The organism is Hyphomicrobium sp. CS1BSMeth3 (assembly GCF_900117415.1).
Taxonomy (GTDB): Bacteria; Pseudomonadota; Alphaproteobacteria; order Rhizobiales; family Hyphomicrobiaceae.
Map to the genome: position 1 here is coordinate 449,616 of NZ_FPEI01000004.1, position 57,671 is coordinate 507,286.

Genomic DNA, 57,671 nt, shown 5'->3' on the forward strand with positions numbered 1-57,671 from the left:
CGGGCGCACTCGGATTCAAGGTCTACATGATCACCGACAAGGGCGTGAGCTATCCTCATATGCCCGAGCTCGGTGTGCACCATCAAGGTAAGCTGTTCGAGATTGGCGAAGCAGTCCAGAAGACGGGCCTCCCGTTGATGGTGCATCCAAACAATCAGGAGCTGATCGACACGCTTTCGGATCGAGCCATTGCTGCCGGTGACACAAGCTATCAGACCGTCGCGCGTCTCTCCGCTTCCTACGACGGCATCGTATTCGATTCAGCCATCAGCTATCTGTGTCGTATGCAGGAAGTTCTCGGCTTCCATCTGCATGTACTGCATGTGAGGTCGCCGCGCTCCGTCGAGGTCATTCGGACCGCCAAGCGCAACAAGCAGAAGGTCTCGGCCGAGATCAATCCGCACATGATCTTCCTCTGCAATGATTGGGATGAGATCGAGCGCCTCGGGCCCTATGCATTGAACCTGTGGAACGGCCCCGACACCACCGAGATGCTCTGGGAAGCCATTCGCGACGGCTCGATTGACGTGATTGGCTCTGACCACGCACCGCATCTGCGCGAGGAGAAGGAGATCGGCTGGACGAACATGTTCGTTGCGGCCAACGGCACACCGAAGATCCAGGAGACGTTGCCACTTTTCCTCGATCAGGTTCATGCGGGTCGTCTTTCACTTGAGCGGCTGGTCGAAATCTTCTCGAGCACGCCGGCCAAGCTCTTCGGTCTCTATCCGCGCAAGGGCGCCATTCAGGTGGGATCTGATGCCGATCTCGTGGTTGTCGATCCTCAGAAAAAGCAGGTTCTGCGCAACGAAGACATGCTGAGCAAATGTGGATGGTCGTCGTGGGATGGGCGTGAAGTGACGGGAGCGACGCTCCATACGCTTGTGCGTGGCACGTTCGTCTATCGGGATGGCGAGGTCGTCGGCAAGCCGGGACATGGTGAACATGCAAAGCCGCTGCACCGAGAGATTGCGGCTCAGATGGCCGAGGCAAGCTGAGATCCGAGCATCCATGCGCAAGATCATCATGCATCGCACGGGTGGGCCGGAGGTACTGGAGCTCATCAAAGCGCCGGCACCACAAGCTGCACCCGGACATGTCGTCGTTGAGGCTGAGGCCATCGGTGTGGGGTGGCCGGATATCCTCATCCGGCGCGGCATCTATCGCTGGATGCCGCCACTGCCGACGAGCCCTGGGAGTGACCTAGCCGGCCATGTCATCGATGTTGGCGAAGGCGTGGACAGCGCTCTCATCGGAAGCCCGGTACTGGTGACAGCACGGGAGCTGCCGGTGCGTGGCGGCTGCTATGCCGAGCAGATTACCGTACCCGTAGATGCTCTGTTTAGATTGCCTACGCACGTCGCTCTCGACGCTGCTGTGTGCTTGCCGAATTACCAAGTTGCGTGGAACCTGCTTCACGAGGCACCGCGCGGACAACCCGTGCAAAGCGTGTTCATTCGCGGCATAGCGGGCGGAGTCGGCAGTGCTCTTGCACAACTCGCCAAATCTGCCGGGATGAAGGTGTTTGGCAGCGTCAGCTCGGAACAGAAGGCAGCATTTGCGCGTCAGATCGGCGCCGATCACACGATCAACTATACCACTGAGAATGTTGCCGACCGCGTGCTGGCACTGACGGAAGGGCAAGGCGTGGATCTTGCCGTCGATCACATTGGCGGCCCGGACCTGCCTGATCTGCTACGCACGCTAGGCCGCTGGGGGCTGCTTGTATCGTACAACGCCAGTGGCGGAATGCCTGAGAAGAACCTGCTCGCCGCCTTGCGCGAGAATGGCGTACGTTGCCCCGCGGTGCGTATCTTCGAGATGCACGTTTATGATGATGACCGCGTCAATCGCCGACGCACGATGCAGAGCGTCATCGATCTTCTTGCGTCCGGCGAGATCAAGCCCATGATTTCCGACCGCCTCGAGCTCGCCGACGCGGGGCGCGCGCACACCATGGTCGAGGCCGGGCACGGTCTCGGGAAGGTCGTCCTAATGCCGTCGCTCGATCGCGGGAAAGCATAGATCATGACCGGCGAAGGCCTCATTCCAGCCAGTGTGATTACCGGCTTTCTCGGGAGCGGCAAGACGACACTCCTCTCGCACCTGCTCCATAAGCCGGAAATGAGCGACGCGGCAGTCATCATCAACGAGTTCGGCGAGATTGGCCTGGACCATCACCTGATCGAATCTTCCGATGATAACATCGTGCTTCTCAGCAGTGGCTGTTTGTGCTGCACCGTGCGCAATGACTTGGTCGATACGCTGCGGGATCTATTCGAAAGGCGCGAGCGTGGGGAGGTCCCACGCTTCCGCCGCGTGATGATCGAGACCACTGGCCTGGCTGATCCGGCACCAATTCTACATACGTTGATGGATGATGCCTTTGTGCGTCGTCATTTCCGACTTGACGGCGTTCTGACGACCGTCGACGCGCTGCACGGTCTTGGGCAACTCCGCGAGCATCCGGAATCCGTCAAACAGGTCGCCGTCGCCGATCGGGTGATCCTCACAAAGCGTGACCTTGTGGGCAGCAGCACGATCAGTGATCTCACAAATCGGTTGAGCGCCATCAATCCTGGAGCTCCGACTATCATCGCCGATCATGGCGAAGTTGATCCGGCCGGGCTTTTCAATGTCGGCGTCTACGATCCTGCCTCAAAGGGCCCTGAGGTCGCATTGTGGATCAATGCCGAAGCCTACGGCGGACACAACGATGTAGGGCACCATCGTCATGGTGACGCTCACGATGTCAATCGTCACGACGAGAACATACGCGCTCACTGCCTCGTGTATGATCAGCCGCTGAATTGGCGATACTTCAGCCCCAATCTAGCGTCTCTTGTGAGCCGTCATGCCGAAAAGCTGCTTCGGGTCAAAGGCATTCTCAACGTCGACGGCGAACCATCACCCATTGTTATTCATGGCGTGCAGCACCAGTTCGCACGAATGCGGCTCAAATCCTGGCCGAGCGATGATCGCCGCTCCAAGCTGGTCCTCATTGTGCGTGGGCTCGATCGTGAGCTCCTTGCGGATTGGCTACGTGCGGACAGCCTGACCGCGCTGAACACGATACAAGTCGCACCCGACGTCAAGCTATGATGCCGCAAGCTCGGCGCGATACTGCACTGCCTATCAATGCACGCACGAAGCATGAGCTCGCTCACCGAGACCTCCAGGCGAACACGCACCCGGCGCACGAGAGAGGATGTCGCTATGACTTGCTTGCCTCGCGCTCACTCCCGCTCAAGTATCACCGTCGCGTGGTTCTGTCCGGTGCCCATGACCAAGCCCGGCCCCGACGCCAGAGCAAGATCGCAATTGCGGACTTGGACAGCAGGATGGGCCTCGCCGCGGAGTTGCCTGACTGCCTCGATTGCCTTTGTCATGCCTCCGCGATTGGCCGGGTGATTGTTGCATAGTCCGCCGCCATCCGTGTTCCATGGCAGCTTGCCGACACCGGAAATCAGATTTCCGTCGGCCACGAAGCATCCACCCTTGCCGTGCTCGCAGAAGCCGAGGTCCTCGAGCTGGATCAGGACCATGATCGTGAAGTTGTCGTACACGGACGCGTACTTCACGTCTGCAGGCTTGACACCTGCCTCCGCAAAGGCTGCCGCGCCGGACGCCGCCGCTCCCGTACGTGTCAGGTCTATGTATCCGCCGGTTTGAGTCTTCACGGTCTCGCCACAGCCCGCGATCCTGACCAACGGCCGTTTGAGGCTCTTTGCGATCTCCGGCCTCGTTACGACAAGCGCACCGCCGCCGTCCGTAATCACACAACAGTCGAGGCGATGCAGTGGATCGGCAATCACCGGCGAATTCAGCACGTCCTCGACCGTCACGACGTTTCGCAGCAATGCGTGCTCGTTATGTTGAGCGTGGTGCGAGGCGGCGACTTTGATCCATGCAAGCTGCTCGCGCGTCGTGCCGAACTCGTACATGTGCCGTTTCGCGAACATGGCATTCACGGCAACGATCGTGGGCTGATAGGCGATCTCCCAAGGCGCGTCCGGTCGCTCTGGCGGAATCTGCCGAACTGCCGTGCCTGTTGCGACACCGAGGCTGCGGGGCTTTCCGGAGAGAGTAATCAGCGCGACGGAGCACTTGTTGGCCGCGATGGCTTCTGCGGCGTGCGCAATATGAAGTAGATAGGAGCAGCCGCCTGCCTCGGTTCCATCCAAATGGCGGAGCCGAAGATTCATATAGTCGGCGAGCCACGCTGGACTGGCGCCCGGCACGTCGCCTGCGCAAAAATAGCCGTCCACATCAGCAAATGTCAGCCCGGCGTCAGCCAGCGCACCTTGCGCACATTCGAAGTGCAGATCCGCAATGGACTTGGTCGACGCATATCGCGTGGGGTGCTCGAACGCTCCCGCTATGTAGGCCTTGCCGGTGGCGCTCATTGTCTACCTGCGTTTGTTCATCCGTTCCCAAACTCGGTGAGCAGAGACGTACTTGCGCTCATATCGGCGTAAAGACGGGAACACTTCGACCGGTCTCGGCTCTTCTGAATGCCACCTTGACTGGTTGTCCCACATGGATGCTGTCGAACTCGGCGTCGACGATATTGGTCATCATGGCAGGCCCCTCCGCCAATTGCACATAGGCGAGGACGTAGGGTTGTTCAGCCTTGCGCATCACGCTGAACGAATACACCACGCCATGGCCGGATGCAGGCACCCAGTCTACGCTCTGGCTCTTGCACAGCGGACAAAACGGCCGAGGGTACCAATGTACGCGCTCGCAGGAATTGCAGCGCGGCAACAGGAACTGCCCGTGCGCAGCCGCAGCCCAAAAGGGACGGGTTTGCGGATGATTGGCTACGTAAGGATCGCTCTCGAAATCAAGTGTTGCTTCGCTCATCTGCTTCGTCCCTTCGAGGCACGCCCAAATGCAACTTCCTAGCCTCGACTCACTGCGATCTTCCGACGGTGCTATCCGATCTGCCGATCCGATTGCGTCCAGTATTGCGCGCGAAGTGCCTTCTTGTCGGGCTTACCAAGGCCCGTCAACGGAAGCGACGTGAGGAACTCGACCGTCTTGGGAGCATAGACGGGTCCCTTCTTTTCTCTCACCCATTGGATGAGCTCATCGGGTGTCGCGACGGCGTTCGTCCGTAGCACGACCAGCGCCTTCACCGCCTCACCCCATTTGGGATCCGGGATGCCGATGACGGCCGCCGTCATGACCGCAGCGTGCTGCGTCAGGGCGTCCTCCACCTCGCGCGGATACACGTTGAAACCGCCGGAGATGATCATATCCTTGCTGCGATCGACAATGAATATGAACCCTTCATCGTCCATGCGTGCAAGATCGCCCGTGTGCAGCCATCCCATGCGCCAGAGCTGCTCGTTCTCCTCGGGCCGTTTCCAATAGCCTTCGGAGACCAGGTTGCCGCGGATGCAGATCTCGCCGATCTCTCCGCGCGGAACCTCGACGCCATCCTCGTTCAGCAGCTTGATCTGCGTTCCGATCGTGGCGCGACCGCACGCGCCCAGTCGATCCGGCTTGCCGAGATCGTGCTCGCCGCGCGCCAGAATTGTGGCCACCATCGGTGCCTCGGCTTGGCCGTAGTACTGAAGAAAGACCTTTCCAAATCGTTCGATCCCCTCGCCGAGGCGCGCGGGAGACATCGGTGCGGCGCCATACAGCATGACTTCGAGGCTCGAGGTGTCGAAATCTCTCAGATTTGGGAGGTCGAGGATCACGTAGAGCATCGTTGGAATGAGCGATGCCATCGTGATGTGGTGCTTCTCGATGTCGGCGAGGAAGCCCGCGGGATCAAATCCGTCCACGATGTAGAAGGCGCCACCTACAAACAGCGTCGGATAGAATGTGGCTCCGGCGGCGTGAGTGACAGGAGTGACCGCGAGCATGCGGACCTCGCTCGGCCACTCCCAATGCATAACGCTAATCTTTATTTGCTCGAGACGTGTTCGCGACCTGACGATCACACCCTTTGATCGGCCTGTCGTCCCACCGGTATAACTGATCTGAACGATATCGTCCGGTTTGGCCTCGACAATAAGCCTCTGGGGTTCAAAGCGCTGAGCGAGTTCGTTGAGCGATGCGAACTGCGGATCTGGATCATAGGACAGCACTGCCTTTAGGTTCGGCGCCCTCTTCGAAAGCGCCTCCGCGCGCTGTGCGTATCGCCTTTCATCAGCGATCAGCACTGTCGCCTCACAATCCTGCAAGACGAAAGCATGATCGTCTTCCGACCCCTTCGGATGCAGTAGCGTGATGCGGACACCAAGTATTGCGCAGGCGATATTCACCAGAAGAATGTCCGGGCGATTGGACGAAATCTGCGTGAGCGCATCGCCTCTGTTCAGGCCAAGGGACTTTAGGGCTTGGCAGTAGCGGCTAACCCGCCGCTCCATCTCCCGATACGTGATCTCCTCGCCCTCGCATACGATGGCGATCCGATCGGCATACCGCTCAATGATCTGAACCAGCGCCTCGCCAAACGGGGCAGCCTCATAGATATCCTTCATCGCATCTCTCGCTGGTGGCGGCTCCGGCAAGCTGGTTCTCTGTGGTAGCCGCAATCATGAAGCGGTTCTCGTCGGCGCCCAGGACAATGCCCTGGGCGCCCACTTCTGTGTGGTCCAAGGGGCAACGACCAGGAAGCGACTACTTGGCCCGCAGCTCCTTCATGGCCTCGGCGAAAGCGGCGAGGCCAGCTTTCGCAGGCTTGCCGCGACTTTCCACGCCCTTGGCCCACTCCTCGCTCACATTTGCAAGACGCTCCTTGAGTTTCGCCCTCTCTTCGTCGTTGAAACTGATCTTCTTGATGCCGAGCTCCTGGAACTTGGCGTACGACTTGGCGACATCGGCATCGGTCATTTCGCAGCCACGCCGGGTGGCTGCCTCGCCGACTTCATCCAGGGCAGCTCTTACGCCCTCGGGAAGGGAACGCCACTTGGCTTCACTTATGACGTAGGCATTCGAGGCGCTGCCAAAGTTCAGCCCTTCGGTGTAGAATTTGATGTGCGCCTGAAGGTCGTACGACAGCACGGTCGGCACGGGGAAGAGAAGCCCGTCGACGGTGCCACGCGACAGTGCCTCGTAGGTTTCGGTGGTCGACGTGCGCACGGGTACGGCGCCGAGCTTCTGCACAACAATGGACAGGAGCCCCGGCGGCGAGCGGAGCTTCATTCCCGATAGATCAGAGAGGGCGCGAATTTCGCGCTTTCCGCTATAGAGCTGATAGGGCGGATTCACGTAGGCGAGTACCAGCCGCACGCCATTGGCGGCAAACTCATGCTTCTCAAGAAAACCGCTCCTACCCAGCTTTAGATACGTGAGTGTGGCCTCACACGAGGTGGTAAACGTGTCGGGTTGCTCCACGATGGCCGACAGCGAGAGCTTTTGCGAGATGATGGCCGGCGTGACGAGCCCGATGTCGGTAACGCCATTCTGGACCAACGTGAGCATGTCTGCGGCTTTGCCGAGCTGCTCCGAGGGGTAGTAGTCGAAGGTCACTTGCCCGCCCGTTCGCTTTGTCACTTCCTCCATGAAGAAGCGTGTTGCGAAGTTCGCGAGAAAATGAGTTGGCGGTAGGTTGTCCGCAAGCCTGAGTTTAATCGATTGCGCCGACGCTGGCGCTACCGACGCCGCGATCAGCACCCCAACCATCAACGCCCTGGGCCACTTGGCTGGCATTTCTTCTCCTCCTTCGGATTTCTCTGCTTCGCCCGTCAGTTTCCAAGTTCTGTCTTCTTCGCGTGCTTCGACAACATCCAGTTGGCGTGCGGAGCCGCGAGGCACATCACATTCGGCTCGGCAGCCAAAGCACGATCTCGGGCCAGATCGTAAAGATGACCATCACGCCGATGATGAGGAATATGTACGGAAACACGCCGGCGAAGATTTCGTGCACCGGGCGATTTGCATACTTCGCGACGATGTAGACGTTGATCCCCGTCGGCGGCGTCAAGATGCCGAGCTGAGCCATCATGATCATCATGATGCCGTACCAGACGGGGTCGTAGCCCAGGCGGATGATCACCGGGAGCACGATGGGTACGGTGAGAATGATCATCGCTATGGTGTCGAGGAACGTGCCGAGCACGAGATAGAAGAGGCCAAGGGCCGACAAGATGACATATGGCGAGGAATGGAGAGCCAGGATCCACTCGCCGAGTGCCTGCGTGGTGCGCGTCAACGTGAAGAACTGAGAGAAGATATAGCTGCCGAGGAGCATGAAACCGATCATGCAGCTCGTCTGCGTCGCCTTCGTGAGCGCCGTGACAATAATGCTGAACGTGAGCCTGCGCTTCAACACCGCGATAATCATCGCCCCTATCGCGCCGACCGCTGAAACCTCTGTGGGTGTAGCGATCCCCGTGTAGAGACAGCCGGTGATCAGCGCGAACAAGGACATGATCGGCCCGGTCGACTTAAGGACGCGAATTTTCTCGCTGAATGAATACGGCTGTCCGGGTGGAACTCTCTGCGGTCTCAGAATGGCTATGGTCATGATGTAGCCGACGAGGACCATCGCCACGACAATGCCCGGGATCACACCGGCAATCAGCAGCTTGCCGATACTGACGTCAGCGACGAGACCAAAGAAGACAAGGGCTATGCTCGGCGGTATGAGCATGTCGAGGGTGCCAGTGACGACAACTATGCCTCCGGCAAATTTTGGCGAGTAACCTCTGTCGACCATCGCTGGAAGGCTGGTCGAGGAGAGAGTGACGGCCGCGGCGGTGGTTGAACCGGAAATGGCTCCGAACAAGGAGCCGCCGAGCACGGTTGCAACACCGAGACCGCCGGGCAGACGACCTACCCATACTGTTGCCGCATCGAAGAGATCATCCGCGATGCGCGAGACGATGATGAACTCGGCCATCAGAATGAACATCGGGACGGCCAGTAGCTCGTAGTTCGAGCCGGCCGAAAGCGTCGTCGTTCCGATCAGGCCGATGACGAGCGTGGAGCCCCCTATCAGATACAGTCCGGCCGCGCTCGCGATAATCAAAGCGAACGCGATCGGCGACCCAAGCGCCAGAAGCGCAAGCAGGAGAACGCAGGCTGCAAGCGCTATCATATGCCGTCATCCTGCGGTTCAGCATTCTCAGCCGCAAGGTCCGCGGCCTTGCCGAGTACCAGCTCAATGGTTCGGATGACGACACGAATGCAGAGGATGCCAATGCCGATTGGGACGAGAATATTGGATAGCCACACCGGCCAATCCACCGCACCCGAGAAGATGTCGTTTTCGTTATAGGCTCGCACGGTCGTCAGCAGACCTGTGATGCCCATCGTCAGCAGCACCGGCAATACCATCAAGTTGACGGCCGCCTCCGAGAGCATCCGCATTCTCGGCGTCATCAACCGGCAGAAGAAGTCGACTGAGATATGCCCGCCCGCCTTGAACGTGCTCGACACGGCGAGGAAAAAGGCGGCAACCATGAGGTAGCGGGAAATGAGCTCATAGCTCAGCTCGATCGGCGCGTTGAATACGTACCGCATGAATACGTCGCTACCGACGACCAGCATGATGACGAAGATGGCGAAGGCAGCGCAGAGCATTGCGCCTCTCTCGACCACATCGAAAATGTGAAGCGCACGATCAAGCACGGCTCTATCTTCCACCCTCATTCGCAGCCCTGTCGCAGGATCGCGACTTCTTCCGTAACCCCTGGAGCCTGGTGAGCCTTAGGCGAGAGACGCCGACGTGCTGAATGTGAGATCGCTATTCGTGCTGCTTGGCCAATGTAGTTGGCCAGACACGACTCGCACGCGCCATCAGACGGCAGTGGCCTGCCGCGAGACCTCGGTGCTCGTCGCTATGGTGATCTCGCCGAGCGTGATCGGGCCGGCCTCAGGACAACCACTGGATCAATCCGATATCCAGAGGCCTGGAAGCCTCAGCAGCAGCCCCGGCGTCCGCTAGGACTGGCTGCTGGTACGGGGCTATCGTGGTTTGCCAGCCCCGACGTCATGCCAAGCATCCTGTGTCCTCCCATCAAGTGCGCGGCCTAAGCATGTGCAGCGCCTGTCGATTATTGCGTCCTAAACGAAGACGTCGACTAGGGGAAACTTGAGGGTAAAGGCTGTCGAATTGCAAGTTCCAAACCCTTAGGGAACAATAACCTTTTGGAATGGGCTCGAGGCGAGAACTACCCGGTCGGGGGGAGCTGGCTACGTAGTCCTGCCTACCGGACAGGCCAGAATGAACCTGAGACAGCTCGAAGTCTTCAATGCGGTCATGCAGGCCGGCTCGATCACCGGAGCTGCTCATATGCTGAACCTGTCGCAGCCAGCCGTAAGCAAGCTTTTGCAGAGGACGGAGGATCAGCTTCGCATGCCGCTTTTCAAGCGGATCGGCGGGCGTTTGCGGCCCACGCCCGAAGCCCTTGCGCTCGTGCCCGAGGTTGAGCGTGTCTTCAGTCGTTTGCGGGCGATACGGCAGCTCTCGTCCGATCTGAGGCGCAACGTATGGGGGCGCATCTCGTTGGCCGCGTCGGTATCTTTGGCTGCGACCGTAGTCTCCCCGGCCATTGCGAGCTTTCGGAAAGTTCAGCCGGACATATCATTCTCTGTTCATACACTACCGAACCAAAGCATCGTTACTTCGGTCGTCGAGGGCGAGGTTGAGATTGGCTTGGTCGCCGCGCCATTCACTCATGCGCTCACAACCTTCCAGGAGATAGGAAAGGCCGAGCTGGTCTGCGTCATGCCGAGAGATCACGCGCTCGCAGATGCCGAGGTTATTACGCCCGCCTTACTGAGAGGGCATCCGCTAATTGCAGGGTACGGAAGCCACGGCCTCGGGGTTCTGCTTGAAAAGGCCTTCGGCTCCGAGGGGGAGCTTCTCGACGTACCTATGCAGGTTACGAACTCCACACTCGCGTGCGCGCTTGTAACGCGTGGTGCAGGCCTTGCTCTGACGGATCCATTCACAGCAATGCAATATTTTCCCGAGCTCGCGGTCAGAAAGTTTCATCCGCAGATCCCCCTGAACCCGCGTGTCATCTATCGTGTCGATCGGCCGCTCTCGCAGGTGGCGCTTGCATTCATTGAGGTACTGAAGAAGGAAACGACCGCCATTCAGGGCAGCGTAAGCGAAGATGCGAGTTGACAGGAGATAAGTCTTCTCCCCCGCCCCGTCGGCCGAGAGGCGACCCAGCAGTACGCGGCCCAACTCTACGTTCACGCCTCCGATAGCGGGAGAAAAGTGCCGTCCACGGGGGCTCACTCGAGACAGGCAGGGGTGACGTGGCGTCCCTGTGTGCATTATCAACCATCTGGTGTGCAAGTTTGCGCATAGATCAGACAGCCTTCCTACGGAATGATCCCCTCATAGAACACTTCAAAAACGCGAGCTGTGGGGATGAAACAAGAGGAGGCGCACGTCGGCGCGCTGAGCACGTTCGACGCGGGGGTGATGCGCATCGTGCAGGTCGGTCGCTGGCAGGTCGGCATCCTGCGCGGGGCCGACGATGTCGTTCACGCCGTGCTGAACATCTGCCCGCACAAGGGTGCGCCAGTATGCAGGGGCACCGTTGGGGGGACAATGCTCCCGAGTGCTCCCGGTGAACTCATCTTTGCCAACGACGGCAAAGTCCTCAAATGCCCGTGGCATGGCTATGAGTTCGATATCGAAACGGGCACGAGCCTGTTCGGGATCACGCGTGGAAAATTGCGCAAATTTCCCACCGAAGTTCGCGACGGGGAAGTCTACGTGAAGATCTAGCCGTGCCTGGATCGCAAGCTGACAGCAAGGGGCAGGAAAATGATCGCTGACACACTGGCGGCTGAGCGCCCGGCATCCTCCAAAGGCGATCGCCTGGGGATCATCGACTGCGACATCCACCCGATCGTGAAGGGTGGGATGAAATCGCTCTATCCGTACATGCCGCTAAGCTGGCAGAAGCGCCTCAAGCAGAAGTCGGCCGAGGTCGTCACAGTGGCGCCGCTGACGCTGCGCTTCGAGCACCCTAATGGCTCGGCCCTCAGAAGCGACGCCAAGACTCCCGATGGAGGCCCTGGCGGCTCGGACCCAGCCTATATCAAGTCGGATTTTCTCGATCCCAACGGCGTCGAGATCGGCGTCCTCAATTGCCTGCAGCCCGGCGCCATGGCGGCGGCCCTTGCAGGTCCTGAGGAGAGCGCGGTGCTCTGCTCGGCTTTCAATGACTTCTTTCTCGACAACTGGAAGCTGACCGGCAACGGGCCGCTACGGCTCGCGATCTCTGTCCCCGTGCAGAACCCCGAGGCCGGCGCTGCGGAGATCCGCCGCCTCGCCTCCAATCCGGCGGTCGCCGCGGTGTCTCTCCCCATGCTCAACATCCGCATGGGCAACCGGCACTACGACCCGATCTATGCGGAAGCGCATCGCCAGGGCCTGCCGATCATGAACCACCTAACAGGCGCCGACAGCGTTTACTACGGCGCCCCACACACCGCCGTCGGTTGGCCGGAGAGCTACATCGAGCGCTACGTCTCTCTCTCGCAGATCGGCGAGGCGAGCCTCACCAGCCTCGTGTTCAATGGCACATTCGAGAAATTTCCCGGACTCAAGTTCCTCTACGTCGAGTATGGCTTCAACTGGCTCCTCCCACTGCTCTGGCGCATGGACCGCACATGGCGAAGCCTGCGCCACGAGACCCCGTGGGTGAAGAAATCACCGATCGACTACATCCACGACAATGTCCGGCTCTCGACGCAGCCGCTCGACGAGCCCCAGCGCACCGAGGATCTGCACACGCTGGTCAAGCTCCTTGGATACGACCTGCTCATGTTCAGCTCTGACTACCCCCACTGGGACAACGACATGCCAGCGCAGAGCCTTGCCTTCCTGCCCGAGGAAGCGCGCCGCATGATCTTCCGCGAGAATGCCCTCAAAGTGATGCGCCTGTAGGCGCGAAGAATTGCAACAAGATAACAACGAAAAACATGGAGCCGAAGGCTCCAGGACAGGGTGGAGGAAACGATGAAGATTGCCTTCAGTGCAGCGGCGATTGCCGTTGCAGGCGGACTTTCGATCGCGCCAGCGCAGGCGCAGTCCAAAATCGAAATCATCATGACGAACGAGGTTGCATCGACGCACTGGAAAACGTCGGAGATGAACCAGTACGCCGAGATGCTGGCAAAGAAATCGAACGGCCGCATCACCGCGAAGGTCTTCCCGGCATCGCAGCTCTACAATGATCGTGACGCCGTCGGCGCACTCGGCACGGGCGCCGTGCACATCACGTGGCCGGCGAGCGTCAATCTCGAAGCGATTGACCAGCGCGTCGGCCTGCTCATTCTTCCCTTCGCCCTCAGCGACGAGCTGATGATGAAGCCGGCCTTTGCCAAGGACGTGACCAAGCTCGTCTCGTCCTTCACGGAGCCGAAGAACATCGAGGTGCTGGCCCTCCTGCGCACGACGGATCTCTTCTTCCTGTTCAAGGAACGGCCGATCCGCAAGCTCTCCGACCTCAAGGGCCAGAAGGTGCGCGTCACCGGCGGCCGCATCCAGTCGGACATCATCCGCTCTTATGGCGGCAGCCCGACATCCATCGCCGCGAGCGAAATGAGCATGGCGCTGGCAACGGGGGCGATTGACGGCATCGTGACCTCCGGCTCGGCATGGGCCCGCATTGTCGGCATCTCGGCCAAGCAGGCGAGCCTCGTTCCCGGGCTTGGCCTTCTGACCTATGCCGTTGCGGTCGACAAGAAGTGGCTCGATGGTCTCAGTGCCGAGGACCAGAAGATCATTCGCGAGACCATGGCGGAGTTCGCGTCCACCCAATGGGCGCAGGCCATCAAGAAGGATCGCGAAGAAATCGAGGTCATGACCAAGCAGGGCGGCACCTTCTGGGCGGCCAACGCCGAGGAAGCCGCGCCTTTCCGCAAGGCCGTCGAAAGCGTCGTCAAGGGATTTGAGGGACGTTTCCCCGACGCCATGAAGGCCTACAGCGAGATCGTCAAGCGTCATGGCGGTTGATCCCGCCAAAGGGGTGGTGCCGTCTTCGCCGCCCCCAGCAAGCCGCTTCTTCCGGGCTTGGGAATGGTTCGAGGACAAGGTCGTCCTCAACCTCGGCGTCCTGTGCTTCGTCGTGGCGATGTCGCTTATGCTCTTCGAGGCCTGCCTCCGCATCACGATCGGCGCGAGCTACCACGGGGCCGAAGAGTTGGTTCGCTACGCGATAGTGTGGGCCTTCTTCCTCTGCCTCGCGCTGTCGGCTCGGCGCGGCTTCCACATCCGTGCGGACTTCGTGCACCGTAAGCTGCCGCCCCGCATCCAGCATTTCTGCGACGTGATCTCGGCCATCTGCGGCGTGCTGTTCGCGGGCTTCCTCTGTTACGCGGGCACCCTGCAGACGATGCAGCTCTATCGGAATGGCATGCTTACTGAGTCGGAGTTGGATCTGGAGATGTGGCGCATCCAGATCATGTTGCCGATCGGCGCGGCCATGCTCCTGATCTTCTATCTCGGCGCACTCTGGCGCGGCCTGACCCGTCGAACTGTCTTCGCGGAAGCGATCGAGATCGAATAGCCAATGACCCTGATCGTTGCCGTCATTCTTTTGATGCTGGTACTCTTCACGATCGGCGTGCACATGGCCGTCGCCATGGCCGTGAGCGGGGCGCTACTCGTGCTTTTCGCCTCGGGCGTACCGCTGCACACCATCGCTCAGAACGCCTTCACCTCCGTCGACAGCTTCGCTCTTGTCGCCATTCCGTTCTTCATCTGGACGGGCGACCTCATGATGCGCGGTCGAATTGCGACCGTGATCGTGGAGCTGATCGGCACGGTTGTCCGCGCGGTTCGGGGCGGTCTCGCTGTCACTGTTCTCCTAGCGTGCGTGTTCTTTGCCGCAATCAGCGGTTCCTCCGTCGCGACGGCCGCTGCCGTCGGCGCTTCATCTGTCGAGAGCCTGAAGAAGGAAGGCTATCCGGCGCAGTTCGCGGCAGCCTTGGCAGCGGTGGGCGGCACGCTCGGCGTGATGATCCCGCCTTCTCTCTCTTTCATCGTCATCGGCGCCGTGGTCGGCCTGCCTGTCGATAAACTCTTCCTGGCCGGCATCATTCCGGGATTGCTCGAAGCCTTCCTTCTGATCGTCACCGCCTATGTGATCTCGCAGCGGCGCGGCTACGGCGTGGTGTCGCAGCGTCCCGACTTCTGCGGCTTTGCGCGCCGCTTGCCAGCAGCAGTACCGGCGCTCGTCATGCCGATCATCATCCTGGGCTCGATCTATGGCGGCTTCCTCACGCCGACCGAGGTTTCGGCCATAGCGCTCGTCTACGCAATCGTCCTCGGCCTCCTCGTCTATCGCAGCGCCACATTCGTCGATGTCTGGCGCTCGGGACAGAATGCCGTCATGCAGAGCTGCATGATCTTTCTGGTGATCATCGGCGGCAACATCCTGAGCTTCATGCTCGCACGCCTCGGAATTGCCGCGGACATCGCGACCTTTTTCCGCGAGTCAGGGATGACCAAGGCGCAGTTCCTGTTCATGGTGAACGTGCTGCTCTTCATCCTCGGCGGGCCGCTCGAAGGCATCTCGATGATCGTCCTCACTGCGCCGATCATCTTCCCGATCGGCATGGCACTGGGCGTCGATCCCATCCACCTCGCCGTGATCTACGTCGCCAACGTCGAGATCGCGACGCTGACGCCGCCCATCGGCCTCAACTTGTTCGTCATGGCGGGCATCGCGAAGATGCCCGTTGGGGAGGTCATTCGAGGCGTGACACCCTTCTGGTTCGCGCGCCTGTTCGCCCTCATGCTCATCACGTACATCCCCGAGATAAGCCTGTTCCTGGTCCGCTAGGCAGACCGGCATCCTTGGTGACCTGAAAGCCAGAGCAGAGCCGTGCAGCCCTAACAGCCGCGCACTCTAGTTCGCAACGGCTGAGGGCAGAAAGAGCGCTCGCTCGGCGTTGACCTCACGGTAGATGAAATCTGCAACTGTCCTCACGCGAGAAAGCCTGCGCAGATCCGCATGCGTGATCAGCCAGAATGTGTTGTGCAAGACGACTTTGTCCGCGAGTACACGTCGGAGTAGCGGCTCAGGATCCGCCATGAAGCACGGCAGAACGCCAAGGCCGAAACCGCTGACAATAGCCTTGAGCTGCGCGATAGGATTCGAGCTCTTGAGAGACGGCCGTATAGCGGGATCAACCCGTGGAATGTAGTTGAGCTCCTTGGCATAGATCAGTTCATCGACGTAGCTGACGAATGGATGGCAGCGGAGATCCTCGACCTTCACTACCGCCTTACTCCGATCGAGATACTCTCCCGACGCATAGACTCCGAGCTCGTATTCCATGAGCTTGCGCGAGTAGAGCCGGCCTTCCTCTGGCTGTGCCAGTCCAATTGCGAGATCAGCCTCGCGTCGCGACAAGCTGAAGATCCGAGGCATTGCGAGAAGCTGAATCTCGAGGCTCGGATGCAGGTTGCTGAGCTTGCCCAACCGCGGTGCTATGAAGTACGCGCCGAAGCCATCCGTCGCGCCAATACGCACCAGGCCGGACATCGGACGATTGATTTCCTCGATAATAGCTTGTGCTGAGATTGCGACCGCTTCCATGCGTTCGGCGTGCTGCAGCAGCGCATGTCCGAGTGGGGCTAGTGTGTAGCCGGTTGTATGGCGATCAAATAGCTTAGCAACCAGACTCTCTTCCAACCCGCGTATGCGGCGCCCCACAGTCGTGTGATCTGTGCGGAGGCGACGCGCAGCGCCGGTAAGTGTTCCTTCCCGCGCGACTGCAAGAAAGAAGCGTAGATCGTCCCACCCAAATCCGTGCACGACTAGCCTCCAGGGGTCCAAGCAGCAGCTTACTTCGAATGTCTTGAGCCACCCTCCGACGGCACTGTACACCGCATGGAGCATCAATCGGCTAGGCGCCCTGTCGGAATGCTCCTGATCAAATCTCCGACGATCGTCTCGATCACCCGTGGCCATCTCAAGGGGGAGAAGAGAAGGTGCGAGGCACTATTGAACTTGTGCCACACTAAGGTAGCCCTATAAAAGTCGGCAACTACATGTGAGCGCCCGCATCACCTTCTACTCAAAACGATAGGCAGCAGCAGGAGCTGCTTGCCGAAGCGGGAACTGCATCGAGAAATCTGCGCCACCAACCAGGCGATTTTTGACCTTTATTGTCCCACCATGCGCTTGGACAATGCGCTTCACGATCGACAACCCGAGGCCGGCTGCGCCAATGCGACGGTCTCGCCGCCAGAACCGTTCGAAGATGATCTCGCGTTCTTCGGCAGGAACGCCTGGGCCACGATCGAGCACGCTTATCAGGCCATCCGCCGTTACCATGATCTCAACTGTCGACCCCTCACTCGTATGATTAAGGGCGTTCTCGACAAGATTTCGGACCGCCCGACGCAGCATCTCCGCATTTCCTTGGATGATAACGGGATCTTCAGTGCCGATGACCGCAACCCTCTTACCCCTCGAAATGGCGAGCGGCGCGATGAAACTTGCGATATCGACACATACGCCGCGGAGGTCGACATTTTCGATCGGATATATGCTGATCGTCTCCAACTCGGCAGCGTCGAGTAGCTGATTGACAACGCGCGTCATGCCGGCGACGTCCTCGGACAACGCCTGAGCGACCTCCCTGTCCGGAAGTGTCTCTATTCGGGTGCGAAGAACTGCGAGCGGCGTTCGTAGTTCGTGCGCAGCGTCCGCAGCGAACTCGCGCTGCGCTCGAAAACCGCGCTCAAGTCTGTCGAGAGCGTGATTGACGGCGACGACCAGGGGCAGGATCTCATTGGGGATGTCATTGATTGGCAACCTGACGTCGATGCGCATGGGGCTTATGCCTCGAGCTCGCTCGGAGGCGTGCAGCAGCGGACGCATCGCGCGACGGAAGATCGCAATATCGATCGCCAGCAGCAGGAGCAGGGTCGGGATCGTTATCCAGCGCACGCGATGAAAATAGTTCGCGACCACGTCGTCCAGCAGGACATCCCGATGAGACAAATCTTCCGCTACCTGTATCCAAACCGTCTTGTTATCGATGCTGTGCTTCAGGGTTGCGCCCAAAATCATTCGACTGCCGCGCTGCACCGGCGTCTCAAAAAAGGTGATAGGGGCGGAGGCATCGCTGATCGGGTAGAGTGGTGAGTGCTCCGATCTCGACGACAACACCACGTTCATCGAACCGTCCAGCACTACGTACGAATAGCGCCCATACGCCTGAGAATATTGGTCGCGCAGGCTCGCCGGGAGTTCGATCGTCCAAGTGCCCGCTGGCGAAACCTTCAGGTACCGCGCGAGGCGCACGGCTTGCTCCCGCATCGCCCCCTGCTGCAATCGTTCGACATCGGCATCCAAGGACCAGTAGAGAGCGAGTGGAAGAAGAATGGCCGTGACGAGGAGTGCCACGGCGTGCAGAAAAATGATGCGCATCATGATGGAGTGGAAGCGGGGCATTCTAATCGTCTCCGGTCATGATGTAGCCGACACCACGCACGGTGCTGATCTTCACCAGAGCGCCGATATCGGCGAGCTGCTTTCGCAGACGATGCACATAGACCTCAACGGCGTTTGACCCGACGTCGCCTTCCAGGCCGAAGATCTGATCTTCCAAGTGCTTCTTGGAAACGACGCTTCCCTTGCGCCTCAGCAGCAGTTCCAAAACCACCAATTCGCGCGCAGATAGGATCCGCGGCTTGCCGTCCACAAACATCTGGTGGCTTTCAGTATCGAAGACGATGTTCGAAAGCTGCAAGGCTTTCCCCAGAAGTTGTCCAGGGCGCCGCAGGAGCGCTTCGAGGCGCGCCACCAATTCCTCGAACGAGAACGGTTTGACGAGATAATCATCGGCTCCAGCCCGTAGACCGATGACCCTGTCGTTCACGCCGCCGCGTGCTGTCAGCACCAGGACCGGAATCGGATCCTTGCGCGCTCTCAGCTCGCGTAGGATCGCCAGCCCGTCGCCGTCAGGCAAGCCGAGATCGAGTATGAGCGCAGCATAGCGCGTTACGGCCAGCGCTTCCCGCGCGGCAATGGCACTGTTGAGATGGTCGGTATCGAAGCTCGCCGACTTCAGACCTCTAGTGAGAAGCAGAGCAAGCTCCGGGTTGTCTTCTACGACCAACACCCTCATTTCCGACCCTCCTGCGAACCGCGCGGACATAGCGCAAAAGTCCCGTGCGTGTCATCCGCAGTGATTTTGATCTGTAATGCTCGTGTAAGCTTTCGAAGCCGCGCAGATTAGTATCGCGCGTAAGGCAGGTGTAATTTGCTTGATTTATAAGTTCGGCGAAGAATCGCTTTTGCGTGATCTAAATTTTGTCGCGAGAGAGCGCTGCGCTCGTGAATTCAAACGACGTACACGCATTTGGGGAAGGCGGAGGAATGCCTGGGATTAGTCAGCCAATGTTTCGAGTCTATGCAGCGGTACCCGGCCAAGATGGACGGGAGGAACTGCTCGACATTGGCCTCGCTCAATTTCACGGTGACTACAAGGGATTGAACATTTCCCTCCAAGCTCTGCCGCTGGGGGGAAAGCTCGTTCTGCGCGAAGTGGGAGACCAGCAGTCCCTGCTTTTTCGCTGCGACGAATTTGACAGTGCCACGGGCAAGCCGCTTTCCCTCAGGCAGCGCATGGACGCCTATGAGAGCGCCGTAATCAAGCAATGTCTGTGCGATGCCGGTGGGCGCGTCAGCACGGTAATGAAATGGCTCGGCATTCCACGGAGAACCCTGAGCGACAAGATCGCTCGTTTCGGAATTGATCGTAAGGCTTGCCTCGATCGTACAAGCCGCACGACTGGTTCGGATGGATATCAGAATGCCTTCGGCGACTTGCACACGATCGCCGGACTCGGCTGCACATCGCCAGCAACAGATACAGCGCCCCTGAATACCTGCGTACGCACTCAAGGTAACAGAGCATGAGCTATTTCATCACGGCTCGCGGGTGCGGGCGCGCAGCCCGGCTGGCGATCGGGCTGGCCGTCCTCAGTTCGGTGTCGGGCGCCGTCTACCTTACTTTGAAGCCCGGTGACGCCAGCACGCCAACAGTCACGACCAACGAGGCAAAAGGCGAGAATGGTTTCTTCCGCCCAACTTCAGCGCAATGGGGTGCACTGTCGGTCGAGCCGGTACAGCTCATGCCGTTCCGATCGGAAATCTCTACCGAAGGTAAAATTGCGATCGACGACGACCGGGCCACCCGAATTTATTCGCGATATGCGGGCCGCATCATAAATCTCGCTGTTGGAATTGGCGATACTGTCGAGAAAGGCCAGCTCCTATTTGTGATCGAGGCGACGGACTCAATCGAAACTCAAAAAGACTTCATCTCCGCACTGGGCGATCTCAACAAAGCCCGCTCCCATGTCAACCTGACGACGATAGTCGAGCGCCGACTCGGCAATCTCTACAAAGACAAGGCAATGTCCTTGAAGGATTGGGAGGAGGCGCAAGCCAACCTGACGGCAGCAAAGAACGACCTGCGAACGGCAGAGATTGCGCTGCAGGCCGCACGCAACCGCCTGCGCCTTCTCGGCAAGACCAACACTGAAGTCGAGACCTTCGAGAACACGGGGGTCATCACACCGGATGCGCCGGTCTATTCGCCGATCGCAGGAACAGTGCTGCAGCGCCGGATTGGGCCCGGTCAGTATGTCGACGCTGGAGCAAGCGACTCCGCGCCGCCCATCCTGATCGGCGATGTCTCAAAGGTGTGGCTCGTCGCCTACGTTCGCGAAGCCGATGCCGATCGCGTCAAGCTCAATCAGGCGCTCGCGTTCTCGGTGCTCACGCTGCCCGGAGAAGTGTTTGAGGCACGTTTGAACTTCGTTGCATCGTCACTTGATTCAGCCAGCCGTCGCCTGCTGGTCCGCGCCACCGTGGACAATCCCAATGGCCGCCTCAAGCCCGATATGTTCGCGAGCACTCGCATCACGATCGATGAAACGCCTGCCTCGCCCGCGGTTCCGCGCAGCGCGATCATCTATGAGGGCGATGCCGCGCGCGTGTGGATCTCACGCGAGGATGGCACCATCGAACTGCGCCACATCAAGATCGGCGTGAGCAACGGCGACTTCGTCCAGGTGACGAGAGGTATTTCCGCGGGCGAGAAGGTCATAACCCGCGGCAGCCTCTTTATCGACCGCGCCGCGGCGCTCGGCAGCTAGCCCCATTGTCCCGCGCCAGCTTCCCTGGTCGCCAGAAAGCGTTGAGATAATGCGCGCCCTCATCGATGCCGTTCTGAGACTGCGAGCGCTTGTCGTCGTCCTGTTTGGGATGATGCTCCTTGTCGGCGGCATAACGTTCGGCCGATTGAATATCGAGGCCTATCCCGATCCGGTGCCGCCGCTGGTTCAGATCATCACGCAGAATCCGGGCCAGTCGGCCGAGGACATCGAGCGCTACATCACGGTCCCGATCGAGACCGGGGTAATGACGGCTCAGCATCTGACGTCCGTGCGCTCGATCTCGCTCTTCGGCCTGTCGGATATCCGGCTGCAGTTCACCTACGACTTCACCTACGACGAGGCCCTGCAGCGCGTGCTCAATCTGCTCGGGCAACTGCCGGCGCTGCAGAATGACGCCAAGCCGGAGATATCGCCCTGGAGCCCGATCGGCGAGGTCTATCGCTACCAACTCGTCGGCCCGCCAGGCTACAGCGTGATGGATCTCCGCACTTTGCAGGACTGGGTCGTTGCGCGCCGCTTCCGCGCCATACCGGGTGTTCTCGACGTGTCGAGCTGGGGCGGCAAGACCAAGACCTTCGAGGCTCAGATCGACTTGAACAAGTTGACGGCCTACGGCCTCACCTTGCCCGAGGTCGTCGAGACGCTCAAGAAGAGCAACGTCAACGTCGGTGGGCAAACCGTCAACGTCGGCATGCAATCAGCAGTCGTGCGCGGCGTCGGTCTCATTCAGACCATCGACGACATCCGCAATACCATGCTGAGCCAGTCCGGCGCGAACCCCGTGCGTATTCGCGATATAGCCGAGGTGACCGTCTCCCATCTGCCTCGTCTCGGCATCGCCGGTCGGGACAGCGTCGACGATATCGTGCAGGGCACGGTGCTGATGCGGCGCGGCGAGCAAAGCACGCCAGTGATCCAGCGCGTGAAGGCAGAGGTGGAGCGGATAAACAATTCCGACCTTCTGCCGCCCGGCGTGCATGTCGTCCGCATCTACGATCGTAGTGAACTGATCAGCGTCACGACGCGCACCGTTATGTTCAATGTTCTGTTCGGTATCGCGCTTGTCTTCTTCGTGCAGTGGATATTCCTGGGCGACCTGCGGAGCGCAGTCGTAGTCGCCTCAGCCATTCCATTCGCGTTCTCGTTCGCCATCATGATTATGATCTTGCGAGGCGAGTCCGCGAATCTGCTGTCGATCGGGGCCATCGACTTCGGATTGATCATCGATGCCACGGTCATCATGGTCGAGAATATCTTCCGACATCTGGCCAACGCAGCACACCGACGAGAACTTCAGGGAGACACGTCGGCGTCTTCTGAAACACAGTTGTCGATCATCTTACGCGCCGCAACGGAGGTCAGCAGGCCGATTCTGTTCTCTGCAGCCATCATCGTGGCGGGCTTTCTGCCGCTGTTCACGTTGAGCGGCGTCGAAGGCCATATCTTCGGTCCGATGGCGAAGACCTACGCCTACGCGCTTGCCGGCGGCCTGATCGCGACATTCACGATAGCACCGGCGCTCAGTGCCTTCCTGCTATCCATGGATGCCGCTCACTCTGAGACCATCGTCGTGCGCCTCATGCGCCGCACGTATCTGCCCGTGCTCCGAAGTGCACTGCGGAACCGTTTGAAGACGATAGGGATCGCGTTGGCCATTGCCGTGCTGTCGATCGTTGGCGGCCGTTCGCTCGGCTTGGAGTTTCTGCCGACACTCGAGGAGGGCAATCTTTGGCTGCGGGCGACGATGCCGTCGTCGATCTCGCTGGAAGCTGGCAACGAGTCGGTCAACCGCATCCGGAACTACCTCTCGCAGCTACCCGAGGTGGAAACGGTCGTTTCCCAACAGGGACGCACGGACGATGGCACCGATTCAAACGGCTTCTTCAATGCCGAATTCAATGTGCCGCTCGCCCCCAAAGCGAAGTGGCGCCGCGGAATGGACAAGCCAGTGTTGATCCGCGAGCTCAGCGAGCACCTGAGAGCGAAGTTCCCTGGTATCGAGTTCAATTTCTCGCAGTATCTGCAGGACAACGTGGCCGAAGCCATCTCCGGAGTGAAGGGCGACAACACCGTCAAGGTGTACGGCCATGACCTCAACACGCTGAAAGACATTGCCGAAAAGATCAAAGCTGCCATGAGCACGGTGCCGGGTATCACCGACCTCAGTGTCTACACGATGCTTGGTCAGCCGACAGTCACCATCGAGATCGATCGCTTCGCTGCCGGGCGCTATGGCCTCGCGCCTGGCGACATCAATACGGCCATTCACGCCGCTATCGGCGGCGAGGAAGCCGGAAATCTCTACGAGCCGTCGAGCGATCGCTTCTTCCCGATCGTTGTCCGCCTCGCACCCAAGTACCGCACGAACATCGAGGCGATCAATCAACTGACGATCGGCGTGAAGAACGAGGAGAGCGGCCAGCTCATGCAGGTGCCGCTGCGCGAGGTCGCGAAGGTGAGCCTCGTATCCGGGCCGTCCTTCATCTATCGCGAGCAACAGCAGCGCTACATCCCGATCAAATTCAGCGTGCGCGATCGCGATCTCGGCAGTGCAATCTACGAGGCACAGCAACGGGTCGCGGAACTGACGATTCCCCACGGCTATCGCCTGGAATGGGCGGGGCAATTCAGCAATCTGAAGGATGCTATCGAGCGGCTGCAAATTATCGTGCCGATCACGCTGCTCCTGATCGCGATGTTGCTATTCGCGAACTTCTCCTCGCTGACGGACACGCTGTTGTGCCTGAGCGTGATCCCGATGGCGATGGTGGGCGGTATCCTGACGCTGCTGATCACAGGAACCCCATTCAGCATCTCGGCAGCCGTTGGCTTCATCGCTCTGTTCGGCATCTCGGTCATGGAGGGCATCATCCTGCTCTCGCAGTACAACCAATTGATCGAGCGAGGCGTTGAGCGGTCTGCGGCCATCTACGAAGCTTGCGAGGTGCGATTCCGCCCCGTGATGATGACCTGCATGGCCGCCGGCGTCGGCCTGCTGCCGGCAGCGCTCTCGACAGAGATCGGCGCGCAGGTGCAGCGCCCCCTGGCGCTCGTGATCGTCGGCGGCATCATGCTCGCCCCAATACTCGTCCTCGTCGTGTTTCCTGTGCTGGTCCAACAGTTTTCGCGGCGCACTGTACCGGCTCAAAACACTGAGGGCGTTGCCGAACCGGCCGAGTAATCGGCCCTTAGGCCAAGCACGAGGCCCAAGGCGGATCCACGAAAAGCTTTGGGCCGATACCAAAACGGGGGGGCGATGATCAACGCTGGGATGAGATCGAGCGTCGTGTTGGCGGCGCTGCTCGCAGGCTGTGCCGTAGGACCTGATTTTCGGCCTCCCGATGCACCGCATGTCAGCAAGTTTCTGCCGGATCATGCCGCGGATCTGCCGAACGGCGCGAGCACTCAGGGCCACACCATTGCTCGCGGCGCCGTGGTCCCAGCCGCATGGTGGGAGCTCCTCCGCTCTCCTGCGCTCAATCAGCTCGTGCGCGACGGCATCACGCACAATCCCGAGCTCGCGGCCGCAGAGGTGGCAGTACGTGTTGCCCAGGCGAATGCGATGGCGGAACGCGGCGCGCTCTTTCCAGCCGTTGACGCAAATGCGCAGGGCACGCGGCAGCGCCCCGCGGGTCAAGTGAGCGATCCCGTTACGGGGCAAGTGTCGAAGGCGCCGCTCTACAATGTCACGACCCGCCAGGTCAGCATCTCCTACATACCGGACGTTTGGGGCGGCACGCGTCGGCTTGTCGAGGCTGCGGACGCAGAGACCGAAGCGCAGATGTTCCAGCGTGAAGCGGTCTATCTGACTCTTGCCTCGAACATCGCGCTCGCGGCCATCGAGGAGGCACGCCTGCGTGGGCAAATAACAACGACCCAGAACGTCATTCGCGTACAGAGCCGGTTTCTCGATATTCTGCGGCGTCAGCATGAACAGGGGCTGATCCCGTTGCCGGACGTGGCAACCCAGGAGACCGCGGTTGCTCAAGCGCGGATGTTGCTGCCGCCGCTGCAGAAGGAGCTGGCACAGCAGCGCAATCTGCTCGCAGTGCTGACCGGCCGCTTTCCAAGTGAATTGGACAAACCCTACTTCCGGTTGGGCGACTTCCAATTGCTCCGCCAGCTACCTCTGAGCCTTCCCGCTGAACTTGTGCGGCAGCGCCCCGATGTCCGCACAGCCGAGGCGAAAGTGCGAGCGGCAAATGCCCAGATCGGCGCGGCATTGGCAGCGCGATTGCCGCAAATCACTCTCTCCGGCGATATTGGAAGAACGCGCTCGAACATACCGGATCTGTCACCGAGCGGGGTTTTCTGGATGGTCGCGGGAAATGTGGGCCAGAAGGTATTCGATGCAGGAACGTTGTATTTCAAGCAACAGGCGGCCGAGGAGGCGACCAATCAAGCCGTCGCCGAGTACCGCAGTGTCGTACTCGCAGCATTCCAAAATGTCGGAGACGTGCTGCGCGCATTGCAGGCTGACGCCGCTACGCTGCGGGCCGCCGAGGCCGCCGAGCGTAGTGCGGCACGCAACATCGATCTTATCCGGCGGCAGTTCGAGCAAGGCGAAGTCAGCGTGCCCATCCTACTCGCAGCCCAGGACGCCTATCTGCACACCTCCCTTGCGCGCAACGATGCGCAGGCCGCGCGCCTGGCCGATGCGGTCGCCCTCTTTCAGGCATTGGGGGCGGCTGGTGGAACAGAGGCGAGACGGTGACTGCAGACGCAGGACGATCATAGGCGAAGGGATGCGCGCTCCGCCAAACACGATGATGGTCGAGCGTATTCCCCAGTCGCGCAGCAGGAATTCGGTCCTCGACGGCGAGCAGCGTGCTTCGCGAACCGTTCCGGGTTGTCGGTTGGCTCATATGAGTTTCATCCATCTCCGGCGCGGGATTATCCGCGCGGGTTGTATCTTCTCGCGCAACGCTACGCGGAAACTACCGCAAGATCAGAGGCCGCGTGTCATCTCGCGGACTGTATACCTTGAGCCCTCTCTCCGTGCACCCGTTGGCGGGGGCGGTACATACGACACCGGTCTGCTGCGTGAGATGGCTCTGCGTAAAAGTCTATTATTGAGAAGTCGCGAATTGTGATGGGCCGACTGCCAAGGACGACTGTATCCTAGACGTCTCATATTCCGATCGGCAGCACGCTCCATGAGCAGAATATCGCCACCACCTCGTGAGGCCGTGGTTGAGGTCCGCATCCGAGAGCTCGGTCAGATCTTCAACTCTCTCGATCCCTCACCCTTCACGGAACGCGACCTTGACGATGAAGCCGAGGCCTACATTGTCGGCTGGGCTCGAGAAGTCGACACCGGCGCGCCCTTCCGTATAGTCGTGCACCTGCCGGAAGGGGAGGTTCGAAGTGCCCGGGAGCGCGGCCTGGAATCCGCCATCGGCAACTACTTCACCTATCGCGCCGGCATGCTGGAGCGCGACATGCGCGATTTGCTCCGCGTCGGGCGCTGGTCTCTTGGCATGGGTATTGCCGTTCTTGCGGTATGCATGGGCTTGAGCCAGACCCTGCGTACAGCCTTTCCACATTCGGCATTGAGCCAATTGCTTGCCGAAGGCATCATTATTTTTGGATGGGTCGCCAATTGGCGCCCGGCCGAGATCTTCCTCTACGACATCTGGGCCATCAGGCGTCGCGTGGATCTCTACCATCGACTCGCCAAAGCCCAGATCGAGCTCAAGTCGTTCTGAATGCGGGGCAGCCTGCTGCGGCGGATGATCCTCGCTTGTCAGTCTTGGACTTGTGGCTGAAGTCGACGATCGTGGTCCACGAGATGGTCATGACATTGTTTCTCTCTCCGTCGAACGTCGCGACGAGAACCACCGGGCCCGGCTCAATAAGGGTAAACACTTCATTCAGCCTCAAACGGCGCATGCCGCTGGCCACGTGCCTCCTTTGCATCACCCCGCGTGGCCTGCTATCGGGCGCTGCGATCACTAGATTGCAACCTCACGCCTTAAAGCCAAACTACTAACTAGGCGACTGAAGCGAGGTGGGGACCTATGTCGTATGCGCAAACAACGCTAGCACACGTGGCGCTAGCGACATGCAGTCTACTGTTCTGGACGAGCGCAAGCGCCGCGCAGCCAACGTTGGAATTGACCCGGGAGCGCTCGCAGAGGTCACCGAGACGCTTGCAGCATTTCTGATGCCGAATGCCGATGCGGCGCGCCGCCTGTGAATTCACCATCGGGCGCCGTCAGCTCGCCGCACTCGTTCGCTGCTTGTCTCAATATCAGAGATGGTCGCACAGCGAAATCAGTGCCAGTTGACGACCTCAGCTTCATCGACGAAACGGTCGAGACCGATATTGTAATTCGGGGATCAGCTTGATACACGGCACCACATGAAGAGCATGAGCCCGCGCAAGACATGACCGACACTCTCCATTGCCCGAAATGCCAGTCCTCCTACGCGTACGAAAACAGCGGACTGTTTTGCTGCCCTGAGTGTGGCCACGAATGGTCGGATATGGAGAGCGGCGAGGAAGGCAGGGCCGAAGAACGACTCGTGCGCGACGCGCACGGTACCGTTCTCAGAGACGGCGATACCGTGACAGTTATCAAGGATTTGAAGATCAAAGGATCTTCAAGCGTGGTCAAAGTGGGAACCAAAGTCAGGAACATTCGCCTCGTCGACGGCGATCACGACATCGATTGCAAGATCCCCGGAATTGGCTCCATGGGCTTGAAGTCCGAGTTCGTTAGAAAAGTCTCCGACTGAGAGAACACCCCTTCTCCTGGATCGGCGAAAGGCGCAAATTCCAACTTTGATCATCGGCCCTGGCTCCGATCCGAAGACCATGCCGCCTTTCTCTGCCCTTTCGCAGATCCAGTGCATTGACGAAAAATCCCACTAGCGGAAGTCGGACGCTACGGAGTCGGCGACGCGTACTCCATCAAACGTTACGTCCGCTTGATGAAGCGTCGCGTCGAGCTTTCGGCAGCATCAGTGGATAGTTGAGCGAACAAGTGCGGCGAGCTTGGGTCTAATGACCTCGTCCGTGATGTCGTCACCTACAACGGCATGAAGAACGTTGCGACCGCCTGCCCTTGGGGCACATCAAGCAGGCCGAGCGAGAGCTATCTCACTGTCTCACAACCGTACTCGGCGAAGGCAGCAAGCAACGCCTTCCAAAGGCTCAGCCCATACGAGCGGGAAGCGGTAATCTCGTAAGTCGGGCCTTCGTCGGTCTGCCAAATCTGGACAGGCATGCGGACGGCCACAGTTGAGGCGGCAGAGCCGACGCAGAATGCATCTTCGTGAAGATCGATCGGCAATAGCTTCATCAGGCCATCGCGCGCGCGAGTTCCACTTATGCGCACAACCGTGCGCGATCCCGTGAGGTCCGTGACGTAGCCCGACTCGCCGACACATGAAGCGAGCCTGGGCAGAAGTTCGCCGGATGCGCCTCCGACAACCAGCCATTGATGGCGCCCAGAACAGACGAATGCCGTCGTGCCATGCGCGCTACGACCGGGGCGCAGCGGAAGTGCCGCGCCGAACTCACGTTCCACCGCCGCACGAAAGCCGTCGATATCGGCGCCTCGAGCCGCCAGCGACGCAAGTCGCAAGCCACCTAGCTCGGTGAGCGTAACACCGGGCGTTCCGGCAGCACCGTGGTGGCTCGGCATTGCAACGGTCGCGAGTGCCGACCGCCGCGCTAGAATGGGCTCAAGCACGTGCGCGGCCTCCCGATGGATCAAATCTGCAGGCGTGCCCGACCTCCACTTCCACATCGCGGTTGCGGACAGGGTCGTAAGCCCGCACGCGCGATCCGATCCGTTCGCGACCGCGCTTGAGGAAGCCTAGCCCGATGTAGTGCCCGAAGGTCGGCGAATACACGATCGAGGTCATATAACCCTGATCATTCTCAAGGCTTGCTGGCGCACCGATATTGAGAAAGTGACTTCCGGCCGACAGCGGCGCGGCATGGTCGACGGGTGCAAAGGACACGAGTATCGGCCGATCGGGGTCGATGAATGCCGGTCGGCCGATCAGGGCGCGACCGACGTAGTCCTTCTTCGTCGACATGAGCTCGGCGAGACCGAGATCGCGCGCGGTAGTTTGGCCGTTGAGCTCACCCGAGGCGGCAAAGCCCTTCTCGACTCGCAGCACCGTCATGGCCTCCGTACCGTAGGGCGTGAGGCCGAGCGGCTCGCCGAGTTCCTCCAGACGCCGGACCAGAGCATCGGCGAAGTCAGCGGGGATGCCGAGCTCGTAACCGAGTTCGCCCGAGAACGAAATCCTATAGAGCCGCGCCGGTACGTCACCGATCGTCAGCTTCGAGACCGAGAGGTAGGGAACGCTCTCGGACGACATGTCGAAGCCACTGCCGAGAAGCTTGCCGAGCAATTCCCGCGATTTCGGACCGGCGATCGCAAGTTGCGCCCAGCGATCGGTGACATCGATGAAGGATACGTCGAATGAGGGCGCGAGAACCTGATGGCAGAATTCCATGTGGCGCAGCACAGCCTCGGCGTGCGCGGTCGTGGTTGTGAGGAAGAAGCGATCGGGTGCGACGCGGGCGACAGTGCCATCATCGAAAACGTGGCCATCCTCGCGAAGCATGACGCCATAGCGGACACGGCCGACTTTCAGGCCGGACATGGCGTTGGCATAGACGAGATCAAGCAATCGGCCACTGTCCGGGCCTGTCACTTCGATCTTGCCGAGCGTCGACACATCGCAGATGCCGACCGCGGTTCGCACGGCTGTTGCCTCGCGATTGACGCTCTCCAGCCAGTCTTTCTCGCCACGCCGCGGATACCATTGTGCGCGATACCACTGGCCCACCTCGACGAACACTGCACCCCGCTCCGCCGCCCAGTCGTGCGTCGGCGTGTATCGCGAAGGGCGAAATTCCTTGCCGCGCTCATATCCGGCGATAGCGCCGATCGCGACGGGCGTGAATGGCGGGCGGTATGTCGTTGTCCCGGTCTCGGCAATCGTGCGGTTCGTAGCCTCTGCCAAGAGTGCCAGACCGTTGACGCCTGAGCTTTTGCCCTGATCGGTCGCCATGCCGAGGGTTGTATAGCGTTTCAGATGCTCGACCGAGCGATAGCCCTCGCACGCCGCGAGAGAGATGTCGGCAGCGGTCACGTCGTTCTGGAAATCGACGAAGCACTTCTTGGCAACGTGGCCGAGATGCCAAAACGGCGCGCCGTTGGCGGGGCCGCTGGCAGCTTCGACTGTGGACACGGTATCGGCGTTGGCGGCGTAGCCGCAATTGCGCGCGGCCTCATTGCCGGCGCGCTGCCCGTCACCAAGAGCGCCTGCGATGGTGAACCGGCCGCCCGCAGCACCTGCAACGGCAATCTCAGCAGGCAACCGTCCCGGCACGAACGCCCCGATTTCGTCGCTCCATTGCGGCTTACCGCCGAGATGGCACGTCAAATGAACTGCTGGATCCCAGCCGCCGCCCATCGCCAGAAGATCCGCATCGATCTCCCGCTTGCGTCCGTCGCCATCGACGATCTCGATCTTGCGAAGTTGCAGACGCCCGCGCGTGGCGGTCACCGCGCCGCCGTGCACGATGGGCGCATCCACAGATTCGGCAGCACCCCGCTGCACAGATTTCGGCCGGCTATCGACCACAGCCGCGACCTCGGCGCCTGCGCGCTTCAGGGCCTGCGCCGTTGCATAACCGCTGTCGTTGGCCGTGAAGACGACGGCCCGGCGGCCCGGCAGCACCGCGAAACGTTCGATGTAGCTGCGGACGGCGCTGGACATCATGATGCCTGGCCGATCATTGCCCGGAAAAACGATCGGCCGTTCGATCGCACCCGCCGCCAGCACGATACGGCGCGCGACGATCTTCCAGTAGCGCTGGCGGACGGCGTGCGGCGCCGGCGCTTCGAGGTGATCGCTGACACGCTCGACGGCGCCGCAGACACCGTGATCGAAGAGCCCGAATGCGGTGGTGCGCGTCAGAATGCGGACGCGGCGCGCAGCCTCGAGCTCGCGAGTCGCATCTTGCACCCACGACCGTGCGGGCTTCCCGTCGATCTCATCGTTGCACGAGAGGCTTTGCCCGCCGAGCAGGAAATCCTGCTCGCAGAGGACGACGCGCGCACCGCTGCGGCTCGCCGCGAGAGCAGCCGCGAGTCCTGCAGTGCCGCCGCCAACCACCAGAACGTCGCAGAAAAGATGCGAGCGGTCGTATTTGTCGGGGTCCGCTTCGCGAGCGGCGCGCCCTAGTCCTGCCGCACGCCGGATCAGCGGCTCGTAGACCTTCTCCCAGAAAGATGCGGGCCACATGAATGTCTTGTAGTAAAAGCCCGCGCTGAAGAGCGGCCCAGCGAGACCGTTCACCGACATCATGTCGAAGGCGAGCGACGGCCATCGGTTCTGGCTCGTGGCAGTCAATCCGTCATAAAGCTCGGCGACCGTAGCGCGCGTATTGGGCTCTCGACGTGCGCCCGTTCGCAGCTCGACGAGCGCGTTCGGCTCCTCGGGTCCCGCCGACAGGATGCCGCGAGGCCGATGATATTTGAATGAGCGACCGACGAGCGTTACGCCATTGGCCAGCAGCGCGGAGGCGAGCGTATCGCCCGCTTGGCCCTGGTACGACCTGCCGTCGAAGGTGAACGGCAGGATGCGTTCGCGATCGATCAGTCCACCACCCGCGAGACGGTTTGGTTGCAGCGTGCGTGTCATGGGACGGCGACCTCTGACGAGGTATGGGCGGCGTCGCGCGCCGGCTCGGTCTTCAGCACCTCGTGCGTGCGGGTGTCGCGCGTCACGATCAGCCAGCTACGGCATCCGAAGCTGTGGTGCCACAGTTCGCGATGGGCGCCGGCAGGATTGGTGCGCTCGTACACATACGCGGTCCACTGTTCGGCTGGCGCGTCATGGTGCGAGGGGCGCACGGGATCGGCGCTCCCGAGATACACGAACTCGTCGTTGCCGCGCGATCCGCAGTAAGGGCAGGTCAGGCGCATCGGGACATCTCTCTCAGTGGAGGTTCGGCACGGCGCCCTTGCCACCTTCGTCGATGACGTGACCGCTGGCGAAGCGGTCTAGGCGATAGGCGGCATTGAAGGCGTGCGGCTGGCCGGTGGCTATCGTGTGTGCGAAACACCAGCCCGAGGCCGGCGTCGCCTTGAAGCCGCCGTAGCACCAGCCGGCGTTGAGGTAGAGGCCCTCGATCGGCGTCCGGTCGATGATGGGCGAGCCGTCCATGGACATATCCATGATGCCGCCCCACTGGCGCAGGTAGCGTAGGCGGCCGAGCGATGGAAAGAGCGCCAGCGCACAGCTCATCACGTCTTCGACGATCGGCAGGCTCCCGCGCTGTGCGTAGGAATTGTAGCCGTCGATGTCACCGCCGAATACCAGCCCGCCCTTGTCGGACTGGCTGATGTAGAAGTGCGCAGCCCCGAACGTGACGACCTGATCGATCAGCGGCTTCACGCCCTCAGAGACGAAAGCCTGGAGCACATGGCTCTCAATCGGCAGGCGCATGCCCGCCATCGCCGCGAGCCGCGACGAGTTGCCGGCCACCGCCAGCCCTATTCGCTTTGCGTGGATCGTGCCGCGCGTGGTCTCGACGCCGATGATCCGGCCGCTCTCGATACGTAGTCCGGTGACCTCGCAGTTCTGGATGATATCGACGCCGCGACGATCCGCGGCGCGCGCATAGCCCCAGGCGACCGCGTCGTGGCGGACGGTGCCGCCGCGGCGCTGGAGAAGACCGCCTTTGACGGGAAAGCGCGGATTATCGAGATCAAGCAGCGGATGCAGCCGTCGCACCTCATTGGGGCCGAGCAGCTCGGCATCGACGCCATTCAGGCGCATGGCATTGCCGCGGCGCGCGAACGCATCGCGCTGGCCGTCGGAATGAAACAGGTTCAACACGCCGCGCTGAGACACCATGGCGTTGAAATTGATGTCCTGCTCCAGCCCTTCCCAGAGCTTAAGCGACCACTCGTAGAACGGCGTGTTGCCCGGCAGCAGATAGTTGGAGCGGATGATTGTCGTGTTGCGGCCGACATTACCGGAGCCGATGTAGGCCTTCTCCAGGACCGCGACGTCCGTGATCCCGTGCTCCTTGGCCAGAAAATAGGCCGTAGCCAGACCATGCCCACCACCACCGATGATGATGGTGTCGTAGGAAGGCTTGGGCTGGGGATCACGCCAAGCCGGCGACCAGTGGGTATTGCCCGAAAGCGCATTTCGGAGGAGCGCCGCAAGCGAGTATTGCATGGCTGGAGGCTCGGGTTTGGGCAGACCGCATGGAAAGCGGGCTTGTCACGGAGCGCAAATCTGGCACGATCCGCTGGACGGTCATGACCCAGAGCGACTTTTTCTTGAGCAAGAGCGACTCTCTCAGGAGGCGGGGCGCGCCCCGAAAGGATCCCGCCTCGAACGGTTCCGGCGCTGCCGCTGCGGAGGCGGAGCCCTACCGCATCGGCTTTCTGCTCGTGCCAGGCTTCGCCCTCATGAGCTACAGCTGCGCCATGGAGCCCTATCGCGCGGCGAATACCCTCTCGGGTCGCGAACTCTATCGCTGGAAGCATGCTTCGCCCGACGGCAAGCCTGTCGCTGCCTCCAATGGCGTGGCCATAGTGCCGGATCAGGGTCTCGAGACCCCGCTCGACGTGGACGATCTCTTCATCTGCGCGGGCGGCAATCCTACGCTCTTCAATTCGGCTGCGACGCTCGCGTGGCTGAGAGCGCAGAGCCGCCGCGGCACGCGCATGGGTGGCGTCGCCGGTGGACCGGTTATTCTCGGCCGGGCCGGCCTTCTCGATGGCTACCATTGCACGATGCACTGGGAATACATACCAGCGTTCCGCGAGAGCTTCCCGAACCACGCGGTCACCAGCACGCGTTACGAAATCGATCGCAATCGCTGCACCAGTGCCGGTGGTACGGCTGCCTTCGACATGATGCTTTCCCTGATCAGCCGACGTCACGGGCGTGAGTTGGTGAGTGCAGTCAGCGAATGGTTCCTGCACACGCGATTGGGGCTGAGCCCGGAGCCGCAGCGCATGTCGCTCCGCGACCGGTACGGGGTCAGCCATGCCCCACTTCTCAGCGTCCTCGAGCATCTCGAGGCCGCGCCCGAGGACGCGCCGAGCCGGCGAAACCTCGCCGAGTCGGCCGGAATTTCCGTGCGTCAACTCGAGCGCCTGTTCCAGAGCAATCTCGGCTGCACGATCGGTCAGCACACGGCCTCTCTTCGCCTCGAGCGGGCGCGCATGCTGCTGCGGCAGACGTCGCTCTCGGTGCTCGAGGTGGCAGTTGCGAGCGGCTTCAACAGTGCCGCGCACTTCTCAAGGGCCTACCGGGGGCGCTATGGCTATCCACCGCGGTCGGAACGCAAACAGGCGTAGTGGTGGCAGTGTCGCCACCAGTCAAGAAGGCGTCGGTGCGGAGCAAACCGCGACACTGAGTGCACTGCATCTTTGACAGGTGGCGACACCGTCGCCGTGGCGCGTCCCGCGATGCAACGGAGTGGATGAAATGATTGCCCGCCTTCGTACGATTGCCATCGCATCCGCAGTGTTTGCCGCCTTTTCGGTCGGTGTTCCGCCAGCGGAGGCTCAAACTCCGAAGCGCGGCGGCACGCTCATCGTCGCTCTCGAGAACGAGCCACAGGCGCTGGCGCCGCATCTAACGACCGACACGCCGACGTTCACGACCGTCTCCAACGTCTACAACACCCTCGTCCTGCTGGATGAGAAGCTCGGCATCATTCCCGATCTCGCGAAGAGCTGGACGGTCTCGCCCGATGGTCTGGTCTACACCTTCGAGATCGTCGAGAACGCGAAGTGGCACGATGGCAAGCCGCTCACCTCGGACGATGTCGAGTACAGCTTCAACGAGCTGATCTCGAAAAACCATCCCCGCGCCGGGACCTGGTGGAACAACGTCGCCTCCGCCAAGGCGACAGGAAAGTACACCTTCGTCTTCACGCTGAAAGCGCCTTACGTGCCGTTCCTCTCGGTGCTGGCGAGCCCGCTCGCGAGCGGCGCCTTCATCATGCCGAAGCACGTCTATGAGGGCAAAGACCCGAAAACCAATGCGGCCAACCAGGCCCCGATCGGCAGCGGACCGTTCAAGTTCGTGCGCTGGCAGCGTGGCAGCCACGTCGAGCTCGTCCGCAACGATCAGTACTGGAAGGAGGGCAAGCCGTATCTCGATCGTCTGGTGCTACAGATCATGCCGGACGCGGCCGCGCGTTTCCTTGCCTTCGAGCGCGGCGAAGTCGACTTCCTGCACTGGTACATCGTTCCCTATGATCAGGTTGCCAAGCTGCGCAAGGACAAGCGCTTCCAGCTCCTCAGCCGAGGCGATGCAGCGGGTACCAACGGCCTGATGCTCATGAACCATCGCCACTCGGTCCTGAAGAACGTAAAGGTCCGCCAGGCGCTGGCCCATGCGATCAACCGCGAGACCATCAATCAGCGAGCGCTCTTCGGCGAGGCCAAGGTCGCGCGCAGCCACGTTTCAAGTAACGTCGCCTGGGCGTTTACGGATGAGTACGACTACAAGCTCGATCCCGCACTCGCCAACAAGCTCCTCGACGAGGCAGGGTTCCCCCGCGGCGCAGACGGCAAGAGGTTCCCGCTGCGCCTGTTCTGGGCCGCTGGACGCGACTACGAAGGCCGCGGCGCCGAGATCATCAAGGACAACCTGCGCGACCTCGGCATCGACGTGACGGTTCAGGTCTTCGATCGCGCCTCGTTCACTGATCGCGTGTTCCGCCAGTGGGAATTCGATCTGGCGATGCAGCTCTTCACGACCGGTCCCGACCCCACGTTCGCCGTTACCGCGCGGTATCACACGAAGCAGATCCTCAAGGTGCCGTTCGTCAACGGCATGGGCTACTCGAACCCCGAAGTGGACGCGATCTTCGATACCGAGTTCAAGGAGGCGGATGTCGCCAAGCGCGCGGCCATGTGGCGCGACATCCAGAAGATACTCATGCACGATCTGCCGGCGCTTCCCTTGTTCGAGCTCCCGGCGATCCATGCCGCCTCGGCGAAGTTCAAGGACGTGGTCACCGGTCCGCAGGGCTACATCGAGTCCCGCGAAAGCGCTTACGAGATCAAGTGAGGTCGCCGCACGCAGCACGAACAGGTGACGAGTGCCGACCAAGTCGCTCCTGATCTATGTCGGTGGCCGCCTTCTCCAGGCGGTTCCGATCATGTTCGTGATCATCCTCATCAACTTCGCGCTCATTCATGCCGCGCCGGGCGATCCGGTGGACATCCTCATCGGCGGCGCGGATGCCACGCCGGAATACATCGAAGGTCTGCGCCGTGAGTTCGGTCTCGATCAGCCGCTGTGGCAGCAGTTCGTCACCTACATCAGCAAGATCGTGCAATTCGATCTCGGCTACTCGCTGCGCTACCGAGAGCCGGTGCTCTCGCTCATTCTCGGGCGGATGCCGGCGACGCTGCTGCTGATGGGCACGGCGCTGTTCTTCTCGAGCCTCATCGGCATCCTGCTCGGCGTGTTCGCTGCGCGCCGGCCCTACTCGGTGGGGGACTATACAGCAACCTTCGTGTCGCTCGCTGGATACTCGATGCCAGTGTTCTGGCTCGGGCAGATCATGCTCGTCATCTTCGCGCTGCATCTGGCATGGTTCCCCACCCAGGGCATGTACAGCCTGCGTGCGCCGTCGCAGGGGTTCGGCCGCATTCTCGACGTCGCGCACCATCTCGTGCTGCCGGCCATCACCTACAGCTTCTATCACCTCGCGCTGATCTATCGCCTGACCCGGATCAAGATGCAGGAGGTGCTGGCGCTCGACTTCATCACGACAGCGCGCGCCAAGGGCGTCGCGGAGGGACGGGTCGTCTATCGGCACGCGCTGCGCAACGCCATCCTTCCGGTCGTCACGGTGATCGGTCTCAACTTCGGCTTCATGCTTGCGGGCTCCGTGCTGACCGAGACCGTATTCGCGTGGCCGGGCATGGGCCGCCTGCTCTACGAGGCCGTCGGCGCGCGCGATTATCCCGTTCTCATGGGACTTTTCACCGTGCTTTCGGTGATGGTGATCTGCGCAAACGTCATCACCGACGTCGTGTATGCGCTGGTCGATCCGCGCGTGGTCTACCGGTAGGCCCATGACAACGATCACCCACATACCGGCTGAGCCAAGCTGGTGGCGCATCTTCAGCCGGAATCGCGGATCGGTAGTCGGCGCAGTCGTTCTTGTCGTGCTGTTCGCGCTCGCCATCGTGGCGCCGATGCTGTTGCGCTTCGAAGCCGGGCGCATCGATGTCGGGCCCAGCATGGCGCCGCCCAGCCTCGTTCACCTCATGGGCACCGACGAACTCGGCCGCGATGTCTTTGCCCGTGCCGCCGCCGGCTTGAGCGTATCGCTCATGGTCGGCTTCGGCGCTGCGACCATATCCACGTTCCTTGGCGTCGTGATCGGGGGACTCGCGGGATTCTTCGGTCGCAGTATCGACGCACTGCTCATGCGCCTGACCGAGATCTTCCAGGTCATTCCGCGCTTCTTCCTCGCCGTGCTGCTGGTCGCCTTCTTTGGCGCGAGTATTTTCAACATCCTGATCGCCATCGCGGTGCTGAGCTGGCCCGAGATCGCGCGCCTCGTCCGCGGCGAGTTCCTGAGCCTGCGCTCGCGCCAATTCGTCGATGCCGCCCGCGTCGCCGGCGCGTCGCGCACGAGCCTGATCTTCGGCGAGATCCTGCCGAACGCGCTCGGCCCGGTGGTCGTCAACGCGACACTGATGGTTGGACAGGCCATGCTTTTGGAAGCCGGATTGAGCTATCTCGGCCTCGGCGATCCGACCAAGGCGAGCCTTGGACAGATGCTGCAGGAGGCGCAACAGATCATGCGCTCGGCCTGGTGGACGACGGCCTTTCCCGGGATGTTCATCTTCCTCGCCGTGCTGAGCCTCAACCTGGTTGGTGACGGCCTCACCGACGTCCTCAATCCCAGGGCCCGGGGGCGGTGATGAGCAAGCCGCTTCTGACTGCCACGAACCTCGTCACGAAGCTGTTTACCGACAGCGGCACAGTACAGGCCGTCGATGGTGTGTCGCTCCACATTGGTCACGGCGAGGCCGTCGCACTCGTCGGCGAATCCGGCTGCGGCAAGAGCATGACGGCGCTCTCCCTGATGCGGCTGGTGCGCCCTCCGGGCCAGATCGTTTCCGGCAGCGTGAACTTCGATGGCGCTGATCTTCTCTCCCTCTCCGAGCGGGAGATGCGCGCGGTGCGCGGCGGCCGCCTGGCGATGGTCTTCCAGGACCCGATGACGTTTCTCAATCCGCTGATGCGTGTCGGCGAGCAGATCGTCGAAGCCATCATGCTGCATCAGCGCGTCGGCAGCAGCGAGGCACGGCGAACTGCGCTCGAAGCATTGGAGCGCGTCGGCATTCCGGCTGCAGCAACGGTCATCGAGTACTTTCCCCATCAACTCTCGGGCGGCATGCGCCAGCGCGTGCTGATCGCGATGGCGATCTCGTCGAAGCCGACGCTTCTGATCGCCGACGAGCCGACAACCGCGCTCGACGTCACGATCCAGGCGCAGATCATGCGGCTGCTGGCAAAGCTCCGCGGCGAGCTCTCCTCGTCGATGCTGCTGATCACGCACGACCTCGGCCTCGTCGCCGAGTATTGCGATCGCGTCTACGTCATGTATGCGGGGCGGATCGTCGAGGAAGGCGATGTCTACGGCATCTTCGCCAATCCGCGCCATCCCTATACGCGCGCGTTGCTCAGCTCGACGCTCTCGCCCGATCGACGCATCGAGAAGCTCGCGCCCATCGATGGCCAACCGCCCAATCTCATCACACCGCCGCCGGGCTGCCGCTTCCATCCGCGCTGCCGCGAGCGCATGGCGCGATGCTCGGAAGAAGCGCCGCCCAACTTCGACATCGCCCCGGGCGCCTCTGCTCGTTGCTGGCTCTATGAGGAGGCTGCACGTGTCGGCGCTCCTTGAGATCCAGGATCTGGAAGTGCACTTCCCCGTCGGCGGGGGATGGTTCAGCGGTCCGCGCGCAGTCGTGCACGCGGTCGACGGCGTCGACCTCAGCGTCGAGCCAGGCGAGATCGTCGCCGTCGTCGGCGAAAGCGGATGCGGGAAGACGACACTGGCGCGGTCGGTTCTCGGGCTCAATCAACCGACCGCCGGCACCATACGCTTCCGCGGAAAGGATGTGCGCGGCGCCCGGTCGGCACAGGAGATGCGCGCCTATCGCCGTGCCATCCAGATGATCTTCCAGGATCCGTTCGACTCACTCAATCCGCGCAAGACAGTCCTGCAGACGCTTGCCCAGCCGCTGCGCATACATGGCATCGTGCCGCGCAGCGAGATCCGCGCCGAAGTAGTCCGCCTGCTCAATCTTGTCGGTCTCAGCCCGGGCGAAAGCTATCTGGGCCGCTATCCGCATCAGTTCTCCGGCGGACAGCGCCAGCGCATCTGCATCGCCCGCGCGATTGCACTGCGGCCGTCTCTGATCGTCGCCGACGAAGCGGTCTCTGCTCTCGACATCTCGATACGCGCTCAGATTCTTGCGCTTCTGCAGAAGCTGCGCACCGATCTCGGTCTCAGCTATCTGTTCATCACGCATGACCTCGGCGTCGTGCGCTCCTTCTGCGAGCGCGTCGTCGTCATGTACCTCGGACATGTGGTCGAGGAGGGCCCGACCGAGCAGATATTCGAGCGCCCGCGACATCCCTATACGACGGCACTTCTCGAAGCCTGCCCGCTGGCCGACCCCATCGTCGCGCGGCGGCGAACGTCGGCACCACTGACGGGCGACATCCCCTCTCCCGTCAGGCCGCCGAAAGCATGCCGGTTCCACACGCGCTGCCCCATGGCGGAGGAAATATGCGGCACCGTCGCACCGCCGATCGTCGATTGCGGCAATGGACAGAAGTCCCGCTGCCACTTTGCCGGCGACCTCGACAGATGGCCCAAGTTCGACTTCAGTTCAGCGAAGGCATCCGCATGACGATCACCACGGCGCTCGCCCGGCATACGGCTGAAGCCTCCCGCATTTGGCCAGCGGAAGTCCAGCAGTCGGCGCTGCGTGCGGTGATCGATACATGTGCCTGCATGATTGCGGGGAGGAACGACGCTGCGGCCCGCACGATCTCCGCCACCTTGTCGCGCTGGCAAAGCGGAACTGCTGTCGATCTCGTCTCGCTCGAGCACACAGCTGCGCCCTGGGCGGCGATGGTGAACGCCACCGCAGCGCACGCGCTCGACTACGACGATGTTCTGGAGACGGCGGCAGCGCACGCGAGCGCCGTGTTCGTACCCGCTCTCCTAGCCCTCGCACAGGAACGCAAGGCATCGGGTGCGCAGGTGCTCGATGCACTCGCGATCTCGTTCGACGTGATGAACGCGCTCGCCGCCGCAGTGAACTACCCGCACTATTCTCGCGGCTGGCATACGACGCTGACGCTCGGCGCGCCCGCAGCCGCGGCCGGATGCGCCCGCCTCCTAGGTCTCGATACGGCCGGCGCAGCGCGGGCGATCAGCACGGCCACGAGTTTCTCGAGCGGCAGCAAGCTGCAGTTCGGCACGCAGATGAAGCCGACGCACGCGGGCATCGCCGCGCAGGCCGGTATTCTGGCGGCATCTTTCGCCGAGCAGGGTTTGACTGCTGCACCGGAAATCTTCGAAGGACCATGGTCGTTCGAAACACTGTTCGGTGCAGAAGGCATGCCGGGCTTCAGGGTCGCCGAAGAGCGCTTGAAAGGTCCGCCGGCGCTGGCCGAGCCGGGTGCCTGGATCAAGGCCTATCCCTGCTGCGCGAGCGCGCACCGACCGATCGATGCCATGCTTCACCTACGGCAGAGCTCCGGTACTGCGGCGCGCGACATCGAGCGCGTCGACACCTACGTATCGACCGTCGTCCAGAAAAATCTCATGTACGAAGTCCCCCGCGACGAGATGGAAGGCCGCTTCAGCCTGAACCATTGTCTGGCTGCTGCCGCCTGTCGTGGGAGTGCCGATCTCGCAGACTTCACGCTCGAAGCCTTGGCTGATCCGGAGCTTATCGCTTTCTGGCCGAAGGTTTTCATGCATCTGGATCCTGAGATCCCCGCGAACCTGGCTCCTGCCTCGGGTGAGGAGCGTTGCCGCCTCCGCCTGACGCTCACCGGCGGCAGGACGCTCGAGCACACTGTGGTGTTTCCAAGCGGCCATCCGCAGGCGCCCATGTCCGACGCCGACCTAGCACGAAAATTCAAGGATTGCGCTACGGGCGTCCTCGCGCCTGCTGCAACCGATGCGGCACTCGATGGGCTGCTTTCGCTCCCGCACGCAAACGATGTCGATGCCGCGCTGAAAGCGCTCGTGCCCTCCTGACGCGCTACGCGCGCCAGAACCCAAACTCAACAAAAAGTGGAATGGAGCTCAAAGGAAATGGCCAACGATTTTCCCGTAGTGATCGGCATTTGCCTCGATGCCGAAGCCAGCTGGCTCGGACGCAATCCGGACAACATCCGGCGCCCGGTGCTGCTTTCGCACGGTACGTTCGCGATCCGCGAAGGTCTGGCACCACTGCTGGCCCTGCTGGATGAGAACAAGATCCGCACGACCTTCTTCATTCCCGGCATCACGGCCGAGCGCTATCCCGAGGCCGTCAAGGAGATCGCGAAGCACGACCACGAGATCGCGAGCCACACTTACGGTCATCGGTCAGTGCTCGTCATCAAGCCCGAGGAAGAGGAACCCGAGCTGGTCCGCGGCATCGAAGCGCTGGAGAAGATCACGGGCGTGAGGCCGACCACGTGGCGCTCGGCATCCTGGGAATGGAGTCCGCGCACGCTCCAGCTTCTGCTCGACCACGGCGTCAAGGTCTCGACCAACTTCCACGATCGCGTTCGCCCGTATCGCCATCAGCAGAACGGCAAGCCGACATCCGTCGTTGAGCTGCCGGTCCAGTGGCATCTCGCGGATGCGCCGTACTTCGTTTATGGCGGCGAGGTCGCGCGCACGATCCGCGTCGCCGGTGATGTGCAGACCATCTGGCAGGACGAATTCGACGGCCTCATGGAGTGGCCAGGCGCCTTCTATCACCTGACGCTGCATGTCGAGCTGATCGGCCACCCCGGTCGCCTCCGCATGCTGGCGCGGCATCTCCAGTACCTCAAATCGCGCTCGGTGAAGTTCCTGACATCGGACGAAATTGCGGCAACGGTAGCCTAAGCCGCCTACCCATCATCTGCTGACGAGTCTTAGCCATGACATCAAACATCCATTCTCGCTCCATCGTCATCGACGGTCTCGTCGTCTCGCGCTGGAGCCGCAGCGTCTTCGAGCACATGCAGCGCGGTGGTCTCACCGCAGCCAATTGCACGTGCTGCGTCTGGGAGAATACGCGCAGTACTATGCAGAACATCGCCAACTGGAAGCGATGGCTGCACGAGCACAGCGACCTGATCATGCCGGTGAAGACGACGGCCGATATCAAGCGCGCCAAGGAAGCCGAGAAGGTCGGGATCATCCTCGGCTTTCAGAACACCGCCGCACTCGAAGACCGCCTCGATACGCTGCCCCTGTTCAAGGAACTCGGCGTCGGCGTCATCCAGATCACCTACAATACGCAGAACCTCGTCGGCAGCGGCTGCTGGGAGGAGAACGATGGCGGTCTCTCGGGCTTCGGCCGCGAAGTCATATCAGAAATGAACCGGCTCGGGATCCTCGTCGATCTATCGCACGTCGGCTCCAAGACCGCCGATGACGCAATCAAGTACTCGGCGCGCCCTTGCGCCTATTCGCACGTCTGTCCGACCGGCCTCCTCGATCACCCGCGCAACAAGACCGACGAGCAGCTCCGCACGATCGTCAACAAAGGCGGCTTCGTCGGCGTCGCCACCTACGCGCCATTCATGCCGAAAGGCGGCGCCTCGACGCTCGACGACTGCATCGACATGTTCGAGTACATGATCAACGTGTGCGGCGAAGGTAATATCGGCATCGGCACCGACTTCACCCAGGATCAGGACGAGGCCTTCTTCGATTGGCTCCGGCACGACAAGGGTTATGCACGCCGTATGGTACCCTCGCGCGGGACCGCGCCATTAATCGCCGGACTAGAGAATCTCGCGCAATATCCTAATCTCACTCAGGCAATGGAGCGGCGCGGCTGGAGCGAGACCCGCATTCGCGGTGTCCTCGGCGAGAACTGGCTGCGGTTTCTTGGAGAAGTCTGGAGTGTTTAGCGAAGCGCTGAGCGCCATCATTATGTTCCGAGCATCGCACCCTGGCTGTCGCCAATGCTCAGCTGGCCAAAGACAGGAGGATGAGATGACCGAGGTACAGGCCGCGGCGCATGGCTATGCCGATGTCGGAGTGCCGTACTACACTACGTGACGGCGGGAAGCGGTCGGTCGCGCAGACATTTAGGGTTTGGTCCACGACAAGCTCGGCCACCGCCAGTTTTATCTAGCCGGTCACGACTGGGGCGGCCCAACCGCATCGCGCTAGCGACCGCCCACCGGGCGGCCGTTCGCCGCTTGGCGATCATGGATGTTATTCCCGGCGACGGCGGCGACTTCAGCCGAGGCGGCCTGCGTTGGCACCACCATTTCCATAAGACGCCGGATCTGCCGGAAGCACAGGTGCAACGCCGCGAGGACATCTATCTCGGCTTGTTCTATCGTACCTTCGCGTTCCGGCCGGATGCGACGGGGCCGGACGACGTGGCGGAATATCTGCGCACCTACCGCCAACCAGGAGCGATGCGGGCGAGCTTTGAATTCTACCGTGCTTTCGAACGCGACGCCGCGGACAACGTGGCCGAGATCGCAGCAAACGGCCCGCTTGCGATGCCAGTGCTCGCGATCGGCGGCGGCGTGGACTACCCGCATTCGCGCAGCCGCGGCACCGAGCCCGAACAATCACTGCGACGGGTCGCAACAAACGTGCGCGGCATTGTCATTCCCGACTGCGGCCACCAGGTTCCCGAGGAGCAGCCCGATATTCTCGCCGACGCGCTCGAACGCTTCTTCGCGGAGGACAAGTCCCGAGGCAGATCGGTCACGCAACTGCTTTGGTCGTGTCAAGGAACGCCAGCAGCCCCGGCCTCTATGCGCGCGTCGATATCCTCGCTGTCAGCCAACCGCGCGCATGGCACCCTAGTTGAGTTTCACTACTGCAAACCAAGGCCTGTCTCCCGTTACTTTCCTCCAAGCGGCGCGTTGGCTCTGGCGAGTTCGAGGCCTTCTCGCGCGAGCAGGGTTAGTTGGCCGCGCGTCTCGACGGCTTCCATGTAGTCGTGCTCGAAGTTCGGGTAATCGGGCGTCGTGATGACGAAGGCGTCCTCTTTCATCCAGCGGTCGAAGCGGCGGTTGTAGGCGCGCTCGGCAGCGAGCCTGTCAGCTGGCGAGCGACCGGCATTGTGGGCGTATCCGGGTGGGATCGGCGTCTTGCGGCACAGCCCCGTGAATTCCTGGAAGCGCGCGACCTCGGCATTGCGAGGTATCTTTGGCTCGGGCGACTTCATAACGTTCCGCCAGCTGCGGATAATGCGCGATGCTCGGCGGCAGGCGCTGCGCGTGTGCCCACGGTCGGCGGCCGCCTCCAGCCAGCCGTCCTCAGACCTCTCCCGGATGCGCGCAGCGAGTGCGCCGCCGCCTAGACTGTCACCTAGCCTCGAGAGCTGGCTGTAACCGAGGAGCGCGGAGATCTCGCCCGCTGCCTCGGCCGCCGCGAAGTGCTGCATAGCCGCCTCGGCGAGCTTCGGGAAGATGTTGCGGAGCCCAGAAGCATCAACTTCGCCGGCGGCGGCGCGGGTGACCACCGTCGCCAGCTTGAAGCCCGCGTGCAAATGCTCGTCGGGATCCCCGCCGGCGGTCGCGATGCGGGCAGCCTCGATCAAGCGCTCACCGGGATTGTCGACTTCGATCACCCGACCCGAAGTCTGTCCATCCGCCTTGGCTAGGCAATCCTCGAGGTACGAGGCAGCGAGGCGATCACCGGCCGCGATCAACGCCTCGAGCTCACCCGCGCGACGCCGGTTGTTGTCGCGCCCCGAGTTCCGGCAGGCGTATGTGGTGGCAAGCAGAATGTTGAGCCGAGCTCGCACCAGGCCGAGCCGGGCCGCGCGCCCGAACAGCCGCGCAGCCTCCGCGCCGTCCCTGTCGACGCCCTTGCCGCGATACTTGAGCACCGCGAGGTTGTTGAGCGCGACCGCATCATCGCTCTCGCCGAGGCGCGCATAGATCTCCGCCGCCTCGGCGATATCGTTGTTGGCAAGCAGCGCCCGTGCGCGGCCATGCTCAGCGCCGAGCGGGTGCGACGGCACGAGCGCCATGAACAATAGCGCGGCGACGCACACTACGGCGAGCGTCGCGACGGCAAGCCTGATCGCATCACTCATGGCGCTGCTCCGACTGGTTCCGCGGTCTCATGGATTGAGGGACTTGATGAAACGCACTTCCTCGAGCAGCCGCTTGACGGCGTGCCAAGTCGGTGGCGGCACCGGCTCCTTGAGGGTGCGCGGCTGGTACGCGAGATAAATCTTGTCAAACCTCCGTACGGACCGGGGCGGCCGCCGATCGAGGCAGTCGTGAGCCTCATCGACGGCGGAGTTGTATTGCTCGGCACTCGTCTTGGGCCTGCTGCGGATGCGCGAGAGGCTGTCCTCGGCCATCCGGCAGACCGTATTCCAGTCACCCACTGCAGCAGCAGTGCCCACCCACTGTGAATGCGTTCGCGCGCGAATGGCCACGGACATCGCGTCGTTCCCAAGGTAACCGGAGAACTCCTGCGAAATGGCACCGATCCATTCGTAGGCTTCAGGCCGGCCGCGCCCGGCGGCAGCAAACAGCAGCTGCTTTGACTTTTCGATGAGCGGCGCCACGGCGCGGTCGTAGTCAGCGCGCTCCTGGTCGGTGCTCGGCTGGCGCGTCGTGCGTGCGAAATCGAGAATGGTCCGGCCGGCCTTGAGCAACAGGTCGGGTGAGCCCGCTGCCAGGATGTCGTCAGCGACCGCTGTCAGCGTCTCGGTCACATCGGCGATCTTTTGGCGGGCCTCAATGAAATAGAGGCAATCGAGCAGCTGCGAGGCGGCGACCATGTCGCCCTCACCGGCGAGATCGCGCAGCATCAGCGAGGCACGTGCGTTGTTGCTGGTGTTGAAGCGGCAGCGGCCGTACTGGACCGTGACGAGATTTAGCTTGGCGCGCGGAAGGCCATTTGCCGCCGCGCCGTGCAGTAGTTGCTCCGCGACCCGAAGCTCATCAGCCGATCGAGCCTGGCGATAGATGAGGACGGCGAGGTTGTTCTGGGCGATCGGGTCGCCGGCATTGGCGAGCGGACGGAGCAGCCAGTGGGCGATGAACGGCCGCTCGGATTGAACCGCCCTGTCGGCCCAGTCGCGAATGGTGTTCGGCGCAACGACGAAGGCAAGAAAATAGGGCAGAAGCGCGAGCGCGATGATGCCGCCAACGGCAGCGGCGAGAACGATGGTAAGCAGCCGGCGCGACTTCCACATTGTTCTGCCCACGGCCACGAGTTGTCAGAGCAAATGGATTTCCGTCTATGCCTCTCGACGCTATGTGAGAACCACTTAGGAGTTCGTTGCGCATTGTCACGCTCGAACACAAGTCATTGGACATGGTGACGGCGAGATTAATGCCAATCTCAGGATCGTACGGCGGTGCGCGGAACGCACCGGCTCGGCCGCGGAAGTCAAAAGAAGATTAGCTTGGGCGTTCCCGAGACCTTGATCTCGCTTGATTGCCGTTCGGTTGCTTCAACTCGCGGAGCACGCCGAAGGTGGGCGCGCCGAAGCCGTTGGCCCAGACGTGCGTCTGGCGGTCATGCAGGGCAAGCTGAGCTCTTTCGCCGAATTGGTTTGCATTGTGTAGCCGTTGTCGCGCGGGCGTGGCCGCCGCTACGGCATCGATCATAAGCGGCAATACCAGATGGGCCGTTGATGACGCGCGATCAGCATTTGATCATGCCTAGGAGGAAGCAGAACGCGCGGCCGGTCGGCCGCGCTTCCACGCCCGCTATCGTCAGTACGGAAAATGATCCAGGCTGCCTAGTGGTGGCGCTGCATCGCATGAGAAATGCGCGCCTGACCACATTGGCGCTCGATGCCCAAATTATTTTGCAAGCTTACAATGGGTTTGCCCGCCGTATTGCGCCCCTTCGGTCCAGCAGCCCGTACGACGGCAAGTGGAAAGCTTGGGTGAGCAGTGGTCGGCCGTGCACTTTGCCTTGGATTCCCCCTTGGGGTTGTTTGCACAGCGTGCCGAGCATTGGTTGAAGAAGCCCCGGCATGATGACTGCGCCGCAGCGGTGTCGAGCGCTGCAGTGCCAAGAAGGAACCCAAGAAGGAACAGAAGACATCCACAGCAGGCAACAACTTTTCTCATCCCGATCCTCCGACGCCCGTTGCGGGCTTAAGATGTTTTTGGCTGCGGGAGTCGCATCCCGGTGACGGCAATGAGCGATGCTCACCCGAACGCCTGCTGGTCAGGGAGGCCTGGGAGATTGATGGCAATGCGTTCAGAAGCCCCCGCAGCCCTAGTCATACTTGCCGTCACCGGAACCAGTTTGGCCCCCGCAGGATACGGCCTACGGACACGGTCGGCATATCGCAACGGCGATGTGCTGATCCTTGCTGAAGGTGTTCTGAAATTGCTATTGTCGCATGGGGTTACTGGTGATGGATGAAATTGCGATGGGGGCATTGCGCTTTGACGCTTTCACCTTGGAGCTGTCGGATGAGCCGCAACTGAAGCGAAAAGGTGAGCTCATCACCCTCCGGCCGCAGTGCCTGAAGGTGCTTGCTTATCTGGCGCGGCATCCTGGCAAGGTGATCTCGAACGCAGATCTCATAGAGTCCTGTTGGGAAAATCCCAAACAGACGAACGTCAATTCCGTTGCCCAGTGCATCAGGGAAATCCGCGAGGCGCTAGGGCAGACGAACCACGCCGTCATCCGCACGGTTCCCCGGCGAGGCTATCTGTTCGCGGCTTCAGTGGTGGCTGTCCCGGACATGCCGTCCGATGATGCTCATCCGAATAATGTGATCGGCAAGCCATCTACGAACGCACGGCCAGCCACAGCCGCGGCGCGATGGATCCGCGAGCTCGGTCAGAGATGGCTGGCATTCGCAGCTGGGGCGATGGCTGTGATCGGCGTGGTGGGCTGGCTGGTCTGGGCATGGTCGGGGCGATCGGCGGAGCCCACTATGATGGCAATGCCATCGATCGTGATGACACCCGTGAAGGCGTCGGGCGCTGATGCCGATAAGCTGGTGGCGGGGCTTGTGGATGAGATCGGCGCGGGTATCTGGCGTGCACCGCGTGGCTTCAAGCCCGATGTCCGACATGCTGATATTCTCGAGCTTGCACGAGGGAGGCAAAGCCGAGCTGATGAAGCGCGCTATATCGTCAAGACCAGTGCCGCCCTTGATGGCTCCACGATCCATCTCAACGTCCAGCTTGTCGATGCGGGTCTGGCTCGACAGGTTTGGGTGGGAACATTCGATTATTCGTCCATCGAGTCTGGAGCGCGGCCCCGCACGGCCGCGCGCGTGGGGCGAAGCCTGGTGGCGGAGATCCTCCGCGCCGAGGTGCAGCGCCCGCTACCGGCCAAGCCCGGGGCTCCCCACTGGACCATGCTCGGCCGCTGGCTGATGAACAATGAGCGCAGCGCGCAAACAAATGCGCAAGCGATCGATTTGTTCGAGAAAGCGATTCGGGCGGAGCCCGACTATGTCGTCGGCCTGGTCAATTATACGCGCGCGATGACAGACCACATTCTGAATGGCTGGGCACCCAAGGCCGAGCGGATGGAGCGGATCACAAAAGCCGAGGCCGCTATCAATCGCGCAATCAAGCTCGAGCCCGACAATGCCGGCGCTTATCTCAGTCGCGGGGGTCTCCTGCGCGCGCGTGGTGACTTTGCCCAAGCGATCGTCGCGTTCGAGAAGGCCCTGGAGCACGATCCGTACTTTGCAAACGCCCATGCCGAGTTGGGCCGCACCAAGATCGACGTGGGATTGGCCCAGCAAACGGAAGGGCATATCAAAGCCGCCATTGCGTTGAGCCCAACGGATTTCGCGCTCTACATCTGGTGCTATTGGGCGGGTCTTGGCACGCTGCATATGGGTGACCATGGCGCTGCGCTGGCCTGGCTACAGCGATCACTTGAGGCCAATCGCGCCTACGACAACACGTTGCGGCTGATGGCGATCGCTTACGCTTACGCAGGCGATGAGAGCGAAGGCCAACGCAGAATGCAGGAATTCCTGAAGCTCCGGCCGGGCTTCACGCTGGCGCGCTGGAAGCAGGAGAACACGACACGTATTCAGATTGTGGGTGAGCAGCGAGCCCAAATGGTAGGAGCAATGCAAAGGCTTGGCGTCCCGGAAGCAGAACGGAGAGAAGCCGCAGGTCGCTGATCGAGGGTTTCTCGATAGCGCCGCACGCCCAGGACAAAGCATGAGGTGCGCGGCTCGGCCGCCAACAGCTTGCGCCATCTGAACAGAAGGTTGGCCGCCACGGCATGCCGGCAGATCAGTGAATTCCACTGCTCAAGCCTCGATCGCTTCCTTGACGCCGGACTTCTTGATCTGTGTGAGCGAAGGATGGCCGCCACGCTCGCAAATGAGGACGTCAATCTCCCGACAAGAGCAGACTTCGACACGGCTGATTTGGCCGAGCTTGCTGCGATCAGCCTCCTGGATTTCCAAGCGAGAGCAGAGGGCGGCCATGACCATCACGACGATGACCAGCCGCGAGTTCAATCAGGACACGAGCGGCGCCAAGAAGGCGGCAAGCAAGGGGCCGGTGTTCATCACTGACCGCGGCCGTCCGGCGCATGTCTTGCTCACGATCGAGGAGTACCAGCGCCTCGCCGGTGGCCATATGAGCCTGCTGGAGGCGCTTGCTCAACCCGGGGAGGCCGCGGACTTCGACTTTGATCCGCCGCGCATCGGAAGCGGCATCTTCAAGCCCGCCGAACTCGACTGATGTTCCTGCTCGACACCAATGTCATCTCCGAGCTTCGCCGTCCGGAAAGAGCAGATCCCGCTGTCGTGGCATGGGCGAGCACGCAGCCGGCCGCGAGCCAGTTCCTGTCCGCGATCTCGATCCTCGAAATTGAGCTCGGAGCGCGATTGGTCGAGCGCAGGGATGGCGCGCACGGAGCGAGCCTCCGCGCCTGGATCGACAATCAGATCCTGCCGCACTTCGAGGGGCGCATCCTCGCCATCGATGCGGCCGTGGCCCTGCAGTATGCTGGCCTCCATATCCCGCATCCGCGCCCCGAACGTGATGCACTGATTGCTGCGACGGCTGCGGTCCACGGGCTGACAGTCGTCACCCGCAATGTCACCGACTTCCAGCCGATGGGCGTGACCGCACTCAATCCCTGGATCACCCCCTGACGTCGGCTTGCGCAGGGCAAAGTCGGCTGGCCTCGCGGCGCCCAGACCTATGCCCCGGGCCAGCACAGCCTTGGTGAGAAATCCCATTAGCGGGCATCGGTCGACGAGCTCACGCTCGCCATCTTCGGCTGGGCAAACAAGTGGCGCCTCCAGTTCGCGCGGCAGCGATATATTCGAGTGAATCGTTTGCTATTCGACGATGCTCGCCCCATGCTCAGCGAAAGGCGGCGCCATGTGTATTAGCTAGTGCTGTGTACGCACTCCGGCGCCTGTCACCGATCGCGGACGGGAGGAACGCCTGTGATCGTCACCCACGAACCTTGGATCGTGGCCCTCTCCATTCTGGTTGCCATCCAGGGCGCTTATGTCGGCCTGAGCCTCACGCAAGAGCTGCCAAACAGCGCCGGAGGCCGGAGACGATTGCTGCTCGCCGGCGCTGCAATAACGCTCGCGGTGGCGATCTGGTCGATGCATTTCGTGGGCATGCTCGCGGTCCAGTCGCCGGTCCGGATCGACTACCTCGTCCTCCCGACGCTCATTTCCTTCTTCGTCTGCGTCTTTGTGGTCGGACTTGCCGTCTTCGTCGCTTCGAGTGCGCCGCACTCTCTTGCGATCCTGGCCGTCTCCGCGACGGTCATGGGCGTTGGCATCGTCACCATGCACTTCATCGGCATGCAAGCCCTGCACGCGAACGCCATGGTCCACCATGACCCGATGTACGTCGTGGGCAGCTTTCTCATCGGTGTGATCGTCTCTGGCCTCGCCATCTACTTCACATTCGTCGGGCCGCTGCGGCCACCGCTCGTTGCCGCGTCGATCGCGCTCGGCGTGGCGATTTCGGGGATGCACTACACCGCTATGGCCGGTATGATGCTCCATCCCCTGCCGACACACGTTGCTGCCGAAGGAACGGCGGTTTCGCGCGATCTTCTGGCAGTGATCGTCGCCATCGTCGCGTTCGCCAGCTCGTTGGCATTCCTGATGGCACTCGTACCGGATAGCGTTCCCGACAGCACGCACAGCGCCGACAGGCACGCACCGGCCGATATGAACGCATCGTTCGTTTCCGGCGCGGCATTGCAACCCGCAATGGCAGGTTCATCGGCGCATATCCCGAGTTCGGCGGATCATCGGGCTGCGACAGGTCCGGCCATGGTTCTGCCCATACAGAAGGAAGGCGCGACCCACTATTTGCCCGTCGGCCGTATCTATGCAGTCAAGGCCGAGGCGCACTATACCACGATCTTCGATGGCACCGATCAGCTCTTCTGCAATCTCTCGATCAGTGAGGTCGAGGCGCGACTCAGCCAAAGCCGATACGTTCGCGTGCACCGCAGCCACATTGTTGCGGTCGAGCACGTGCAATCCATGAAGAAGTCGGGCGATGGCGCAGTCGCCCATCTCGACTCGGTGACGCCGTATACTGTCCCGATTAGCCGTCGGCGCATTGCCGAGCTGAAGGCGTTGCTCGACGCCCGCACGTAGCGGCCCACGCGCAACCTGATTCTCCAATCCACATTCTCCAATCCACCACCATCGAGGCGAGAAAAATCATGCGCGACGTACGGCTGTGCGCTGCAGCGGCGCGTGCGCTCCCTCGGACAAACGCGCGGTCGATACCTGAATGGGTCAGTGGCGCTGTCGCACTTCGTGCAGTTATTGCCGCCGTTCGTGCCTCTGAGGCGCTGATGCCGTGTTCGGTGCTCCGGCCTTTGCCTCCGCACCGCACCATTAACTAGTCTCATATCTCACCCGGCTGCAGCGGCTCTCCGCCCCGCGCTCGCCGGCGCGTCAAAAAAAAGTCCAACAGGGAGCGATGCCCGTGATACCGGCCCCATTCTCCTATCACCGTCCGAAATCTCTCGCCGAAGCCACAGCGTTGCTTGCCGAGCACAACGACGAGGCGCGTGTTCTGGCAGGCGGGCAAAGTCTCATCCCCATGATGAAGTTCCGATTGGCCGCGCCGGAGCACCTCGTCGACGTCGGCAACATCAGCGAGCTGAAAGGCATCCAGCGCACCGGCAACACGCTCATTGTCGGCGCAATGACGACGCAGCACGAGTTGCAGCAGAGCCAAATGCTGAGCGAGGCGGCTCCGATCCTCAAAGAGACATCGCTCCTGATTGCAGATCCGCAGGTCCGGTACATGGGCACGATCGGCGGCAACGTCGCCAACGGCGATCCCGGCAACGATATGCCCGCCGTTATGCTGTGCCTCGATGCCGCGTACCGGTTGACGAGCGTCACCGGCACCCGCACCATCAAGGCCCGTGATTTCTACGAGGGCACGTACGCTACCGCGCTCAAGACGGGCGAGATCCTGACCGCGATCGAGATCCCTGTGCCGCCCGCCGGCCACGGCCACGCGTACGAGAAGCTGAAGCGCAAGATCGGCGACTATGCCACTGCCGCCGCAGGTGTCGTCCTAACCACACGGGGCGGCCGGATCACGACCTGCGCAATCGCCATTTCTAACCTCGCCGACAAGGCGATCCTCGCGACCGACGCAGCCGCTGCGGTCATCGGCACAGCGCTGGAGAAGCCGACCCTCGATAAGGCCATCGCTGCCGCGCGCTCAATCATGTCACCGGCAACAGACACCCGCGGCACCACGGAATACCGCACATCGGTTGGCGGCATCATGGTCGAACGCGCACTCAAGTGCGCCCTCGCTCGCGCCAAGGGCTGACCAAAGGCACTCTCGGGGAAGGAAACGAACATGGCGAAGACGCACGTCAAAATGAACGTGAACGGCCGGGAGGTCGAAAGCCTTGTCGAGCCACGAACGCTGCTGATCCATCACCTTCGCGAGAATCTCAACCTGACCGGCCCACACATTGGCTGTGACACCACGCACTGCGGCGCCTGCACGGTCGACATGAACGGCAAGTCGGTGAAGAGCTGCACGGTGTTCGCGGTGCAGGCTGACGGCGCGATGATAACGACCATCGAAGGCATGGCTGCGCCTGACGGCACGCTTCACGCGCTGCAGGAAGGCTTCCGCATGATGCATGGCCTCCAGTGCGGCTTCTGCACGCCGGGCATGATCGTGCGCGCGCATCGGTTGCTTCAGGAAATCCCGAACCCGACCGAGGAGGAGATCCGCTTCGGCATTGCGGGCAATCTCTGTCGCTGCACCGGCTACCAGAACATCGTCAAAGCCATTCAATATGCGGCCGCGAAGCTGAGCGGCGCGCCGATGCAGGAGGCCGCCGAATGAATATCGCCGTTCCAACTCGCGAGCAACGCGAAGCCAAGCTCGAAGGCATGGGCTGCAAGAGGAAGCGTGTCGAGGACATCCGCTTCACGCAGGGCAAGGGCAACTACGTCGACGACGTCAAGTTGCCGGGAATGCTATTCGGTGACTTCGTGCGCTCGCAATACGCACACGCGCGCATCAAGAAGATCGACGCCTCTGCTGCACTCAAGGTGCCGGGCGTACTCGCGGTGTTGACCGCCGAGGAGCTGAAGGGCGTCAACCTCGCCTGGATGCCGACGCTCGCCGGCGACGTGCAGATGGTGCTCGCCGACGGCAAGGTGCTCTTCCAGAGCCAGGAGATTGCCTTCGTCGTTGCCGAGGATCGCTATGCTGCCGCCGACGGCGTCGAGGCCGTCGAGGTCGAATATGAGGACCTGCCCGTGCTCGTCGATGCCTTCAAGGCGTTGGCGCCGGATGCACCGCTGCTCCGCGAGGACATCAAAGACAAGATGATCGGCGCGCATGGCCCGCGCAAACATCATAACCACATCTTCGAGTGGTCGATGGGCGACAAGGATTTGACCGACGCCGCCTTCGCCACGGCCGAAGTCACAACCAAGGACGTGATCTCCTACCATCGGACACACCCCTCACCGCTCGAGACATGCCAATGCGTCGCCTCCTTCGACAAGATCAAGGGTGAACTGACGGTGTGGGGCACCTTCCAGGCGCCGCACGTCATCCGCACGGTCGCGTCGCTGCTGTCGAAAATCCCCGAACACAAGATCCACATCATCGCGCCGGATATCGGCGGCGGCTTCGGCAACAAGGTCGGCGCCTATCCGGGCTACATCTGCGCCATCGTGGCCTCGATCGTCACGGGCAAGCCCGTGAAGTGGGTCGAGGACCGCATCGAGAACCTGACGGCGACGTCGTTCGCGCGCGACTACCACATGACGACGGAGATCGCCGCGACGAAGGACGGCAAGGTGACGGCGCTGCGCGTGCACGTGCTCGCCGATCACGGTGCGTTCGATGCCTGCGCCGACCCGTCGAAGTGGCCGGCCGGCTTCTTCAATATCTGCACGGGCTCCTACGACTTCCCCGTCGCTCATCTCGTGGTCGACGGCATCTACACGAACAAGGCGCCGGGCGGCGTCGCCTATCGCTGCTCTTTCCGCGTGACGGAGGCCGCTTACTGCATTGAGCGTGCCATGGACATCATGGCGCAGAAGCTCGGCATGGATGCCGCCGAGTTCCGGCTCAAGAATTTCGTCAGGCGCGAGCAGTTTCCCTATCACTCGGCGCTCGGATGGGAATACGACTCGGGCGACTATCACACCGCCATGAACAAGGCCATGGAGGCGATCGGCTACCAACAGCTCCGGGCAGAGCAGGCCGCCAAGCGCGCCGCTTTCCAGCGCGGCGAGACCCGCGACCTCAGGGGGATCGGCATCTCGTTCTTTACCGAAATCGTCGGCGCGGGGCCCTCGCGCAACTGCGACATTCTCGGCGTCGCCATGTTCGATAGTTGCGAGATCCGCGTGCATCCGACCGGCGCCGCCATTGCGCGCATGGGCACCAAGTCGCAAGGTCAGGGCCACGAGACGACCTACGCCCAGATCATCGCGACCGAGATCGGCATTCCGGCCGACGACATCATGGTCGAGGAGGGGAACACCGACACCGCGCCCTACGGCCTCGGCACCTACGGCTCACGCTCGACGCCGGTCGCCGGCGCAGCGATCGCCATGGCGTCGCGCAAGATCAAGGCCAAGGCGCAGATGATCGCCGCCTACATGCTCGAGGTGCACGAGGACGATCTCGAGTGGGACATCGACGGCTTCCGCGTGAAAGGTCTGCCCGAGAAATACAAGGGCATGAAGGAGATCGCCTGGGCAGCCTACAATTCGCCGCCGCCAGGTCTTGAACCTGGCCTCGAAGCGGTGAGCTACTACGATCCACCGAACATGACCTACCCGTTCGGCGCTTACTTCTGCGTCATGGACATCGACGTCGATACCGGCGTCTACAAGATCCGGCGCTTTTACGCGCTCGACGACTGCGGTACGCGCATCAACCCGATGATCATCGAGGGTCAGGTGCACGGCGGATTGACCGAGGCGTTCGCCATCGCGATGGGCCAGGAGATCCGCTACGACGAAATCGGCAACGTGGTCGGTGGCTCGTTCATGGATTTCTTCATCCCGACCGCCGTCGAGACGCCGAAGTGGGAGACCGACTACACGGTCACGCCTTCGCCGCATCATCCGATCGGTGCCAAGGGCGTCGGTGAAAGTCCGAACGTCGGCGGCGTGCCGTGCTTCTCCAATGCCGTGAACGATGCCTTCTCGTTCCTCGGCAGCCGCCACATCCAGATGCCGCACGACCACTGGCGGATCTGGGAGGTTGCAAAGGGCCTCGGTCTACACGGCTGACAGAGATGGCGCTGACGCGCGAACAAATCGCTGAGCGGCTCGCATCGGTCGGCTACATCGCCGACCGCGAGCTGCCCGTGGTGCTTCATCTCATGGATATGCTCGGCCGACCGCTGATGCTCGAAGGCGAGGCCGGCGTCGGCAAGACGGAAGTAGCCAAGGCACTTGCCGCCGTGCACGACACCGCCCTGATCCGTCTCCAGTGCTACGAAGGCCTCGATCAATCGACAGCCCTCTATGAATGGAATTATCAGCGCCAGCTCCTCGCCATCCGGGCACGCGAGTCGGAGCACGCCGATCCACGCGCCGTCGAGCAGGATATTTTCTCCGAGCGCTTTCTGCTGGAGCGGCCCCTGCTGGCCGCCATCCGCCGTAACGACAAACCGGTTCTGCTCATCGACGAGATCGACCGCGCCGATGAGGAGTTCGAGGCTTTTCTGCTGGAGTTGCTGTCGGACTTTCAAGTCTCGATCCCCGAGCTTGGCACGATCAAGGCCGAGAGCATTCCGCGCGTGATCCTCACCTCCAACGGCACGCGCGAGCTCTCCGACGCGCTGCGCCGCCGCTGTCTCTATCACTATGTCGACTTTCCCGATGTCGAGCGCGAGACGCGCATCATCCTCGCGCGCGTGCCTGGCATCTCGACGTCGCTGGCGTTGCAGATCGCGCGCATGGTCGAGGGCGTGCGCAAGGAGGAGCTGCGCAAGGTGCCGGGAGTCGCCGAGACGCTGGACTGGGCGGCCGCACTCGTCGGTCTCGACATCGCTAATCTGCACGATGACCCCGAAGCCGTGCACGAGACGCTCCGCTGCCTGCTGAAGACGAAGGAGGACCGCGCACGCTTGACGCCCGAAGTCTCGGCTCGCTTGCTAGGAAAGGTCGCGTGATGTGCTGCGTGCCACCCGAAGCTGCGGACTATAGCGCCCTTGGTGACGCGATCGTCGCGCGCGTCTCCGACTTCATGCGCACACTGCGCGCCAATGCTTTCGCCGTCGGCCTCAAGGAGGGCGAGGATGCCGCTCGCATTGCCACCACGCCATTGGCACAACGCCCGACGACGTTCCGCGCGGCACTGAAAGCCGTCGCCTGCGCGCGCCGCTCCGACTGGCAGAAGTTCGACGATATCTTCGACGCCTTCTGGCTCGGCCGCGGGATGCGGCGCATCGTGCCATTCAAGTCGAATGCCGAATCTGCCAAGCCGGCTGAGCGGCGTCCACACACCGGCGCCGAGAGCGAGCAGCGCCCCGCCCCGAGCCTAGGCGATCAGGTCTCCGGCGAGGGCGCCGACAGCGCCGACAACACGAACCCGCTGGCCCGCATGGAAGGCGCCTCGCGCGCCGAGCGCCTTGCCGAGACGGATTTCCGCAAGATCCATGATCCAGAGGCCATTGCCGAGGCCCACGCGCTTGCTGCCCGCCTTGCCCGCACCATGCGCACGCGCCGCGAGCGCCGCGAGCGCGCACGCCTCAAGGGCCGCCGCCTCGATCTGCGCCGCACGATCCGCCGCAATATTTCTCATG

At 61.8% G+C, this 57,671-nt stretch carries 50 protein-coding genes (2 of these 50 cut by a window edge); 35 read left to right on the forward strand and 15 right to left on the reverse strand.

Features of this window, described 5'->3' with window-relative positions; translation table 11 throughout:
* The 3 genes in view from CS1BSM3_RS06375 to CS1BSM3_RS06385 are tightly spaced (at most 13 nt apart) and all read left to right on the forward strand, a layout consistent with a single transcriptional unit that may run on beyond the window.
* Positions 1-998 carry the 3' portion of a dihydroorotase gene (locus tag CS1BSM3_RS06375; protein ID WP_072386174.1) on the forward strand. It extends 415 nt beyond the left edge of the window, so 998 of the gene's 1,413 nt are visible here — the last part of the coding sequence; its start codon lies beyond the left edge, outside the window; its stop codon occupies positions 996-998.
* A gap of 13 nt (positions 999-1,011) precedes the next feature.
* Complete coding sequence (locus CS1BSM3_RS06380; protein WP_072386175.1) at positions 1,012-2,025, forward strand: zinc-dependent alcohol dehydrogenase family protein; 1,014 nt, start codon at positions 1,012-1,014, stop codon at positions 2,023-2,025.
* A gap of 3 nt (positions 2,026-2,028) precedes the next feature.
* Positions 2,029-3,102, forward strand: a complete 1,074-nt coding sequence (locus CS1BSM3_RS06385; RefSeq protein ID WP_072386176.1) for a CobW family GTP-binding protein — start codon at positions 2,029-2,031, stop codon at positions 3,100-3,102.
* 134 nt (positions 3,103-3,236) lie between these two features.
* On the opposite strand, the gene CS1BSM3_RS06390 is transcribed toward CS1BSM3_RS06385, so the two are convergent.
* From CS1BSM3_RS06390 to CS1BSM3_RS06415, 6 genes are all read right to left on the reverse strand, one after another.
* The gene (locus CS1BSM3_RS06390) at positions 3,237-4,406 is read right to left on the reverse strand and encodes a thiolase domain-containing protein (RefSeq protein WP_072386177.1); all 1,170 of its coding nucleotides are present in this window, start codon (positions 4,404-4,406) and stop codon (positions 3,237-3,239) included.
* Positions 4,407-4,464: 58 nt separating this feature from the next.
* Positions 4,465-4,866 (reverse strand): Zn-ribbon domain-containing OB-fold protein, encoded by a 402-nt coding sequence (locus tag CS1BSM3_RS06395; RefSeq protein WP_072386178.1) that lies wholly within the window; start codon positions 4,864-4,866, stop codon positions 4,465-4,467.
* Between the two features lie 71 nt (positions 4,867-4,937).
* On the reverse strand, positions 4,938-6,500 hold the full coding sequence (locus CS1BSM3_RS06400; RefSeq protein ID WP_072386179.1) for an AMP-binding protein: 1,563 nt from the start codon (positions 6,498-6,500) through the stop codon (positions 4,938-4,940).
* Between the two features lie 139 nt (positions 6,501-6,639).
* On the reverse strand, positions 6,640-7,776 hold the full coding sequence (gene dctP / locus CS1BSM3_RS06405) for a TRAP transporter substrate-binding protein (RefSeq protein WP_143149097.1): 1,137 nt from the start codon (positions 7,774-7,776) through the stop codon (positions 6,640-6,642).
* A 1-nt stretch (position 7,777) separates the two neighbouring features.
* Complete coding sequence (locus tag CS1BSM3_RS06410) at positions 7,778-9,061, reverse strand: TRAP transporter large permease (protein WP_072386181.1); 1,284 nt, start codon at positions 9,059-9,061, stop codon at positions 7,778-7,780.
* The gene (locus CS1BSM3_RS06415) at positions 9,058-9,594 is read right to left on the reverse strand and encodes a TRAP transporter small permease (protein ID WP_174263634.1); all 537 of its coding nucleotides are present in this window, start codon (positions 9,592-9,594) and stop codon (positions 9,058-9,060) included. The genes CS1BSM3_RS06410 and CS1BSM3_RS06415 overlap by 4 nt, the downstream gene beginning before the upstream one ends.
* Positions 9,595-10,189: 595 nt before the next feature.
* Here CS1BSM3_RS06415 and CS1BSM3_RS06420 point away from each other — a divergent pair.
* The 6 genes from CS1BSM3_RS06420 to CS1BSM3_RS06445 all read left to right on the forward strand — a co-directional run bounded on the left by CS1BSM3_RS06420 (position 10,190) and on the right by CS1BSM3_RS06445 (position 15,782).
* The gene (locus tag CS1BSM3_RS06420; RefSeq protein ID WP_072386182.1) at positions 10,190-11,098 is read left to right on the forward strand and encodes a LysR family transcriptional regulator; all 909 of its coding nucleotides are present in this window, start codon (positions 10,190-10,192) and stop codon (positions 11,096-11,098) included.
* A gap of 252 nt (positions 11,099-11,350) precedes the next feature.
* Positions 11,351-11,713: a Rieske (2Fe-2S) protein gene (locus tag CS1BSM3_RS06425; protein ID WP_072386183.1), complete on the forward strand. Its 363-nt coding sequence runs from the start codon at positions 11,351-11,353 to the stop codon at positions 11,711-11,713.
* A 39-nt stretch (positions 11,714-11,752) separates the two neighbouring features.
* Positions 11,753-12,880 (forward strand): amidohydrolase family protein, encoded by a 1,128-nt coding sequence (locus CS1BSM3_RS06430; protein ID WP_072386184.1) that lies wholly within the window; start codon positions 11,753-11,755, stop codon positions 12,878-12,880.
* 72 nt (positions 12,881-12,952) lie between these two features.
* Complete coding sequence (dctP, locus tag CS1BSM3_RS06435) at positions 12,953-13,951, forward strand: TRAP transporter substrate-binding protein DctP (protein WP_072386185.1); 999 nt, start codon at positions 12,953-12,955, stop codon at positions 13,949-13,951.
* The gene (locus tag CS1BSM3_RS06440) at positions 13,941-14,504 is read left to right on the forward strand and encodes a TRAP transporter small permease (RefSeq protein ID WP_072386186.1); all 564 of its coding nucleotides are present in this window, start codon (positions 13,941-13,943) and stop codon (positions 14,502-14,504) included. The genes dctP (CS1BSM3_RS06435) and CS1BSM3_RS06440 overlap by 11 nt, the downstream gene beginning before the upstream one ends.
* Positions 14,505-14,507: 3 nt before the next feature.
* Entirely contained in the window at positions 14,508-15,782 is a 1,275-nt protein-coding gene (locus tag CS1BSM3_RS06445) for a TRAP transporter large permease (RefSeq protein WP_072386187.1), read from the forward strand.
* Between the two features lie 66 nt (positions 15,783-15,848).
* Here CS1BSM3_RS06445 and CS1BSM3_RS06450 read toward each other — a convergent pair whose 3' ends face one another.
* The 3 genes from CS1BSM3_RS06450 to CS1BSM3_RS06460 form a co-directional block, all read right to left on the reverse strand.
* Complete coding sequence (locus CS1BSM3_RS06450; RefSeq protein ID WP_072386188.1) at positions 15,849-16,760, reverse strand: LysR family transcriptional regulator; 912 nt, start codon at positions 16,758-16,760, stop codon at positions 15,849-15,851.
* Between the two features lie 258 nt (positions 16,761-17,018).
* A complete protein-coding gene (locus CS1BSM3_RS06455) occupies positions 17,019-18,407 on the reverse strand; it encodes a sensor histidine kinase (RefSeq protein WP_072386189.1) in 1,389 nt (462 codons plus the stop codon).
* A gap of 1 nt (position 18,408) precedes the next feature.
* Positions 18,409-19,083, reverse strand: coding sequence for a response regulator transcription factor (locus CS1BSM3_RS06460; RefSeq protein WP_072386190.1), 675 nt, complete (start codon positions 19,081-19,083; stop codon positions 18,409-18,411).
* Between the two features lie 272 nt (positions 19,084-19,355).
* Between CS1BSM3_RS06460 and CS1BSM3_RS27875 the strand changes: the two genes are divergently transcribed.
* The 7 genes from CS1BSM3_RS27875 to CS1BSM3_RS06490 all read left to right on the forward strand — a co-directional run bounded on the left by CS1BSM3_RS27875 (position 19,356) and on the right by CS1BSM3_RS06490 (position 27,883).
* A complete protein-coding gene (locus CS1BSM3_RS27875; protein ID WP_174263635.1) occupies positions 19,356-19,877 on the forward strand; it encodes a helix-turn-helix domain-containing protein in 522 nt (173 codons plus the stop codon).
* Positions 19,874-21,121 (forward strand): efflux RND transporter periplasmic adaptor subunit, encoded by a 1,248-nt coding sequence (locus CS1BSM3_RS06470; RefSeq protein WP_072386192.1) that lies wholly within the window; start codon positions 19,874-19,876, stop codon positions 21,119-21,121. The genes CS1BSM3_RS27875 and CS1BSM3_RS06470 overlap by 4 nt, the downstream gene beginning before the upstream one ends.
* Positions 21,122-21,170: 49 nt before the next feature.
* On the forward strand, positions 21,171-24,323 hold the full coding sequence (locus tag CS1BSM3_RS06475; RefSeq protein ID WP_072386193.1) for an efflux RND transporter permease subunit: 3,153 nt from the start codon (positions 21,171-21,173) through the stop codon (positions 24,321-24,323).
* A gap of 90 nt (positions 24,324-24,413) precedes the next feature.
* Positions 24,414-25,856: an efflux transporter outer membrane subunit gene (locus CS1BSM3_RS06480; protein WP_244540439.1), complete on the forward strand. Its 1,443-nt coding sequence runs from the start codon at positions 24,414-24,416 to the stop codon at positions 25,854-25,856.
* Positions 25,857-26,298: 442 nt separating this feature from the next.
* Positions 26,299-26,850 (forward strand): hypothetical protein, encoded by a 552-nt coding sequence (locus tag CS1BSM3_RS06485; RefSeq protein WP_072386194.1) that lies wholly within the window; start codon positions 26,299-26,301, stop codon positions 26,848-26,850.
* Positions 26,851-27,206: 356 nt separating this feature from the next.
* Entirely contained in the window at positions 27,207-27,341 is a 135-nt protein-coding gene (locus CS1BSM3_RS28765; protein WP_280174725.1) for a hypothetical protein, read from the forward strand.
* A 191-nt stretch (positions 27,342-27,532) separates the two neighbouring features.
* On the forward strand, positions 27,533-27,883 hold the full coding sequence (locus CS1BSM3_RS06490; protein WP_072386195.1) for a zinc ribbon domain-containing protein YjdM: 351 nt from the start codon (positions 27,533-27,535) through the stop codon (positions 27,881-27,883).
* 359 nt (positions 27,884-28,242) lie between these two features.
* On the opposite strand, the gene CS1BSM3_RS06495 is transcribed toward CS1BSM3_RS06490, so the two are convergent.
* From CS1BSM3_RS06495 to CS1BSM3_RS06510, 4 genes are read right to left on the reverse strand one after another with little or no spacing between them, the layout of a single operon-like run.
* Positions 28,243-28,842 carry a sarcosine oxidase subunit gamma gene (locus tag CS1BSM3_RS06495; RefSeq protein WP_174263636.1) on the reverse strand — a complete coding sequence of 200 codons (600 nt, stop codon included), beginning with the start codon at positions 28,840-28,842 and terminating at the stop codon, positions 28,243-28,245.
* A complete protein-coding gene (locus tag CS1BSM3_RS06500; protein WP_072386197.1) occupies positions 28,835-31,819 on the reverse strand; it encodes a sarcosine oxidase subunit alpha family protein in 2,985 nt (994 codons plus the stop codon). The genes CS1BSM3_RS06495 and CS1BSM3_RS06500 overlap by 8 nt, the downstream gene beginning before the upstream one ends.
* Positions 31,816-32,103, reverse strand: coding sequence for a sarcosine oxidase subunit delta (locus tag CS1BSM3_RS06505; protein WP_072386198.1), 288 nt, complete (start codon positions 32,101-32,103; stop codon positions 31,816-31,818). The genes CS1BSM3_RS06500 and CS1BSM3_RS06505 overlap by 4 nt, the downstream gene beginning before the upstream one ends.
* 13 nt (positions 32,104-32,116) lie before the next feature.
* On the reverse strand, positions 32,117-33,367 hold the full coding sequence (locus CS1BSM3_RS06510; protein WP_072386199.1) for a sarcosine oxidase subunit beta family protein: 1,251 nt from the start codon (positions 33,365-33,367) through the stop codon (positions 32,117-32,119).
* Between the two features lie 29 nt (positions 33,368-33,396).
* Here CS1BSM3_RS06510 and CS1BSM3_RS06515 point away from each other — a divergent pair, with 29 nt between their 5' ends.
* The 10 genes from CS1BSM3_RS06515 (at position 33,397) to CS1BSM3_RS27890 (ending at position 44,380) form a co-directional block, all read left to right on the forward strand.
* A complete protein-coding gene (locus tag CS1BSM3_RS06515) occupies positions 33,397-34,500 on the forward strand; it encodes a GlxA family transcriptional regulator (protein ID WP_244540440.1) in 1,104 nt (367 codons plus the stop codon).
* A 130-nt stretch (positions 34,501-34,630) separates the two neighbouring features.
* Positions 34,631-36,226 carry an ABC transporter substrate-binding protein gene (locus CS1BSM3_RS06520; protein ID WP_072386200.1) on the forward strand — a complete coding sequence of 532 codons (1,596 nt, stop codon included), beginning with the start codon at positions 34,631-34,633 and terminating at the stop codon, positions 36,224-36,226.
* A gap of 31 nt (positions 36,227-36,257) precedes the next feature.
* Positions 36,258-37,238, forward strand: coding sequence for an ABC transporter permease (locus tag CS1BSM3_RS06525; RefSeq protein ID WP_210188746.1), 981 nt, complete (start codon positions 36,258-36,260; stop codon positions 37,236-37,238).
* A gap of 4 nt (positions 37,239-37,242) precedes the next feature.
* On the forward strand, positions 37,243-38,100 hold the full coding sequence (locus CS1BSM3_RS06530) for an ABC transporter permease (protein WP_072386201.1): 858 nt from the start codon (positions 37,243-37,245) through the stop codon (positions 38,098-38,100).
* Positions 38,100-39,089 (forward strand): ABC transporter ATP-binding protein, encoded by a 990-nt coding sequence (locus tag CS1BSM3_RS06535; RefSeq protein WP_072386202.1) that lies wholly within the window; start codon positions 38,100-38,102, stop codon positions 39,087-39,089. The genes CS1BSM3_RS06530 and CS1BSM3_RS06535 overlap by 1 nt, the downstream gene beginning before the upstream one ends.
* Complete coding sequence (locus CS1BSM3_RS06540) at positions 39,073-40,104, forward strand: ABC transporter ATP-binding protein (RefSeq protein ID WP_244540441.1); 1,032 nt, start codon at positions 39,073-39,075, stop codon at positions 40,102-40,104. The genes CS1BSM3_RS06535 and CS1BSM3_RS06540 overlap by 17 nt, the downstream gene beginning before the upstream one ends.
* The gene (locus CS1BSM3_RS06545; RefSeq protein ID WP_174263637.1) at positions 40,062-41,468 is read left to right on the forward strand and encodes an MmgE/PrpD family protein; all 1,407 of its coding nucleotides are present in this window, start codon (positions 40,062-40,064) and stop codon (positions 41,466-41,468) included. Before CS1BSM3_RS06540 ends, CS1BSM3_RS06545 begins: the two co-directional genes overlap by 43 nt.
* A gap of 57 nt (positions 41,469-41,525) precedes the next feature.
* Positions 41,526-42,311 carry a polysaccharide deacetylase family protein gene (locus CS1BSM3_RS06550; RefSeq protein WP_072386205.1) on the forward strand — a complete coding sequence of 262 codons (786 nt, stop codon included), beginning with the start codon at positions 41,526-41,528 and terminating at the stop codon, positions 42,309-42,311.
* Between the two features lie 35 nt (positions 42,312-42,346).
* Positions 42,347-43,327: a dipeptidase gene (locus CS1BSM3_RS06555; protein WP_072386206.1), complete on the forward strand. Its 981-nt coding sequence runs from the start codon at positions 42,347-42,349 to the stop codon at positions 43,325-43,327.
* A gap of 294 nt (positions 43,328-43,621) precedes the next feature.
* Positions 43,622-44,380: an alpha/beta fold hydrolase gene (locus CS1BSM3_RS27890; RefSeq protein WP_143149099.1), complete on the forward strand. Its 759-nt coding sequence runs from the start codon at positions 43,622-43,624 to the stop codon at positions 44,378-44,380.
* On the opposite strand, the gene CS1BSM3_RS06565 is transcribed toward CS1BSM3_RS27890, so the two are convergent.
* Positions 44,284-45,486: an SEL1-like repeat protein gene (locus tag CS1BSM3_RS06565; RefSeq protein WP_072386208.1), complete on the reverse strand. Its 1,203-nt coding sequence runs from the start codon at positions 45,484-45,486 to the stop codon at positions 44,284-44,286. The genes CS1BSM3_RS27890 and CS1BSM3_RS06565 overlap by 97 nt on opposite strands.
* A 27-nt stretch (positions 45,487-45,513) precedes the next feature.
* Positions 45,514-46,602, reverse strand: a complete 1,089-nt coding sequence (locus tag CS1BSM3_RS06570; RefSeq protein ID WP_072386209.1) for a hypothetical protein — start codon at positions 46,600-46,602, stop codon at positions 45,514-45,516.
* Positions 46,603-47,784: 1,182 nt separating this feature from the next.
* On the opposite strand from CS1BSM3_RS06570, the gene CS1BSM3_RS06575 reads away from it, so the two are divergent.
* From CS1BSM3_RS06575 to CS1BSM3_RS06620, 9 genes are all read left to right on the forward strand, one after another.
* Positions 47,785-49,527: a winged helix-turn-helix domain-containing protein gene (locus tag CS1BSM3_RS06575; RefSeq protein WP_174263638.1), complete on the forward strand. Its 1,743-nt coding sequence runs from the start codon at positions 47,785-47,787 to the stop codon at positions 49,525-49,527.
* Positions 49,528-49,837: 310 nt separating this feature from the next.
* The gene (locus tag CS1BSM3_RS06585) at positions 49,838-50,098 is read left to right on the forward strand and encodes a type II toxin-antitoxin system Phd/YefM family antitoxin (protein ID WP_072386212.1); all 261 of its coding nucleotides are present in this window, start codon (positions 49,838-49,840) and stop codon (positions 50,096-50,098) included.
* Positions 50,098-50,514, forward strand: a complete 417-nt coding sequence (locus tag CS1BSM3_RS06590; RefSeq protein WP_072386213.1) for a type II toxin-antitoxin system VapC family toxin — start codon at positions 50,098-50,100, stop codon at positions 50,512-50,514. Before CS1BSM3_RS06585 ends, CS1BSM3_RS06590 begins: the two co-directional genes overlap by 1 nt.
* A 300-nt stretch (positions 50,515-50,814) precedes the next feature.
* Entirely contained in the window at positions 50,815-51,999 is a 1,185-nt protein-coding gene (locus CS1BSM3_RS06595) for an MHYT domain-containing protein (protein ID WP_072386214.1), read from the forward strand.
* A 337-nt stretch (positions 52,000-52,336) separates the two neighbouring features.
* Positions 52,337-53,203 (forward strand): FAD binding domain-containing protein, encoded by an 867-nt coding sequence (locus CS1BSM3_RS06600; protein WP_072386724.1) that lies wholly within the window; start codon positions 52,337-52,339, stop codon positions 53,201-53,203.
* A gap of 30 nt (positions 53,204-53,233) precedes the next feature.
* On the forward strand, positions 53,234-53,734 hold the full coding sequence (locus tag CS1BSM3_RS06605; RefSeq protein WP_072386215.1) for a (2Fe-2S)-binding protein: 501 nt from the start codon (positions 53,234-53,236) through the stop codon (positions 53,732-53,734).
* The gene (locus tag CS1BSM3_RS06610; RefSeq protein WP_072386216.1) at positions 53,731-56,151 is read left to right on the forward strand and encodes an aerobic carbon-monoxide dehydrogenase large subunit; all 2,421 of its coding nucleotides are present in this window, start codon (positions 53,731-53,733) and stop codon (positions 56,149-56,151) included. The genes CS1BSM3_RS06605 and CS1BSM3_RS06610 overlap by 4 nt, the downstream gene beginning before the upstream one ends.
* Before the next feature lie 5 nt (positions 56,152-56,156).
* Positions 56,157-57,038, forward strand: a complete 882-nt coding sequence (locus CS1BSM3_RS06615) for an AAA family ATPase (RefSeq protein ID WP_072386217.1) — start codon at positions 56,157-56,159, stop codon at positions 57,036-57,038.
* On the forward strand, positions 57,038-57,671 hold the 5' portion of the coding sequence (locus tag CS1BSM3_RS06620; protein WP_143149100.1) for a vWA domain-containing protein. It continues 572 nt past the right edge of the window; the window shows 634 of its 1,206 coding nt (coding positions 1-634); it begins with the start codon at positions 57,038-57,040; its stop codon lies off the right edge, out of view. Before CS1BSM3_RS06615 ends, CS1BSM3_RS06620 begins: the two co-directional genes overlap by 1 nt.

Excerpts from the sequence above, each read along its gene's own strand:
- dctP (WP_072386185.1), top strand. The coding sequence starts at position 12,953 with ATGAAGATTGCCTTCAGTGCAGCGGCGATTGCCGTTGCAGGCGGACTT.
- CS1BSM3_RS06505 (WP_072386198.1), bottom strand. The coding sequence starts at position 32,103 with ATGCGCCTGACCTGCCCTTACTGCGGATCGCGCGGCAACGACGAGTTC.
- CS1BSM3_RS06480 (WP_244540439.1), top strand. The coding sequence starts at position 24,414 with ATGAGATCGAGCGTCGTGTTGGCGGCGCTGCTCGCAGGCTGTGCCGTA.
- CS1BSM3_RS06440 (WP_072386186.1), top strand. The coding sequence starts at position 13,941 with ATGGCGGTTGATCCCGCCAAAGGGGTGGTGCCGTCTTCGCCGCCCCCA.
- CS1BSM3_RS06380 (WP_072386175.1), top strand. The coding sequence starts at position 1,012 with ATGCGCAAGATCATCATGCATCGCACGGGTGGGCCGGAGGTACTGGAG.
- CS1BSM3_RS06445 (WP_072386187.1), top strand. The coding sequence starts at position 14,508 with ATGACCCTGATCGTTGCCGTCATTCTTTTGATGCTGGTACTCTTCACG.
- CS1BSM3_RS06535 (WP_072386202.1), top strand. The coding sequence starts at position 38,100 with ATGAGCAAGCCGCTTCTGACTGCCACGAACCTCGTCACGAAGCTGTTT.
- CS1BSM3_RS06575 (WP_174263638.1), top strand. The coding sequence starts at position 47,785 with ATGGATGAAATTGCGATGGGGGCATTGCGCTTTGACGCTTTCACCTTG.
- CS1BSM3_RS28765 (WP_280174725.1), top strand. The coding sequence starts at position 27,207 with ATGCAGTCTACTGTTCTGGACGAGCGCAAGCGCCGCGCAGCCAACGTT.
- CS1BSM3_RS06430 (WP_072386184.1), top strand. The coding sequence starts at position 11,753 with ATGATCGCTGACACACTGGCGGCTGAGCGCCCGGCATCCTCCAAAGGC.
- CS1BSM3_RS06510 (WP_072386199.1), bottom strand. The coding sequence starts at position 33,367 with ATGCAATACTCGCTTGCGGCGCTCCTCCGAAATGCGCTTTCGGGCAAT.
- CS1BSM3_RS06615 (WP_072386217.1), top strand. The coding sequence starts at position 56,157 with ATGGCGCTGACGCGCGAACAAATCGCTGAGCGGCTCGCATCGGTCGGC.
- CS1BSM3_RS06520 (WP_072386200.1), top strand. The coding sequence starts at position 34,631 with ATGATTGCCCGCCTTCGTACGATTGCCATCGCATCCGCAGTGTTTGCC.
- CS1BSM3_RS06605 (WP_072386215.1), top strand. The coding sequence starts at position 53,234 with ATGGCGAAGACGCACGTCAAAATGAACGTGAACGGCCGGGAGGTCGAA.
- CS1BSM3_RS06455 (WP_072386189.1), bottom strand. The coding sequence starts at position 18,407 with ATGCCCCGCTTCCACTCCATCATGATGCGCATCATTTTTCTGCACGCC.
- CS1BSM3_RS06460 (WP_072386190.1), bottom strand. The coding sequence starts at position 19,083 with ATGAGGGTGTTGGTCGTAGAAGACAACCCGGAGCTTGCTCTGCTTCTC.
- CS1BSM3_RS06410 (WP_072386181.1), bottom strand. The coding sequence starts at position 9,061 with ATGATAGCGCTTGCAGCCTGCGTTCTCCTGCTTGCGCTTCTGGCGCTT.
- CS1BSM3_RS06530 (WP_072386201.1), top strand. The coding sequence starts at position 37,243 with ATGACAACGATCACCCACATACCGGCTGAGCCAAGCTGGTGGCGCATC.
- CS1BSM3_RS06550 (WP_072386205.1), top strand. The coding sequence starts at position 41,526 with ATGGCCAACGATTTTCCCGTAGTGATCGGCATTTGCCTCGATGCCGAA.
- CS1BSM3_RS06425 (WP_072386183.1), top strand. The coding sequence starts at position 11,351 with ATGAAACAAGAGGAGGCGCACGTCGGCGCGCTGAGCACGTTCGACGCG.
- CS1BSM3_RS06545 (WP_174263637.1), top strand. The coding sequence starts at position 40,062 with ATGGCCCAAGTTCGACTTCAGTTCAGCGAAGGCATCCGCATGACGATC.
- CS1BSM3_RS06585 (WP_072386212.1), top strand. The coding sequence starts at position 49,838 with ATGACCATCACGACGATGACCAGCCGCGAGTTCAATCAGGACACGAGC.
- CS1BSM3_RS06470 (WP_072386192.1), top strand. The coding sequence starts at position 19,874 with ATGAGCTATTTCATCACGGCTCGCGGGTGCGGGCGCGCAGCCCGGCTG.
- CS1BSM3_RS06490 (WP_072386195.1), top strand. The coding sequence starts at position 27,533 with ATGACCGACACTCTCCATTGCCCGAAATGCCAGTCCTCCTACGCGTAC.
- CS1BSM3_RS06500 (WP_072386197.1), bottom strand. The coding sequence starts at position 31,819 with ATGACACGCACGCTGCAACCAAACCGTCTCGCGGGTGGTGGACTGATC.
- CS1BSM3_RS06475 (WP_072386193.1), top strand. The coding sequence starts at position 21,171 with ATGCGCGCCCTCATCGATGCCGTTCTGAGACTGCGAGCGCTTGTCGTC.
- CS1BSM3_RS06395 (WP_072386178.1), bottom strand. The coding sequence starts at position 4,866 with ATGAGCGAAGCAACACTTGATTTCGAGAGCGATCCTTACGTAGCCAAT.
- CS1BSM3_RS06385 (WP_072386176.1), top strand. The coding sequence starts at position 2,029 with ATGACCGGCGAAGGCCTCATTCCAGCCAGTGTGATTACCGGCTTTCTC.
- CS1BSM3_RS06515 (WP_244540440.1), top strand. The coding sequence starts at position 33,397 with ATGGAAAGCGGGCTTGTCACGGAGCGCAAATCTGGCACGATCCGCTGG.
- CS1BSM3_RS06400 (WP_072386179.1), bottom strand. The coding sequence starts at position 6,500 with ATGAAGGATATCTATGAGGCTGCCCCGTTTGGCGAGGCGCTGGTTCAG.
- CS1BSM3_RS06610 (WP_072386216.1), top strand. The coding sequence starts at position 53,731 with ATGAATATCGCCGTTCCAACTCGCGAGCAACGCGAAGCCAAGCTCGAA.
- CS1BSM3_RS06555 (WP_072386206.1), top strand. The coding sequence starts at position 42,347 with ATGACATCAAACATCCATTCTCGCTCCATCGTCATCGACGGTCTCGTC.
- CS1BSM3_RS06590 (WP_072386213.1), top strand. The coding sequence starts at position 50,098 with ATGTTCCTGCTCGACACCAATGTCATCTCCGAGCTTCGCCGTCCGGAA.
- CS1BSM3_RS06570 (WP_072386209.1), bottom strand. The coding sequence starts at position 46,602 with ATGTGGAAGTCGCGCCGGCTGCTTACCATCGTTCTCGCCGCTGCCGTT.
- CS1BSM3_RS06565 (WP_072386208.1), bottom strand. The coding sequence starts at position 45,486 with ATGAGTGATGCGATCAGGCTTGCCGTCGCGACGCTCGCCGTAGTGTGC.
- CS1BSM3_RS27875 (WP_174263635.1), top strand. The coding sequence starts at position 19,356 with ATGTTTCGAGTCTATGCAGCGGTACCCGGCCAAGATGGACGGGAGGAA.
- CS1BSM3_RS06420 (WP_072386182.1), top strand. The coding sequence starts at position 10,190 with ATGAACCTGAGACAGCTCGAAGTCTTCAATGCGGTCATGCAGGCCGGC.
- CS1BSM3_RS06390 (WP_072386177.1), bottom strand. The coding sequence starts at position 4,406 with ATGAGCGCCACCGGCAAGGCCTACATAGCGGGAGCGTTCGAGCACCCC.
- CS1BSM3_RS06485 (WP_072386194.1), top strand. The coding sequence starts at position 26,299 with ATGAGCAGAATATCGCCACCACCTCGTGAGGCCGTGGTTGAGGTCCGC.